The 50,763-nt window shown below is 61.3% G+C and carries 50 protein-coding genes (1 of these 50 cut by a window edge); 18 read left to right on the plus strand and 32 right to left on the minus strand.

The features are described from left to right. Both A3C3_RS0120920 and A3C3_RS0120925 read right to left on the minus strand, forming a co-directional pair. On the minus strand, window positions 1-327 hold the 5' portion of the coding sequence (locus A3C3_RS0120920) for a tRNA1(Val) (adenine(37)-N6)-methyltransferase (RefSeq protein WP_022716540.1). 465 nt of this gene lie to the left of the window's left edge; only the first 327 of its 792 coding nucleotides appear in the window; the start codon lies at window positions 325-327; its stop codon lies off the left edge, out of view. A gap of 7 nt (window positions 328-334) precedes the next feature. Continuing rightward, window positions 335-562 (minus strand): putative signal transducing protein, encoded by a 228-nt coding sequence (locus A3C3_RS0120925; RefSeq protein ID WP_028739850.1) that lies wholly within the window; start codon window positions 560-562, stop codon window positions 335-337. Window positions 563-670: 108 nt separating this feature from the next. On the opposite strand from A3C3_RS0120925, the gene A3C3_RS0120930 reads away from it, so the two are divergent. From A3C3_RS0120930 to moaB, 4 genes are all read left to right on the plus strand, one after another. Further along, entirely contained in the window at window positions 671-1,687 is a 1,017-nt protein-coding gene (locus tag A3C3_RS0120930) for a polyprenyl synthetase family protein (RefSeq protein ID WP_028739851.1), read from the plus strand. A 132-nt stretch (window positions 1,688-1,819) separates the two neighbouring features. After that, window positions 1,820-3,652: a tetratricopeptide repeat protein gene (locus A3C3_RS0120935; protein ID WP_022716541.1), complete on the plus strand. Its 1,833-nt coding sequence runs from the start codon at window positions 1,820-1,822 to the stop codon at window positions 3,650-3,652. A gap of 6 nt (window positions 3,653-3,658) precedes the next feature. Next, a complete protein-coding gene (locus A3C3_RS0120940) occupies window positions 3,659-4,546 on the plus strand; it encodes a 4-(cytidine 5'-diphospho)-2-C-methyl-D-erythritol kinase (protein WP_022716542.1) in 888 nt (295 codons plus the stop codon). Then, window positions 4,546-5,097, plus strand: a complete 552-nt coding sequence (gene moaB, locus A3C3_RS0120945; protein WP_022716543.1) for a molybdenum cofactor biosynthesis protein B — start codon at window positions 4,546-4,548, stop codon at window positions 5,095-5,097. Before A3C3_RS0120940 ends, moaB begins: the two co-directional genes overlap by 1 nt. A gap of 45 nt (window positions 5,098-5,142) precedes the next feature. Here the strand turns inward: moaB and A3C3_RS0120950 are convergent, their stop codons facing one another. Both A3C3_RS0120950 and A3C3_RS0120955 read right to left on the minus strand, forming a co-directional pair. After that, window positions 5,143-5,457 carry a hypothetical protein gene (locus A3C3_RS0120950; RefSeq protein WP_022716544.1) on the minus strand — a complete coding sequence of 105 codons (315 nt, stop codon included), beginning with the start codon at window positions 5,455-5,457 and terminating at the stop codon, window positions 5,143-5,145. 185 nt (window positions 5,458-5,642) lie between these two features. Then, on the minus strand, window positions 5,643-6,161 hold the full coding sequence (locus tag A3C3_RS0120955) for a glycosyltransferase family 2 protein (protein WP_022716545.1): 519 nt from the start codon (window positions 6,159-6,161) through the stop codon (window positions 5,643-5,645). A gap of 137 nt (window positions 6,162-6,298) precedes the next feature. On the opposite strand from A3C3_RS0120955, the gene A3C3_RS0120960 reads away from it, so the two are divergent. Together A3C3_RS0120960 and A3C3_RS0120965 are read left to right on the plus strand one after the other, a co-directional pair. Further along, a complete protein-coding gene (locus A3C3_RS0120960; RefSeq protein WP_022716546.1) occupies window positions 6,299-7,456 on the plus strand; it encodes a PA0069 family radical SAM protein in 1,158 nt (385 codons plus the stop codon). Between the two features lie 195 nt (window positions 7,457-7,651). Beyond that, a complete protein-coding gene (locus A3C3_RS0120965) occupies window positions 7,652-8,344 on the plus strand; it encodes a ribonuclease HII (RefSeq protein WP_022716547.1) in 693 nt (230 codons plus the stop codon). A 148-nt stretch (window positions 8,345-8,492) separates the two neighbouring features. Here A3C3_RS0120965 and A3C3_RS0120970 read toward each other — a convergent pair whose 3' ends face one another. The 11 genes from A3C3_RS0120970 to apbC form a co-directional block, all read right to left on the minus strand. Beyond that, on the minus strand, window positions 8,493-8,933 hold the full coding sequence (locus tag A3C3_RS0120970; RefSeq protein WP_028739852.1) for a DUF4168 domain-containing protein: 441 nt from the start codon (window positions 8,931-8,933) through the stop codon (window positions 8,493-8,495). Window positions 8,934-8,935: 2 nt separating this feature from the next. After that, window positions 8,936-9,475, minus strand: coding sequence for a hypothetical protein (locus tag A3C3_RS42685; protein ID WP_051154500.1), 540 nt, complete (start codon window positions 9,473-9,475; stop codon window positions 8,936-8,938). A 147-nt stretch (window positions 9,476-9,622) separates the two neighbouring features. Further along, entirely contained in the window at window positions 9,623-10,108 is a 486-nt protein-coding gene (locus A3C3_RS0120980) for a F0F1 ATP synthase subunit B (RefSeq protein WP_022716549.1), read from the minus strand. Between the two features lie 3 nt (window positions 10,109-10,111). Continuing rightward, window positions 10,112-10,753, minus strand: coding sequence for a F0F1 ATP synthase subunit B (locus A3C3_RS0120985; RefSeq protein ID WP_022716550.1), 642 nt, complete (start codon window positions 10,751-10,753; stop codon window positions 10,112-10,114). 78 nt (window positions 10,754-10,831) lie between these two features. After that, complete coding sequence (locus A3C3_RS0120990; RefSeq protein ID WP_027507791.1) at window positions 10,832-11,059, minus strand: F0F1 ATP synthase subunit C; 228 nt, start codon at window positions 11,057-11,059, stop codon at window positions 10,832-10,834. A gap of 68 nt (window positions 11,060-11,127) precedes the next feature. After that, complete coding sequence (locus tag A3C3_RS0120995) at window positions 11,128-11,880, minus strand: F0F1 ATP synthase subunit A (protein ID WP_022716552.1); 753 nt, start codon at window positions 11,878-11,880, stop codon at window positions 11,128-11,130. A gap of 70 nt (window positions 11,881-11,950) precedes the next feature. Further along, the gene (locus A3C3_RS0121000; RefSeq protein ID WP_022716553.1) at window positions 11,951-12,295 is read right to left on the minus strand and encodes an AtpZ/AtpI family protein; all 345 of its coding nucleotides are present in this window, start codon (window positions 12,293-12,295) and stop codon (window positions 11,951-11,953) included. A gap of 282 nt (window positions 12,296-12,577) precedes the next feature. Next, window positions 12,578-13,756 (minus strand): cell wall hydrolase, encoded by a 1,179-nt coding sequence (locus A3C3_RS0121010; RefSeq protein WP_022716555.1) that lies wholly within the window; start codon window positions 13,754-13,756, stop codon window positions 12,578-12,580. A gap of 148 nt (window positions 13,757-13,904) precedes the next feature. Further along, window positions 13,905-15,803, minus strand: coding sequence for a potassium transporter Kup (locus A3C3_RS0121015; protein WP_022716556.1), 1,899 nt, complete (start codon window positions 15,801-15,803; stop codon window positions 13,905-13,907). 18 nt (window positions 15,804-15,821) lie between these two features. Beyond that, window positions 15,822-16,799, minus strand: a complete 978-nt coding sequence (locus A3C3_RS0121020; RefSeq protein ID WP_022716557.1) for a magnesium transporter CorA family protein — start codon at window positions 16,797-16,799, stop codon at window positions 15,822-15,824. 412 nt (window positions 16,800-17,211) lie between these two features. Further along, window positions 17,212-18,369, minus strand: a complete 1,158-nt coding sequence (apbC, locus tag A3C3_RS0121030) for an iron-sulfur cluster carrier protein ApbC (protein ID WP_022716559.1) — start codon at window positions 18,367-18,369, stop codon at window positions 17,212-17,214. Between the two features lie 500 nt (window positions 18,370-18,869). On the opposite strand from apbC, the gene A3C3_RS0121035 reads away from it, so the two are divergent. Beyond that, entirely contained in the window at window positions 18,870-19,844 is a 975-nt protein-coding gene (locus tag A3C3_RS0121035; protein WP_022716561.1) for a small ribosomal subunit Rsm22 family protein, read from the plus strand. A 54-nt stretch (window positions 19,845-19,898) separates the two neighbouring features. Here A3C3_RS0121035 and A3C3_RS0121040 read toward each other — a convergent pair whose 3' ends face one another. Together A3C3_RS0121040 and A3C3_RS0121045 are read right to left on the minus strand one after the other, a co-directional pair. Continuing rightward, window positions 19,899-20,630, minus strand: a complete 732-nt coding sequence (locus A3C3_RS0121040) for a helix-turn-helix transcriptional regulator (RefSeq protein ID WP_022716562.1) — start codon at window positions 20,628-20,630, stop codon at window positions 19,899-19,901. 235 nt (window positions 20,631-20,865) lie between these two features. Continuing rightward, window positions 20,866-21,660 carry an IclR family transcriptional regulator gene (locus tag A3C3_RS0121045; RefSeq protein ID WP_028739853.1) on the minus strand — a complete coding sequence of 265 codons (795 nt, stop codon included), beginning with the start codon at window positions 21,658-21,660 and terminating at the stop codon, window positions 20,866-20,868. A gap of 98 nt (window positions 21,661-21,758) precedes the next feature. Here A3C3_RS0121045 and A3C3_RS0121050 point away from each other — a divergent pair, with 98 nt between their 5' ends. The 5 genes from A3C3_RS0121050 to A3C3_RS0121075 all read left to right on the plus strand — a co-directional run bounded on the left by A3C3_RS0121050 (window position 21,759) and on the right by A3C3_RS0121075 (window position 26,133). After that, complete coding sequence (locus A3C3_RS0121050) at window positions 21,759-22,529, plus strand: SDR family NAD(P)-dependent oxidoreductase (RefSeq protein ID WP_028739854.1); 771 nt, start codon at window positions 21,759-21,761, stop codon at window positions 22,527-22,529. Further along, window positions 22,529-23,446, plus strand: a complete 918-nt coding sequence (locus tag A3C3_RS0121055) for a 2-dehydro-3-deoxygalactonokinase (RefSeq protein WP_022716565.1) — start codon at window positions 22,529-22,531, stop codon at window positions 23,444-23,446. The genes A3C3_RS0121050 and A3C3_RS0121055 overlap by 1 nt, the downstream gene beginning before the upstream one ends. A 13-nt stretch (window positions 23,447-23,459) precedes the next feature. After that, a complete protein-coding gene (locus tag A3C3_RS0121060) occupies window positions 23,460-24,092 on the plus strand; it encodes a 2-dehydro-3-deoxy-6-phosphogalactonate aldolase (RefSeq protein WP_028739855.1) in 633 nt (210 codons plus the stop codon). A gap of 4 nt (window positions 24,093-24,096) precedes the next feature. Further along, window positions 24,097-24,984 (plus strand): SMP-30/gluconolactonase/LRE family protein, encoded by an 888-nt coding sequence (locus A3C3_RS0121065; RefSeq protein ID WP_022716567.1) that lies wholly within the window; start codon window positions 24,097-24,099, stop codon window positions 24,982-24,984. Window positions 24,985-25,530: 546 nt separating this feature from the next. Further along, the gene (locus A3C3_RS0121075) at window positions 25,531-26,133 is read left to right on the plus strand and encodes a PRC-barrel domain-containing protein (protein ID WP_022716569.1); all 603 of its coding nucleotides are present in this window, start codon (window positions 25,531-25,533) and stop codon (window positions 26,131-26,133) included. Window positions 26,134-26,332: 199 nt separating this feature from the next. Here the strand turns inward: A3C3_RS0121075 and A3C3_RS0121080 are convergent, their stop codons facing one another. Both A3C3_RS0121080 and A3C3_RS0121085 read right to left on the minus strand, forming a co-directional pair. After that, a complete protein-coding gene (locus tag A3C3_RS0121080) occupies window positions 26,333-27,697 on the minus strand; it encodes a putative bifunctional diguanylate cyclase/phosphodiesterase (RefSeq protein WP_028739856.1) in 1,365 nt (454 codons plus the stop codon). Window positions 27,698-27,815: 118 nt separating this feature from the next. Then, complete coding sequence (locus A3C3_RS0121085) at window positions 27,816-29,537, minus strand: response regulator (protein ID WP_022716571.1); 1,722 nt, start codon at window positions 29,535-29,537, stop codon at window positions 27,816-27,818. A gap of 180 nt (window positions 29,538-29,717) precedes the next feature. On the opposite strand from A3C3_RS0121085, the gene mutL reads away from it, so the two are divergent. Then, window positions 29,718-31,535 (plus strand): DNA mismatch repair endonuclease MutL, encoded by a 1,818-nt coding sequence (gene mutL / locus A3C3_RS0121090; protein WP_022716572.1) that lies wholly within the window; start codon window positions 29,718-29,720, stop codon window positions 31,533-31,535. A gap of 64 nt (window positions 31,536-31,599) precedes the next feature. Beyond that, window positions 31,600-31,830 carry a DUF2093 domain-containing protein gene (locus A3C3_RS0121095; protein WP_022716573.1) on the plus strand — a complete coding sequence of 77 codons (231 nt, stop codon included), beginning with the start codon at window positions 31,600-31,602 and terminating at the stop codon, window positions 31,828-31,830. 126 nt (window positions 31,831-31,956) lie between these two features. On the opposite strand, the gene lpxK is transcribed toward A3C3_RS0121095, so the two are convergent. The 6 genes from lpxK to A3C3_RS0121125 all read right to left on the minus strand — a co-directional run bounded on the left by lpxK (window position 31,957) and on the right by A3C3_RS0121125 (window position 38,008). Then, entirely contained in the window at window positions 31,957-33,000 is a 1,044-nt protein-coding gene (gene lpxK, locus A3C3_RS0121100) for a tetraacyldisaccharide 4'-kinase (RefSeq protein WP_022716574.1), read from the minus strand. A gap of 287 nt (window positions 33,001-33,287) precedes the next feature. Next, entirely contained in the window at window positions 33,288-34,004 is a 717-nt protein-coding gene (locus A3C3_RS0121105; RefSeq protein ID WP_376774875.1) for an HAD family hydrolase, read from the minus strand. Window positions 34,005-34,015: 11 nt separating this feature from the next. Further along, the gene (gene waaA, locus A3C3_RS0121110; RefSeq protein ID WP_022716576.1) at window positions 34,016-35,335 is read right to left on the minus strand and encodes a lipid IV(A) 3-deoxy-D-manno-octulosonic acid transferase; all 1,320 of its coding nucleotides are present in this window, start codon (window positions 35,333-35,335) and stop codon (window positions 34,016-34,018) included. Between the two features lie 172 nt (window positions 35,336-35,507). After that, window positions 35,508-35,756, minus strand: a complete 249-nt coding sequence (locus tag A3C3_RS0121115; protein WP_028739857.1) for a DUF4170 domain-containing protein — start codon at window positions 35,754-35,756, stop codon at window positions 35,508-35,510. Window positions 35,757-35,817: 61 nt separating this feature from the next. After that, a complete protein-coding gene (locus tag A3C3_RS0121120) occupies window positions 35,818-36,627 on the minus strand; it encodes a 3'(2'),5'-bisphosphate nucleotidase CysQ (protein ID WP_022716578.1) in 810 nt (269 codons plus the stop codon). Window positions 36,628-36,661: 34 nt separating this feature from the next. Next, entirely contained in the window at window positions 36,662-38,008 is a 1,347-nt protein-coding gene (locus A3C3_RS0121125; protein WP_022716579.1) for a TldD/PmbA family protein, read from the minus strand. Between the two features lie 119 nt (window positions 38,009-38,127). On the opposite strand from A3C3_RS0121125, the gene A3C3_RS0121130 reads away from it, so the two are divergent. Beyond that, window positions 38,128-39,936 carry a monovalent cation:proton antiporter-2 (CPA2) family protein gene (locus A3C3_RS0121130; RefSeq protein ID WP_022716580.1) on the plus strand — a complete coding sequence of 603 codons (1,809 nt, stop codon included), beginning with the start codon at window positions 38,128-38,130 and terminating at the stop codon, window positions 39,934-39,936. Here the strand turns inward: A3C3_RS0121130 and A3C3_RS0121135 are convergent. From A3C3_RS0121135 to A3C3_RS0121145, 3 genes are read right to left on the minus strand one after another with little or no spacing between them, the layout of a single operon-like run. Beyond that, on the minus strand, window positions 39,933-40,784 hold the full coding sequence (locus A3C3_RS0121135; protein ID WP_022716581.1) for a patatin-like phospholipase family protein: 852 nt from the start codon (window positions 40,782-40,784) through the stop codon (window positions 39,933-39,935). The genes A3C3_RS0121130 and A3C3_RS0121135 overlap by 4 nt on opposite strands. A 57-nt stretch (window positions 40,785-40,841) precedes the next feature. After that, a complete protein-coding gene (gene rsmD, locus A3C3_RS0121140) occupies window positions 40,842-41,402 on the minus strand; it encodes a 16S rRNA (guanine(966)-N(2))-methyltransferase RsmD (RefSeq protein WP_022716582.1) in 561 nt (186 codons plus the stop codon). Next, entirely contained in the window at window positions 41,383-43,293 is a 1,911-nt protein-coding gene (locus A3C3_RS0121145) for a pseudouridine synthase (RefSeq protein WP_022716583.1), read from the minus strand. Before A3C3_RS0121145 ends, rsmD begins: the two co-directional genes overlap by 20 nt. A 91-nt stretch (window positions 43,294-43,384) precedes the next feature. Between A3C3_RS0121145 and A3C3_RS0121150 the strand changes: the two genes are divergently transcribed. Together A3C3_RS0121150 and A3C3_RS0121155 are read left to right on the plus strand one after the other, a co-directional pair. Continuing rightward, a complete protein-coding gene (locus A3C3_RS0121150) occupies window positions 43,385-43,822 on the plus strand; it encodes a nucleoside deaminase (RefSeq protein WP_022716584.1) in 438 nt (145 codons plus the stop codon). Next, the gene (locus tag A3C3_RS0121155) at window positions 43,797-44,123 is read left to right on the plus strand and encodes a hypothetical protein (RefSeq protein ID WP_145611907.1); all 327 of its coding nucleotides are present in this window, start codon (window positions 43,797-43,799) and stop codon (window positions 44,121-44,123) included. The genes A3C3_RS0121150 and A3C3_RS0121155 overlap by 26 nt, the downstream gene beginning before the upstream one ends. A 12-nt stretch (window positions 44,124-44,135) precedes the next feature. Here the strand turns inward: A3C3_RS0121155 and A3C3_RS0121160 are convergent, their stop codons facing one another. The 4 genes from A3C3_RS0121160 to A3C3_RS0121175 form a co-directional block, all read right to left on the minus strand. Then, window positions 44,136-44,759: a hypothetical protein gene (locus A3C3_RS0121160; RefSeq protein ID WP_022716586.1), complete on the minus strand. Its 624-nt coding sequence runs from the start codon at window positions 44,757-44,759 to the stop codon at window positions 44,136-44,138. 139 nt (window positions 44,760-44,898) lie between these two features. Then, window positions 44,899-47,799 carry an isoleucine--tRNA ligase gene (ileS, locus tag A3C3_RS0121165; protein ID WP_022716587.1) on the minus strand — a complete coding sequence of 967 codons (2,901 nt, stop codon included), beginning with the start codon at window positions 47,797-47,799 and terminating at the stop codon, window positions 44,899-44,901. Window positions 47,800-48,043: 244 nt separating this feature from the next. After that, on the minus strand, window positions 48,044-49,027 hold the full coding sequence (locus tag A3C3_RS0121170) for a bifunctional riboflavin kinase/FAD synthetase (RefSeq protein WP_022716588.1): 984 nt from the start codon (window positions 49,025-49,027) through the stop codon (window positions 48,044-48,046). Window positions 49,028-49,041: 14 nt separating this feature from the next. Beyond that, entirely contained in the window at window positions 49,042-49,890 is an 849-nt protein-coding gene (locus tag A3C3_RS0121175) for a TIGR01459 family HAD-type hydrolase (RefSeq protein ID WP_022716589.1), read from the minus strand. Window positions 49,891-50,251: 361 nt separating this feature from the next. On the opposite strand from A3C3_RS0121175, the gene groES reads away from it, so the two are divergent. Beyond that, window positions 50,252-50,548, plus strand: a complete 297-nt coding sequence (gene groES, locus A3C3_RS0121185) for a co-chaperone GroES (RefSeq protein WP_022716591.1) — start codon at window positions 50,252-50,254, stop codon at window positions 50,546-50,548. Window positions 50,549-50,763 lie beyond the last annotated feature (215 nt).

A 50,763-nucleotide genomic window follows, 5' to 3' on the forward strand; every position in this document is an offset into this window, starting at 1 on the left:
CGTGAGCGTCACATCCGCCTCGACGACCGAAACGCGACCGGCCACATGGGCGTTTTCCGGCAAGGCCATGCTTCGGCGGGCATAATCGGCCATTTCCGAAGAGCGTTCGAAAAGCACGGCCTGCGCCTTCTGCAGCCGGCAGACCACGGCCAGTCCGGCAGCACCGGCGCCGGCGCCAAGATCGGCAACCTTGATTGCACGGTCATCGGCAACGAGTGCTGCGAGCAGCATGGCATCCATGCCCGAACGGTGCCCCCTGCCCTTCGGCTGGACGATGTAAAAGCCGCCGCGATGGAAGGCATCGATCGTGTCGGAAGCGCCGTTCATGGCCACATCATTTCGCGATACGCAATTCGCCGGCGAGACCGGCATCCGTCAGGATGCGGCGAGCCTGATCGGCTCGCTCCTCCTCGACGAGCAGACGGCGCGGCAGCATGCCGAGCGAGCCCTCAAGAATGCTCATATCCTGATCCGCGACAAAGCAGTGAATTCCCGCATCCTTCAGAAGACTCTGCGCATAGGACAATAGAACAGGGTCATTGGCGCGGATAAGTTCATGCATTTGCGGTCAATTCCCTTTCAATTCTGTGTTGCGCGACAATTCACCCCTTGCCGCTTCAATCGCCCCTTTCTATTGTCAATCCCACAGAATGAACAGGAGTCCGGGTCGTTGGGCGTGGTCATACCGCTTGAAGAAAGCAAAAACAAACTGGCATCCGTCAAGCCGCTGGTCGATTTGACACGGGCGGACATGGAGCGGGTCAACCAGCTTATCCTTTCGAAGGCCGGTTCCGACGTGCAGATGATTCCGGAGGTCGCAAATCACCTGATCTCTTCCGGCGGCAAGCGCCTGCGCCCAATGCTGACGCTCGCATCGGCCTGTCTCTTCGACTATAGAGGCGAAAACCATGTCAAGCTCGCGACCAGCGTCGAGTTCATGCACACGGCAACGCTGCTGCATGACGACGTCGTCGACGAAAGCGATCTACGCCGCGGCAAATCAACAGCGCGCACGATCTGGGGCAACCAGGCGAGCGTTCTCGTTGGCGATTTCCTGCTCGGTCAGGCCTTCCGCATGATGGTGGATGTCGGCTCACTCGATGCGCTCGATGTCCTTTCGTCGGCTGCCTGCGTCATTGCCGAAGGAGAAGTGCTGCAGCTTTCGGTCGCCAAGAACATGGAGACGACGGAGGACGACTATCTTTCCGTTATCCGGGCCAAGACGGCAGCACTCTTTGCCGCTGCTGCCGAAGTCGGCCCGATCGTCGCAGACGCCGGCAAATCAGGCCGCAATGCGCTGAAATCCTACGGCATGAATCTCGGCCTCGCCTTCCAGCTTGTCGATGACGCGCTGGATTACGGCGGCAAGGCTGCGGATCTCGGCAAGAATGTCGGCGACGACTTCCGCGAAGGCAAGATCACGCTTCCCGTCATCCTCGCCTATCGCCGCGGAACGCAGGACGAGCGCGCCTTCTGGCGCGATGCGATCGAAGGCGGCAACAGCAGCGATGCCAACCTGGAAAAGGCCCTCGGCCTGATCACCAAATACGGCACGCTGAACGACACGATCTCGCGAGCCGTTCATTACGGCACGATCGCCCGCGACGCGCTGGCGCCGCTCCCCGAAACGGCCTGGAAATCGGCCCTCATGGAAGTGATCGATTTCTGCATCGAGCGGGTCAACTGATCAAAGGTCCTTGATCGCGGGCTGATTTTCTTGCAGGGCCGCTTCAAAAAAGCCATCCTATTGTGAATCAGTCTTTTCAACTGATTTCGCAGCCGGCCGGATGAATCGGCTGCCCTGATGAAAGGTTTTCTAATGCGGCAGAGATATGCCATCCGTCTTCTTTCGAGCGCAGCGCTTGCAGCGGTCATTTCGCTCGGCGCGCTTGGCGGCGTGAATGCCGAAGAAGCGGCCAAGACGGACGATGCCAGCAGGAACGTGATCTTCGACCCGGATACGGTCGGTACTTTCGCAGGCGCATTTCTCGCTGCCCGCACGGCCGATGTCGATCACGACTACAAGACGGCGATCGAGCTCTACAAGAAGGCCCTCCAGATCGAGCCGGGCAACCCGGAGATCCGCCAGCGCCTGATGATCTCGCTGCTTTTGAACGGCAATATCGAAGATGGCGTGAAATATGCCAACGACCTGAAGAAGGATCCTTCCGTCGAGCGCATCACCACCGTCGTGCGCAGCATGGACGCGATGCGCCGCGGCGAGTTCAAGACCGCCGAAGCGATCCTGAAATATGACGGCCCGAACGACCTCGACCGCATGATGAACGACCTTTTGCTCGCCTGGGCGCGCGCCGGCGCCGGTCGCAACAAGGAAGCTCTTTCGATGGTCGAGAAGATGAAGGGCCCGGAATGGTTCGGCATCTTCCAGAACTATCATGCGGGCGCAATTGCGATCGTAACCGGCAACGTGGCGGCCGCGCGCAGACATCTGAACGATGCGGTGCTTGACAAGGATGGCGGCGCGACCGCACCCGACACCTTCATGCGCGCTGTCATGGCGCTTGCCCGCCTCGAAGCATCCCAAGGCAATAAGCAGAAGGCGCTCGACGCGATCTCGGTCGGCGACAACATGCTGCCGAACTATGCGCCGCTGAATGCGCTGCGCCAGAGCATCGAGAAGGGCGAAAAGCCGGAACAGCAGGTGCGCAACGCCGCGCAGGGCGCTGCCGCCGTGCTTTTCTCCATCGGCAGCGCTTTGAACCGCGACGGCGCCGAAGACATCGTCTCGCTCTATCTGCAGACGGCCAATACGCTTGACCCGAACAGCGCCGATACGCTGGTCCTTCTCGGCGGCATTGCTGAAAAGCAGGAACAGACGGACCGCGCCATCGAATTCTACAGGCGCGTGCCGGAAAACTCGCCAATGCGACGCATCTCCGAGCTTCAGCTCGGCCTTGCCCTGGCACAGGGCGGCAAGACCGACGAGGCACGCAAACACCTCAAGGCGCTGATCGTTTCTGACCCGAAGGACGTCCGCTCCTATCTTGCCTATGGCAGCGTGCTTTCCGACGCCAAGGATTATGCGGAAATGGCGGCGAATTACGACAAGGCGGTGGAGGTGATCGGCCCGCTGCCGCGCCGCGCCGACTGGACAGTCTTCTTCCAGCGCGGAATCGCCTATGAACGCCTGAAGAAGTGGGACCAGGCCGAGCCGAACTTCCGCAAAGCGCTCGACCTCAATCCGGATCAGCCGCAGGTTCTCAACTATCTCGGCTATTCATGGATCGACATGAACCGCAACCTCGACGAAGGCCTGGCGATGATCAAGAAGGCCGTCGACCTGCGTCCGGACGACGGCTACATCATCGACTCGCTCGGCTGGGCCTATTACCGCCTGAACCGTTACGACGATGCAGTTGCCGAACTGGAAAAGGCCGCCGAGATCAAAGCCGGTGATGCGACGATCAACGACCATCTGGGCGACGCCTACTGGCGCGTCGGACGCAAGCTCGAGGCCGTTTATCAGTGGAACCGGGCGCTAAGTTCGGCGCCGGAAGAGACCGAGATTCCGAGAATCAAGGACAAGATCGCGAACGGTCTGACGTCGGACAACGACGACGCCAAGGCGGCCGACAAGAAGCAGCCCGATCCGGCGCCTGTTACGCCGCCGCCGGCCGACAAGAAGTCCTGACGACCCATGCCTGATGCGGGCATGAGCGGCGGCTTCGCGGTTACCGAAGATGCTCTCGCTAAGATCAATCTTGCCCTTCACGTGACGGGCCAGAAAGCCGACGGCTATCATCTGCTGGACATGCTGGTGACCTTTGCCGGCCACGGTGACAGGCTGGGCTTTGCCGCTTCTTCATCGGACGAATTCACGATCAGCGGACGGTTCGGCCCCGCTCTCGACATCGAGTCCCGCAGCAATCTGGTGCTCAAGGCGCGTGACATGCTTCGGCAGGCAGCGCTGGCGCAGGGCGACCATGCACCGCCGGTCCATATCCATCTCGAAAAGAATCTTCCGATCGCCTCTGGTATCGGCGGCGGTTCCGCGGATGCGGCGGCCGCCCTTCGCGGCCTCATGCGGCTTTGGAGCCTCCGCCTGCCCGGCGGGAGGCTGTCAGCGATCGCTCTCAGACTTGGCGCCGACGTGCCCATGTGCCTTGCGAGCCGGCCGCTGATTGCGCGCGGGATTGGCGAACAGATCGAGCCCGTTGCCTTGCCCTCTTTTGCGATCGTGCTGGCCAATCCGCTGAAGGCGGTCTCGACGCCCGAGATATTCCGGCTGCTGATGGCGAAGAACAACCCGCCGCTTGCCTTGCGGGGCAGCGACTGGCTGGCGGCGATCGGGGCCAACCGGAACGATCTCGAGCTGCCTGCCCGCAAGCTTGTTCCCGAGATCGAAGATGTGTCGGCCGCATTGAAGGACGCAGGCGCAAGACTTGTCCGCATGTCCGGCTCCGGCGCAACCTGCTTCGGCATCTTCAGCTCGATTGAAACAGCCGGAGCGGCCGAGGCAAAGCTTCACAGAGAACGGCCGGACTGGTATTTCCAGGCGACGGAAACGCTTTCGGGAGACAGGTGATGGCAGGTATCGACGAACAGCGGCCGTTCATTCCCGTCGGCATCGCCGTGCTGACGGTTTCGGACACGCGCACGCTAAAGAACGACAAATCCGGCGACACGCTTGTGGCGCGGATCGCCGAGGCCGGCCACAAGCTGATGGACCGCGCCATCGTGCGCGACGACAAGGCGGCCATCGCAGCCCAGGTCAACGCCTGGACGGAGACCCACGGCATCGACGTCGTGATCACCACCGGCGGCACTGGCTTGACCGGCCGCGATGTCACGCCCGAGGCGCTTGAGCCGCTTTTCGAGAAGCGCATGGACGGCTTCTCGGTGGTCTTCCACCGCCTCTCCTACGACAAGATCGGCACATCAACGATCCAATCACGGGCAACGGCAGGGGTTGCCAAGGCCACGTTCATCTTCGTGCTCCCGGGCTCGCCCGGCGCCTGCAAGGACGCCTGGGACGGCATCTTGAAGGCGCAGCTTGACTACCGCCACATGCCCTGCAATTTCGTGGAGATCATGCCGCGGCTCGACGAGCACATGAAGCGCGGCGTGGGGAAGTAGAAGGCGCGCTGCTGCCCGGCGCGCCATGGCAGCAGCCTGCGTTCGCTATGTATCCAAGCCCGGCAGAGTGGGTATCGTTTCCCAGCTGTCACCCGACAGCAGGAAGCAGCTGACGCCGTGAACATCCGTTATGATGAGTGTCCAGGTGCCGCTTTTGGCGGCATAGACCTCAAGAATGGCGTTCTGGTTGATCAGTCCGACCGCGGTGAGCTTTTCGGCAAAGTTCTGGTCAAGGAACTTGACGACCTCGGATCGGCCTGCGCAACTGCGCATCATCTGCGATGCTGCCGAATGCGGATGCGCGATCACCAATGTCGTCAATATGGCGGCCAGCAGGCCGCGGATCATATTGCGTTTCATGACGCACCTCCTTTCGCCGGAAACCCGGCAGAAGAGGAGACTTCCGCTGTGACCTGTTCTGCCGTCCATCGGCATTCCATGGTCGGCCGCCAAGAAGCGGGGCGCTCGGGCGGCGCCATGGCTGAATTATAGCGCGAAATCGTATCGGGCGCCATCTTTAGCGCGAGTGCTGAAAAGTCTGCGCGCTATCGTGCGGCGCGGGCGACCCAGGAGGGAATCAGTTCGCTGGAAAGCTTGCGCAGCTTCTGCCCCTTGGCAAATTCCGAAAGGCGCATTCCGCTTCTTGCGGCGGCAATCGCGTGTTTCTTCGGCAGGAGAAGGCCGAGTTCCAGCGGCGGCAGCGACCGGCCTACCCGCTGGAAAAACGGGCGCTTGTATCCGCGCGAAGCGGTGAAACGCGCCGGAACTTTGTTGAGGGCGACATATTCGGCGATCTCGTCTATCCAACCAGTCTGCGGCCGGGCGCCAGGTTCGACGAAAAGTAGCCACTCGCCGCGGGCCGAGCGCAATACATCCTTGATATCCCATTGGGAATGGAACCGGCACCCAGCCGCGTCCGCCACCCTGGATGTACCGTCGCGCGAGCCGTGATCGAGCACGACCACGTCGCTTACAAGCCCCTCGACTGCACCCGCCACCAGCACCGATAAAGTCTGCGCCAGCTCAGGTTCCTGATCCTGGCACTCCAGAACAACCGTCAACATTGCCTATTTATAAAGCGCCGCACAAAAATTTACCAGCGTGACTTTCCTCATTTTGTTCTTGCATTGTTCTCTTTTTCTCGATAGGAATTTAATCATCAAGACGGACGAAGGCAATGGCCTTGTCGCGGGAGAATCGGATGAACGAACAGTCCCTTGCAGGGCAGGCTGCGTTTGCACCTGCCAATACGGCGGATGTTGCCGATGCGATGATCGCCTCTTCCGGCCTTCGCATCGAGATCGACCGGCGTCGCGGCCGCGCGGCCGGACTGAACCCCAGCGGGCGCTTCGAGCCGATGCACCGCGAGGCCTTCGACGACGGCTGGCAGACGCTGGAGGAACTGCCGCCCTTCAAGACCGAAGTGCAGATCGAAAAGCCGCGCACGGCGATTACCCGCAACGAGTCGCCGGACGTTCCGTTCGACCGATCGATCAATCCCTATCGCGGCTGCGAACATGGCTGCATCTACTGCTTCGCCCGGCCGACGCACGCCTACATGGGGCTTTCGGCGGGCCTCGATTTCGAAGCCAGGCTGTTTGCCAAGCCGGATGCGGCGAAGCTTTTGGAGCGCGAGCTTGCGAAGCCCGGCTACAAGCCGCGGGTCATCGCCATCGGAACCAATACCGATCCCTACCAGCCGATCGAGAAGGAATGGCGCATCATGCGGCAGATCCTCGAAGTGCTGAACAAGGCGAACCATCCGGTCTCGATCGTCACCAAGTCGGCGTTGATTCTGCGCGATATCGATATCCTGCAGGAGATGGCAGCCAAGAACCTTGTTCGTGCCGCGCTTTCGGTGACCACGCTCGACCGCAAGCTCGCTCGTGCGATGGAACCGCGCGCCGCAACGCCGCCGCGCCGGCTGGAGGCGATCCAGGCCCTGACAGAGGCGGGCATCCCGACCTCGGTGATGGCCGCTCCGATGATCCCCGCGCTGAATGACCACGAGCTGGAACGCATTCTCGACGCGGCAAAGGTTGCCGGTGCGCTGGAGGCGGGCTACGTGATCCTTCGCCTGCCGCTGGAAGTCGCTCCGCTCTTCCGCGACTGGCTGCTGCAGAACTATCCAGATCGCTACCGGCACGTCATGTCGCTGGTCCGCTCGATGCGCGGCGGCAAGGATTACGACGCCGAATTCGGCAAGCGCATGAAAGGCGCCGGCCCCTATGCCTGGCAGCTCGCCCGCCGCTTCGAGATGGCGACGAAGCGGCTCGGCATGACGAGGCGCAGCATGCCGCTTCGCGACGATCTTTTCGTGCCGCCGGATGGCAGCGGCGTACAGCTTTCGCTGCTTTAGCCGACCTGTCCGCACGCGGGCGCTCCCTGAGGCCGCCCGGCGAATGCCATAACAAGTTACCCCGCAGGAGGCCGCCGCCCTGGCCTCTTGCCGCCGCGAACGGCTCCCCTGCCCGTTTCGCGGCCTGAGCCCCCGGTGCGCCGCCCTGATCCGGGGGCTTGCAGGAAATCGGGTTCGCGTGCGAGGTTCAGCCGCATGAAACCTCGCACGTCACCCGATTCTCCTCTGCTTTTCGAAGAGGTGCCGCTCGTCCCGGACTTCAAGCTGGAACTGAAGGCACGCAAAGCCGGTCACTGGCCGGTCGCCGGCGCCGATGAGGCAGGGCGCGGTCCTCTGGCCGGGCCTGTCGTCGCCGCCGCCGTCATTCTTGATCCCAGGCGTATCCCGGACGGGCTGAATGATTCCAAGCAGCTCTCGGCGCAACGGCGCGAAGAACTTTTCGCCCAAATCCTCGCAACCGCGACGGTTTCCATCGCATCGTCGAGTTCCACACACATCGACCTCACGGATATCCGCAAGGCGAGCCTTGACGCCATGCGCCGGGCAATCTGCGGCCTTGCCATCCCTGCAAGCTATGTGCTGACCGATGGCCTCGACGTGCCGCCGGGGCTGGCGTGCCCAGGTCAAGCGGTGGTCAAGGGCGATGCGCGCTCGGTCTCGATCGCCGCCGCCTCTATTGTCGCCAAGGTGACCCGCGACCGGATGATGGCGCGCGCCGATGCCGTCTTCCCCGATTACGGCTTTGCCGCGCATGTGGGTTATGGCACGGCGCAGCACCGCGCCGGCATCGAGCGGCATGGTCCCTGCTCGCTTCACCGCATGAGTTTCCGGCCGTTGAGGAAGGACGGCACCGAAGGCGCCACGATGGACGAACTGCTGGAGGACTAACTGCTGCCGCTGCAGACCTGTCGAACTCTGTACTCTTGCTTTATAGAAGCAGCATCTTGCGTTCGCACGTGATGATTGAAGCGGTCATTCAGACCGCTTCAATGGAACCAGAACAGCACCAAGTTGAAGTGCAGTCCCGGCGCACAGCTTACTGCTGCTTCGCGGGCGCCGGCTGCGCGGGCGCAGCATCCTGGAGCTTTTCCTGAACTCTCTTGACGAGTGCCGGATCGTTCTGCGCGGCGGTTAGAATTGAGTTATATTCATCGAGCGAGATGCCTGGAGAGGCTTCCACGGCCTGAACCATTTGCTTACTGGCTTCAGTCTGCAGCTGCTGCTTCGCTGCCGTGTCCTGTGTTGCTCCGATCTTGGCCGAGTATTCCTGCCTAACCTGGTCAACCTGGAGATAGGCGACCGCAAAGGCCTCGATTTTCTGATCGCTGACGGCTGCGGCCGCGCCTTTGCTTTCTGGTTGCGCTTGGACCGGTTGCTGCGCTGGAGCTGCCTGCTGTGCGGACGCGGGGTTGCTGAGAAACATCAAGCTGAGAGCTGCAGCGGTCAACGATGCAACAGGGGTATAACGAGTGATCATATTCATTCCTCTGTGGTGGCGTGGACGGCGACATACTGCCTTGGCCGCCGGTTAGGGTTGAGGAACGATCCGGCGACAATGTGACTCTCAGGCGTTTTCGGTGCGGCAATAGGAAGGCGATCTGTCGACCATCGAGCGGCGGCTTTGTGGCAGGATTCGCCGCTTCGGCGTGTTGCCGGCTCATCAACCGGCCATGAGTCCGGCCGCGATTTGATCCCGATGAACGCGATGTCTTCGCGAAAAAGCCGATGATGGCCCTCTTCGATATCCTTGCGGTATTTTTCCGATCCCCGCGCCACTTCCGCTTCCAAGAAAGCGACAAGCCCCTTCAAACGCTCAATGACAAGATCGGGCAAAGCAGCGCGTTCATCGGCTGGCAAGCCGTAAGCGTCGGGGAAGTCCCGCGCCCGGTTGATCTGCTCTTTTATCGTGACAATGCTCTCTACCGCGATATGTCTCGACAGCGGCGCCGACCGATAGACAGCATAGGCGATATCCCAGAGTCTCGGACCGGGATGTGCCGTTGCACATTCGCAGTCCATTGACGCGTGGCCCGCCATACAAGCCCGTCACGCAAGATCGGTCCGGAACCTGCCTATTCAGCATCAGCAAACTCTCTGGCGGCCGCACGGCCGCCAATAAAAAAAGCCCCGATGCCGGGGCCTTTCCAGATCGACATGAAAGAACGCTCAGTTCAAGCGCGTCTTCACTTCGCCGACAGCACCCTTGAAGAGGTCGGCCTGGACCTTGCCGTCGGCCTTCTTTGCGAGAACCGTTTCGGCCGCGCTGATCGCCAGATCGACGGCAGCCGAACGGACGGCCTTCATCGCATCGGCTTCCGCCTGCTTGATCTTCTGTTCCGAAAGGGCGGTGCGGTTGGCGACGAACTCTTCCGTCTTCTTCTTCGCCTCGGCAGTCAGCATCTCGGCTTCGCGCTCGGCAGCGGCGACGATATGCGCCGCCTCCGCTTCCGCTTCCTTGCGCTTGCGCTGGTATTCGGCCAGCAGATGCTGAGCCTCTTCGCGCAGACGCTTGGCTTCGGCCAGCTCGTTGCGGATCTGGTCGGCGCGGTCGTCGAGCGACTTTGCCATCATGCCCGGAACCTTCAGATAGACGACGAGGGCCAGGAACAGGACGAGGCCGACAAAGGCGAAGAACGTTGCATCAAATTCCATCGATCAAGCCTCCTTCTTAGCGGCTGCGACAGCAGCGGCAACGTCGGTCTTGGCGGTTGTGCCGCCGATCAGCTGTTCGATAACGGCAGCGGCCGTTTCCTCGGCAATCGTGCCGACGTCTGCAAATGCCTTCGCCTTGATGTCGGCGATGCGGCCCTCGGCAGCTTTCAGCTTCTCGGAGAGGCTGGCTTCGACGGCGCGGCGATCTTCTTCGGCCTTGGCCTTGGCTGTGTCGCGCGCGGCAGTGCCGATCGAGTTCGACTTGGCGCGGGCCGCAGCGAGTTCAGCTTCATAGGCTGCAACGTCCGCATCGGCTTCCGCCTTCAGGCGGCTTGCCTCGTCGAGATCCTGCGAGATGCGCTTATGGCGCTGCTCGAGGATACTTCCGATGCGCGGCGTAATGACCTTTTGCATGAGCAAGAAGAAAACGGCGAAGGTGATCGCCAGCCACAGAAGCTGGGATGCGTAAGTCGACGAATCGAAAGGCGGGAAAACACCGCCGCCATGCTCGCCACCGGGAACGCCGGTCTCGGTGTGGACCTCGCCGGGCGCCGGAGCGGCATGCGGGTCCGTGGCGGGCGCTGCACCCGGTTCTGCCGTTCCCGCCGGAGCTTCTTGAGCATAGGCCGGGGTCACAAAAAACATGCTCACCTCCAGGTGTACTGCAAATACAAAGGATCACGGCTTGCTGCTCGCAGGCCGTGATCCCTCAATCCACCGATATTAGACGGCGAAGAGCAGAAGGAGAGCGACGAGCAGCGAGAAGATGCCCAGAGCTTCCGTAACGGCGAAGCCGAAAACCAGACGGCCGAACTGGCTGTCAGCAGCAGACGGGTTGCGCAGAGCGCCGGCGAGGTAGTTGCCGAAGATGTTGCCGAGGCCGAGAGCCGTACCGGCCATACCAAAGCAAGCCAGACCTGCACCGATGAACTTTGCTGCTTCCGCTTCCATGTTGAACTCCTTTGAAATGGTTGTTGCGGCGAATTGACTGACGCCCTTTGACGTCAATGTCGGTATCCTTAGTGGCCACCCGGGTGAACTGCGTCGTTGAGGTACATGCAAGTCAGCACCGCAAAGACGTAAGCCTGAAGGAAGGCGACGAGGAACTCGAGACCGGTCAGGGCGACCGTCATGATGAGGGGAAGAATGGCACCGCCGACACCGACTGCACCGAGGGCTCCAAGCGAGGCGACGAAGCCTGCGAACACCTTCAGCGTGATGTGACCGGCGAGCATGTTGGCGAAAAGACGAACAGATAGTGAAATGGGGCGGGACAGGAAGGAGATGATTTCGATCGCCACCACCAGCGGCAGAAGAATGCCTGGCACGCCCGAGGGCACGAAGACATTCAGGAAATGGAAGCCGTGCTTATAGAAGCCGTAGACGAGAACCGTGCCGATGACGAGCAGCGCCAAGGCGAAGGTGACGATGATCTGGCTCGTCACCGTGAAGAAATACGGGAACATGCCAAGCAGGTTTGCCGTCAGCACGAACATGAAGAGCGAAAAGACCAGCGGGAAGAACTTCATCCCCTTGGTTCCTGCGCCTTCCTTCAGCATTCCGGCGATGAATTCGTAAGACATTTCCGCGACCGACTGCGAGCGGCCGGGAACGATCGCGCGGTTTGACGTCGAGAAATAGAGGAAGCCTGCGGCAACGGCAGCGGATGCCGCCATGAAGAGAGAAGCGTTGGTAAACGAGAAATCAATTCCGCCGATTTCGATCGGCACAATCTTCTGGATCAGGAACTGATGGGTCGGATCGTTAGACACCGCTTGTTCTCTCTTCTTTGGCCCGCGAATGCGGGATCATCACACTGGACAAAGCGCCTGGCACCCTGCCCTATTTCTTGCCGTTTTCGGCCCCTCCAGGCTCAGGTTTTGCAACCTTGCCCGCAGCACGAAGCACGTTCAAAACACCGGCACAGAATCCGAGAAGCAGAAGAACAATCAACCCCCAAGGCGCCGTGCCGACAAAACGGTCCAAAAGATAGCCAAGAAGGGCACCGACGACGATGGCAGAAATGAACTCGCTCGAAAGCTTCATCGCCTCAGCATAGCCTTTGCGGCTTACCTCGGCGCGGGCTTCGTTCGCCTCGTCCTCTCCCGCATCTATGCGCTTGGCTTTGAGCTTCGCTCCCAGCTGCGCACGGCGCTTTTCAAGACTTTCCTCGCGGTCATCCGCCATGGCTTCCTCCTCGTCTTCCGCTGTCCGCGATCCCCGCTACCCCGGTTTTCAGGACAACGGACACAAGGTCTAAAAACCTTTCGGCCCGTTCTGAAGTCGCGCGCAACATAGTTTTAGGGGAAACCATAGTCAAGGCGTAGGAAGCTTATGTCCAGCCATAAAATTATCGTTCCGAATCAATGATTTGATCCGAGTTCCACACCGCCTTGAAAATTCGAGCGAAAGAATCCGCTTTCGAAGCCGTTGATCGGCGGGGAAATCCGCTGCCGGATCGGCTTTTCCTCAGCTCCAGCCGCCGCCATAGGTGCGGTAGAAGATGTGCAGGCCGATGCGGCCGACCTTTTCCATGGTCCTTGCCCATTTCGGCCGGACATAGACAGCATGATAATGCGTAGCGGAGCCGACTTGCGGAAGCCAGATCTTGCCGGCCGTGACCGCCATGGCGACGTCGCGGGCAACGCGCCAGTGATTTTCGGAGTTCACGCGATCGCGGATGTTGTCGCAGGCAAAGGAAAACTGGCAGCGGTTCCGCCAGTCTTCGTTCTGGTAGACGACGCCGCAGATGGTTTTCGGATAGGCGGGGTTCCTGACGCGGTTGAGGATGACCTGCGCGACTGCGGCCTGCCCCTTTACCGATTCGCCTCGAGCTTCGAAGTAGATGCCGGATGCAAGGCACTGCTGCTCGCGTGCCGAAAACACGCTGGCAGGCAGGATGCTCGCCGCCCATGCGTGATCGCCCGCGCCGATCTGCGGAACGAAGCGGCCGTCATTTGCCTGATCGGCGAGGATCGAGTCGAAGGGCGATTGACGGGCGTAGTCCGGGGCGGCCGGCGCATAGGCGGTCGCCAGCACGTCGGCCTTGTTGCTTGTGACGAGGCCTGCAAGCATCGCCGGAACACCGGGCTCCGGCATGACCGGCTGCTTCCTGTAGAAACTGGTGGCGATCTCGATTTCCTTGCCCATGATCTTCGGCTTGACGAAGGCGGACTTGTCCTTGATGTCGAAGCTCGGCTGGAAAAGGAGCTGCGTGCGCTGCAGAATGGAGCCGGCGGAGAAATCCTTCGGCGGCTGCATCTTCTCGACGGCGACGATGCGGCCTTTCTTCGTTCCGCGGTTGACGCGTTCTTCGTCCGGCGTTTCCTCGTGGCCCTTGGCTTTCGCGACAAAGGCAACCTTGCGGCCATCCGGAAGAACCATGCCCGCGCCGGCCGCGATCGTTCCCGTCACGATTGGATCCGCGAACGCGAGTTCGGCCTGATGAATGGAGCCTGCCGGAGAATTTGTCATCACCATGCGCCAGTTGTCGCGGCTTTGATCAAGCCCGGCGAGCATGGCGGCGAGATCGGCATGCGATGTGATGGTGGGGAATGCGAGCCACCCGCAAATGCCGAAGATGGCGGGTGAAATCCAGCTCTGAGGGAGAAACCGCAGCTTGCTGCGGACAACGCGATTTCGACGCAACGCCAGACTCCGGACACGGGACGCTTCAACAGTCAGACGAAAATCACCCATTAACCTTGATGCTTGGTTAATGCGGTGTCCCAGAATTCATCCGTGAGCGGTTTTTCGTCTTCTCCCCCCGCGGGGAGAAGACTGTTTGGAAAGCGTGTCAGATGATGACGTGCGAGCCGAGTTCGACGACGCGGTTCGCCGGAAGGCGGAAGTAGTCGGAGGGGTTCGCTGCCGCGTTGGCGAGCGCGATATAGAGCCGGTCCTGCCAGTAAGGCATTCCGGATTTCGCATCCGGCACCAGCTTGCGCCGGCCGAGATAGAAGGAGGTCGTCATGATGTCGAACTTCAGCCCGGTCTTCCTGAGTGCTGCGAGAGCCTGGGAGACGTTCTGCGTTTCCATGAAGCCGAAGAGCAGTTCGACACGCGAGAAGCGCTCGGAAACCTGCTCGACCTTGTAGCGTTCAGAGTTCGCAACGCGCGGCTTGTTGACCGTGCGGATCGTCAAAATGACGTTGCGGTCATGCAGGACGTGGTTGTGCTTTAGATTGTGAAGCAGGGCTGCAGGCGCCGATTCCGGATCGCTGGTGAGGAAAATCGCGGTGCCCGGCACGTGGGCAGGCGAGTGATCGCTTTTGCGCTCGATGGAACTGACAAAGGAAGGCAGCGGAATATCCGTGTGGCGGGTCTTTTCCATGAGGAGCGCCGTGCCGCGGCGCCAGGTCCACATGACAACAATGAAGGCGGTGGCGATGAGGATCGGAATATAGCCGCCGTCGTGGATTTTGAGCAGGTTGGCTCCGAGGAAAATCAATTCCAGCACAAGCAGCGGCAACAGAACGATCGTTGCGATCGAAACCGACCAGTTCCAGCGCGTCCGCACGAATTCGAAGGCCATGATCGTGGTGACGACCATCGCGCCGGTGACCGAGATGCCGTAAGCCGTTGCAAGAGCTTCCGACGTCTGGAACGTGATCACCAGGAACATGACGCCCAGGAAGAGCACAGTGTTGACGGTCGGCAGGAAAATCTGCCCGGTATTGGTCTCCGATGTGAAGAGGATCTCCATGCGCGGCAGGAAGCCGAGGTTGATCCCCTGGCGCACGAGCGAAAAGGCGCCGGTGATGACCGCCTGGCTGGCGATGATCGTTGCAGCCGTCGCCAGTATGACGGCAAAAGGCAGTGCCCACTTCGGGAACATGAGATAGAAGGGGTCGGACATCGCCTCCGGATTGCCGAGGACGAGTGCGCCCTGGCCGAGATAGTTCAGCGCAAGCGATGGGAAGACCAGCGCGAACCAGGCCCACTGAATCGGGCGGCGGCCAAAATGGCCAAGGTCGGCGTAAAGCGCTTCGGCGCCGGTAACCGTCAGGAAGACCGCACCCAGAACAACGACGCCGAAGAATCCCTCGTGGAGTAGGAAGCTGACGGCATAATACGGATTGAAGGCTGCTAAGATCCCGTAGTCGTCGGAGATATGCGAAATGCCGGCAATCGCGATGACGATGAACCAGAGCGCGGTGATCGGTCCGAAAAAACGGGCCATGACGCCGGTGCCGTGCGATTGGAAAACGAACAGCATGACAAGAATAGCCGCCGAAATCGGCACGATATAGGCCGACAGGCTCGGCGCCATCAGCTTAACGCCTTCCACGGCAGACAGAACCGACAGCGCCGGCGTGATCATCGCGTCGCCCAGGAACAGAGCCGCACCTGCCATGCCGAGTGTGAGCAGCAATGCGGTGTGCCCGTTCGCCGTCTTCATCAACAGGGCAAGCAGGGAGAGTGTGCCGCCCTCGCCTTCGTTATCGGCGCGCAGCAGCAGCAGGACATATTTGAGGGTGACGATGATCGTCAGTGCCCAGAGCATCAGCGAGATAAGGCTGATGATCTCGAAGCGGGTGATCCCATCGTGCGCGACCGGCTTCAGCGCTTCGCGAAATGCGTAGAGTGGGCTGGTACCGATATCTCCATAGACGACGCCGACGGAGCCGAGCGTAAGATAGAAGAGTTTGCGCGGCGTCATGTGGCGATCGTGTGAATGGCTTTCGTCGGACATAAAGTGACAACAGGCTCCTTAGAGCCAGCCTTTCCATCGGAAAAAGAAGAACGGAATGATGGCGGACATCACCATCAGGCCCAGCGAAGAAGGATAGCCCGCGATCCAGTGCAGTTCCGGCATGAATTCGAAATTCATGCCATAAATGGATGCGACAAGGGTGGGCGGCAAGAAGACGACGGATGCGATCGAGAAGATCTTGATGATCGAGTTCTGCTCGATGTTGATGAGGCCGAGCGAGGCGTCGAGGAGGAAGGTGATGTTTCCGGCGATATAGGACGCATGCTCCGTCAGCGACTGGATATCGCGCGAGACGGTGCGCGACAGTTCCTTCGTCGCCTGGTCCTTCTGAACTGCAGGGATGGTGTAGAAGAAGGTCATGAGGCGTGAGAGCGAGGCGAGGCTATCGCGCACCTTGCTGACAAGGCGGTGGTGGCCGGCGATATCGCGAAGCTTCTCCTCGAGATAGTTCGAAGGCTTGCGAACCTTTCTGGCGCGGTCGCCGAAAACGTGCGTCGAAAGGATATCGATGCGGGCGACCGAGAGTTCGAGAATTTCCGCAGTCCTGTCGGCGATCGTCTCAAGCAGCTTGGCAAGGAGAGCGGCACCGCTGCGCCACTCTTCCGGCACGCGATGAAGGGCGGCGATGAACAGGGCAAAGGATTTCGGATGAGCGTAGCGGATGGTGATCAACCGGTTCCCAACGAGGATGAAGGCAACATCCGTCAGCGTCGGGGCCGCTGTCTCAGCTTTCCAGACCAGCGATGCCGTCATGTAGACCGCATTATTTTCGGTATAGAGGCGTGCGGACGGCTCGATATCCTTCAAATCGTCGCGGGTCGGAACCTCGATGCCGACGATCTTTTCGACGTAGAGTTCCTCCTCACGGGTTGGCTCAAGCATATCGATCCATACCACATCGTCCGGAAACTCCGCGGCGTGCGATAGGTCACGGATTTCGACGGACTTGCAATTTGAACAATAGGCAGTGATCACCGGGCGTTGCTCCAGCCGCCGGCACGTCCTGCAATGCCTGCGCTTTTCATCGAGAGCCTTTCACTGGAATGGCAGCCGTCACGGCGCCGTACAGGCTAATAGTCTTCGATCTTACCGCATGCGGAAAAAGGTTCATACAACTCCAGCTGCATCCGGTCAGAACCCGGCCATGCATTCTGCTCAACCGCATCGCAGTCACCAATCCTTCGATCGACAAGATAACTCCGAACATGCAGGCTGGCCGAAACTTTTCAAGCAAGGGCGGCCATCATCGAGCATCCGCAGAAACCGCCATCATGGCGACGGCGGGCCATATGACGGAAAGCTGTGAAATAATCAAGTCATCTTAGGTGAACTGGGCAATATCACCACATTTCCCCCACAATCTGGGGTATGCGGCTCGCCGAAACAGCTATTCGAAAATGATCGCCGGCGCCTGGCGCTGCGGCTGGCCGCCGAGTTGTTCCCAGACCTTCGAAGCTATGTCGCGATAGATGCCCGCAACGATGCCGTTCGGTTCGGATGCGACAAGCGGCGTGCCGGCATCCGAGGTTTCACGAATACTCACCGTGAGCGGAACCTCGCCGAGAAAGGTCACGCCAATGCGCTCGGCCTCCCTGCGCGCGCCGCCATGGCCGAAGATGTCGTAGCGGGTGCCGGTATCGGGCGCGATGAAATAGCTCATGTTCTCGACGATACCGAGAACCGGTACCTCCACCTTGCGGAACATATTGAGCCCCTTACGGGCATCGATCAATGCAAGGTCCTGCGGCGTGGAGACGATGACGGCGCCGGCAAGCGGCACCTGCTGGGCCATCGTCAGCTGTGCATCGCCGGTACCGGGCGGCATGTCGACGACAAGCACGTCCAGTTCGCCCCAGGCGACTTCGCGCAGCATTTGCAGCAGCGCCGATTGCACCATCGGGCCGCGCCAAATCATCGCAGTTTCCTCATCGACGAGGAAGCCCATCGACATGACCTTGAGGCCGTAGTTCTCCATCGGATTGATGATGCGGCCGTCGATCTGCGTCGGCCGGCCGGAAATCTTCAAAAGGCGCGGCATGGAAGGACCGTAGATGTCGGCGTCGAGAATGCCGACACGCAGACCGTTCGCCTGCAGGCCGAGCGCGAGATTGACGGCCGTCGTCGACTTGCCGACGCCACCCTTGCCGGAGGCGACCGCGATGATCGACTTGATGCCGGGAACGCCGATCTTGCCGGCGCGCGGCGGCTGTTGCTGTGGCGCGTGGGCATGACCTTCGTGGCCGTGCCCGGCATGGGCAGCAGGAGGGGCGGCAGGTGCGGAGGCAGAGGTCGCCTTCTTGTCGGCGGTCAGCGCCACGAGCGCACCCTTGACGCCGGGCAGTTCCTTGATGACGCGTTCGGCCGCGAGACGCAGCGGCTCAAGCTCCTTGGCGCGCTCGGCCGGAACGGTGATCGAGAAATAGACCTTGCCGTCTGAAATGAAGACATCGGAAACCATGCCGAGTTCGACGATATTATGTTCGAGATCGGGACCGCGCACGGTCTTCAGCGTTTCGAGAACTTGTTCCTTGGTGACGTCCGTCATTCCACCCTCACGCATCGTCTTTGAAGAGACGTAGATAGTGGAGGGCTGCGGCTTCGCCAAACAAAATCGGCATCAAGGGCAACGGAAATCGCGCTCTATGGAAATCCGTTGCGGCCATCTGGTCCGCCGGGCTTTCGCCCCGATGGCCGCAACGGTCTGCCCGATACCCGGCGCAATGCAGGTCGAAGTAGAACAATGTCCGGAAATGACCAGAGGAAAAATCACCCCAAACCACGGGGCTGGAGCGACATCACGGGAGGGCCGTTACAAAAAGGCAACAACCGCCGCCGGCAACGGATGCGGGAGACATGCATCTACGCTGCCGACGGCGGGTTGCCGATGGCGCCGTTCTTTTTTGGCGCTCTTCCAAAGTCCCCTCTGGACCTCTGCGGAACGAGAAGCAAGGCTCGTGCCAGATGATGATCGGCAAGCGGTTCATATGCCACTTGGCATGGATCGCGCCCGGCTGTATGGCGTGATCGATCAATCGGGCGACAGCGATGGAATTGCCAAGGATCTTGCGGGAACAGGTGGAGGAGATGCTGGAGGGCCAGCCGCTCGGTGGGCTGAAGCGCGCCGCGGCACGCCTTTCCAGCCGCTATCGCCAGGAACTGCGCGACGGCAGTTTCCACATCAGCGATAGTCTTGCAGCCAAGGCTTATCTCGCCGCCAGGCTCCCCGCCACATATGCCGCAATCCGCGCCGCCTATGAAATGATTTCAAAAGCCCGGCCCGATTTCGCCCCTGAGTATCTCGTCGATATCGGGGCTGGTCCAGGCTCGGCACTCTGGGCGGCAACCGACTGCTGGCCGGAGATCAAAAGCGCCGTGATGGTGGAAGCAAGCGATGCGATCCGCAACGTCGGAAGAAGCCTCTCGGAGCGGCTCGACCTTCAAACGGAATGGCTGGATGGCAATCTTATCAAGGCGTTGCCGAAAATTGCGCCCGCCGATATCGTCACTATCGCCTATGTGCTCGATGAGATAGAGCCGCATCAGATCGACGCGTCGATCGAAAAACTCTGGGCGCTGGCGCTCGACACGATCGTCATTGTCGAACCCGGAACGCCGGCCGGTTGGGACCGCATCCTCGCCGCCCGTGACCTACTGCTTTCAAAAGGGGCGCATCTGATCGCGCCCTGCCCGCATGCATCGGACTGTCCTCTCGCGCGGCCAGATTGGTGTCATTTTTCGCGCCGGGTCGCCCGCTCAAAAATGCACCGCTTGGTCAAGGATGCGGACGTGCCGTGGGAGGACGAGAAATATATTTTCATCGCCGCAAGCCGTTTTGCAGGCGAGGCTCCCCAGGCCCGCATCATCGCACCGCCTCAGGGCTCGGGCGGGGTGATCAGGCTGAAGCTCTGTCAAAGCGATGGGACGGCAGGAGAGCGCACCTTCTCCAAACGCGACGGCGCCACCTTCAAATGGGCGCGACGGGCGAATTGGGGTGACGGGCCGGTACGCGACGGAGAGTAGCAAGACGCGGCCCTGCCCATCTTTTGAGCCAAACTGCCAATATTTTCAGCAGGGTTACTTGATGATGCCGATGCGCAGCGCCTTGGCGACCGCCTGCGTCCGGTTGACCGTGTCGAGCTTCTTTGTTGCGCGGTTCAGGTAGTGGTTGACGGTATGTTCCGAGAGGTTGAGGATATCGGCGATTTCCGCACTCGTCTTTCCCGCCGCCGTCCAATTCAAGCAATCGATTTCGCGGTCCGTCAGCGCATCCGTCATGCGCGTATCGAGACTGCGGATTTCGGCAAGCCTGTCGAAGACATGGATCGAGACATAGGAAAGATCGCGCATCTCTTCCGACGCGAAGGGCTCACGATCACCGGCGAACGAGACTGCGCCGCGCATGCCCGATGGCTCGTGCGTCGGGAAAAAGGCGCAGCGCATCATCTTGAAACGCTCGAAAAGCGCCACGGCCATCGCCGTCTTGCCGTCATCCCGCCTATGGCCCTTGGTCACGTCGACGAAAAAGGGGACCGACGACGTGCGCAGGCGGCGTATGACGGGACTGCTCGCCAGCAGGTTTTCCTGATCATAAAGCGCCAGCAGCTCGGCCGGCCAACTGGTGATCACCGTCGCGCTTTGCAGTTCGAATGACGTGACCGGCGGCAGGTTTAGGACCATGAACGCGCGGCTTCGGCAGGCTTCCGTGAGGCGCTTCATGAAGCGGAAGATATCGAATTGGGTCTTCAGGCCCGCGATTTCCTGAATGTATCCATCTGCATCGAAAGATGCCCGTGACAGTGCTGTCATCTGCTTTTTCGTCTTCTCAAGAGCGGCGGCGCCGTTTCAGATCGATGTGTGCCTGCAAGCCAACACGCGCCCGCATGAAATAAAAAACAACCTGGCCGAAATACAATGGCCGAAGAGACTATACGTTTTAACAAACTGCCGCAGTTGGCGTGATTCGCAGCCAAATCTCAATATCGCACTCATCATAAGCGTGCTCTGCGGGAGCGTCCAGCCGATTGCATCGCCACGTAGGCTGCTATCGGCGCGGGCCGAGACGGACGCGCATCGCATCCGCGATGCATTCCGCCGTCTGCTTTAAGGGTGCAGCCCATTCTTCGAGACGCTCAAGCGTCAGCCTGTAAGCCGGACCGGTGATCGAAACGCCGCCCGCGAAGCTTCCATCCTCCATCCGGATTGGCGCCGCGACGCAGCGGATACCTGGCTCATGCTCCTCGCGGTCGAAGGCGAAGCCGGCTTTGCGGATTGCCGCCACCTCGGTCAGCAATGCCTCGGCCGACACCAAGGTTTGCGGAGTGTAGCTGTGGAAGGAGAGGCTTCGCACCAGCGCCTCCAGCGCATCATCCGGCAAAATCGAAAGAGCAACCTTGCCGACGCCGGTGCAATAGACGGGCGAGGCATTGCCGATCTGGGAATACATGCGAACAGACTGCTGGCCTTCGATCTTGTCGAGGTAGATAATCGAGGTTTCGCGCAGGACGCCCAGATGGACCGTCTCACCGCTCATCTGCTGCAGGTGCCTCAGGTGCGGTTCGGCAATCAGCCGGAACTCATTCTTCGCCCAGCTTCGCGACGCAAGATCGAGAAGCCGCAACCCCGGCGCGTAGAGGCCGCCTACGGCGAATTCCAGAAGCCCTTCCGCGACGAGATGACCGAGCTGGCGGTGCAGCGTGCCGCGCGGCTGGCCGGCGAGCGCGAGGATATCGGTAAAGCGCATAGGACGTTCGGCATGCGTCACGAGCTCGAGCAGCGCCATCGACTTACCCAACGTCCCCGTTTCACTTTCTCTCGATATATCTTTTCGTGGAGCCATTGATCGCCTACCGTCGGCCTTGACACGAATGGCAGCGTAATCAGATAATTCCACATAGTCAAATTGAGTTCCAAATAATGGAAAATCGGGAGGATACGGTGACGAGCGTAGTCGCGCAGTTTCCGGAATTCAGGGATCGTTGCGTGCTTGTGACAGGCGGTGGCTCCGGCATCGGCGCCGCGATCGTCGAGGGCTTCGCCCGGCAGGGCGCGAAGGTTTCCTTCATCGACATAGCCGAAACGGAAAGCCGCGAACTTGCCATGCGACTTTCCCGCGATTCGGAGCATCCAGTGCATTTCTTCAAGGCCGATCTTCGCAATATCGGCGCGATCAGGCAGACGGTCGATGCGGTGGTCGCCCAATCAGGGCCGATCACCGTTCTCGTCAACAATGCTGCCTGGGACGACCGGCATGATTTCGATACGGTGACCGAGGAATACTGGGACAACAACCAGGCGACAAACCTCCGCCATGTCTTCTTCGCCGCCCAGGCCGTAGCGCCTTCCATGCGTGCAGCAGGCGGCGGCGCGATCATAAACATGTCGTCGATCGCCTTTCTCCTGAACATGCCGGACTTCCCGGCCTATTCCACGGCCAAGGCCGCCGTGATCGGTCTCACCAAGAGCCTTGCGGGCAAGCTTGGCCCCGACAATATCCGCGTCAACTGCATTTTACCGGGCATGATCGTGACCGAGCGGCAGATGAAGCTCTGGCTGACCGAAGAAGGAGTTGCGCAGACCATCAAACGGCAGTGCCTGAAGAAGGTCCTGCACGGCGACGCGATCGTCGGTCCTTGTCTGTTTCTTGCATCCGACTGCGCGGCCGCGGTGACGGCGCAGTCCTTGATTGTCGACGGAGGCATTTTCTGATGACAAATCCCGTTTATGTCGCGGTGGATTGGGGTACGAGCAGTTTCAGGCTCTGGCTGATCGGCCGGGACGGCAGCATTCTCGGCGAACGCCGCAGCGGCGAAGGCATGACGACGGCGGCCAAGACCGGCTTTGCCGATGTCTTGGCGTCGCATCTTGCCGCACTCTCGGTCCCACAGAACGTGCCAGTCATCGCCTGCGGCATGGTCGGCGCCAAGCAGGGCTGGGTCGAGGCGGGCTATATCGATGTTCCCGCGTCGATTTCCTCGATCCTCACCGGCGCGGTTTCCGTTCCGGGCCAAAGCCGGGATGTCCGTATCCTCCCCGGCCTTGCCCAGCGCGACAAGGCATCGCCCGACGTCATGCGCGGAGAGGAAACGCAGCTGCTTGGCGCACTTGGCTCCGACAGCAGGGGATTGCAGGCCGTCTGCATGCCAGGCACGCACTCGAAATGGGTTCATGTTCAAGACGGCGAAGTGATCGGGTTTTCGACCTTCATGACCGGTGAACTCTTCGACGCGATCAGCAAGCATACGATCCTGTCGCATGCCGTTGCGAGCGCCGAGGAGGCTCAAGCAGACAATCCCGCCTTCAGAGCGGCAGTCTCGGCCGCTTTCAGGCAGCCTGCCATGGCGTCGAACCTTCTCTTTACCGCCCGCTCGGGCCAGCTTCTTCACGGATTGACGGCGGCCGGTGCGCAGGCAAGGATTTCCGGCACTCTGATCGGGCTTGAAATCGCCGGTGCGCTTTTCGACGCACCGAACGACACGCCTGTCACGCTCGTCGCGTCGGGCCGCCTCCAGGGCCTTTATGAAGTGGCCTTCAAGTTCCTGTCTCTAAAGTACACCGTCATCGATGCCGACACGGCCGTGCGCCGAGGGCTTTCGGCCGCCGCCGAAGCTATCTGGCCGAATTGAGGAAATTCTCATGATCAACCGCATCCCCTTCCCCTCCATGAAGCGTCCGCTCATCGCCATTCTCCGCGGCATCAAGCCGGAGGAAACCGAAAGCGTCGTCGGCGCGCTGATCGAGAACGGCCTCGCCGCGATCGAAATCCCGCTGAACTCGCCCGAGCCCTTCAAATCCATCGAGATCGCTGCGAAAATGGCGCCGCCGGAATGCCTGATCGGCGCGGGCACCGTGTTGACGGTCGATGCTGTCGACAGCCTTCACAATGCCGGCGGCAAGCTGCTCGTCACCCCGAATGTCGAGCCTGACGTCATCATTCGTGCGCGCAGCTACGGTATGGTCTCAATGCCAGGCGTCTTCACGCCGACCGAGGCGCTCGCTGCCGCCCGCGCCGGGGCAACCGGCCTGAAGTTCTTCCCCGCCAGCGTGCTCGGTCCTTCGGGCATCACGGCCATCCGCGCCATTCTGCCGCCCGAACTGGTGATCGCGGCGGTCGGCGGCGTCTCCGACAGAAATTTCGCGGAATACACGAAAGCGGGCATTCTGGCCTTCGGCCTCGGCACCAGCATTTACAAGCCCGCAATGACAGCCGCAGAGGTTGCCGAGCGCGCCAAGGCCACCATTTACGCCTATGACGCAGCCGTAGGAGCGTAGGCATATGACTGAGATTTACGAGTTCGAGGGCAAGACGCTTTGCAATACCAGTTCGGTACTTGGCGAAGGCCCGACCTACGATCCGGATACCGACACCGTCTGGTGGTTCAATATTCTTGGCAAGGAACTGCACGAACTGAACCTCAGCACCGAGGAAAAGAAGGTGCATCCGCTTCCGATGATGGCGAGCGTGCTTGCACGCATCGACGCCAACCGCCAGTTGCTCGCAACCGAAGAAGGACTGTTCGTCCGCGATATTGGCAGCGGCAATCTGACCTTCTATGCCGCCTTCGAAAACGACAACCCGGAAAACCGCTCGAACGACGGCCGCACGCACCCATCCGGCGCACTCTGGATCAGCACGATGAGCAAACGGGCGGAACCCCAGGCAGGCGCGATCTATCACGTCGCCGGTGGCAGGGTGACGAAGATCTTCAGCGGCATCAGCATTCCCAATTCGATCTGCTTTTCGCCCGACGGCACGATCGGCTATTACACGGACACCCGCATCAGCCGTCTCATGCGCGTCATGGTCGATCCGCAGACCGGGCTTCCGACGGGCGAGCCGATCGTCATGGTCGACAGCATGGATGATCCCGGCGGCATCGACGGTTCCGTCTGCGATTCGGATGGCTATATCTGGAACGCACGCTGGGGTGCAGGCGTCGTCGACCGGTACAGCCCGGACGGCCTGCGCATCGCCCGTTACAAGGTTCCTGCAGCACAACCCTCCTGCCCAGCCTTTATCGGCGTCAATGCGGACCGGCTGGCGGTAACGACCGCCTGGGAAGGGCTTGACGACACCGCGCGCTCGTCGCAGCCGCAAGCGGGTGCGTTGCTGGAGCTTGGTGTGACGGTAAAAGGCGTTTTCGACCCAGTCTACGTGCTGTGAAAAACGCAACGCCGACGTTTCAAGGAAGCTGAGGGCGAAATGCCTTCAGTCATCCATCTTCATTCCGGCAGGAACACGATTGCGAGCAAACGGTTTCGTATAGATCGCCAACGAATTGCTCGCCGGTTGCGGCAATCGTGTGCCTTTGAGCATATCCGCCATTGAGGCGCATTGACCAGGCCTGCTCGATGGGCCTTTCAAACTGAGGTCCCGTTATAAGTCCGAGGAGGCGATGAATGCCGCGCCGCTCCTGCCCCCAGTGGGATTTTAGGTGCTTCTTGAACCGGCGGAGGCTGGCTGCGATGTGCCGCCCGCACCGAGAGCCTTTCCTGAAATATCGAAAAGCGGCCGCGCTTTGTTGTAGCCGTCAAAACCACACGCATTTCGATAAAATTCCGTGAAAATCGTCGAACTTTCCGTGTTCGTTCCCGGAACTAAAAGCCTATCCAGTCATTTTCCTTTTGAACCGGCACGGAAAAAGACGCCAAAGAACAAAACCGGCGGCCGCGCTTAAGACCAATCGAGGAACACAAAGGTAGGTTCGAAATGACACGCAAACTTCTGACGACCGTTGCCGCTGGCGCCTTGTTTGCCACGGCTTTCGCGCCGGCGGCGTTCTCGCAGACTGCACCGCAGCCGGCCACCCCCGATGCAACCCAGACGGCTCCGGCCGACCCGGCAGCACCAAAGATGCCTGATGCAACCGCTCCGGCTGGTGACGCCCAGGCTCCGGCTCCAGCTCCGTCGACTGATATGGCCCAGACAGGCGGATACCTGACGGAACAGGGTGCCGACCAGATCAGCGCCAATTCCTATATTGGCCAGTCTGTCTATACCGGTGAAAACGAAAGCATCGGTGAGGTCAACGACCTGATCATGAAGAAGGATGGCGGGTTGGTCGCTGCGGTGATCGGTGTTGGCGGCTTCATTGGTATCGGTGAAAAGAACGTTGCAGTTCCGATGGACAAGATCACCGTTGCCCAGAACACGCAGGACGGCAGCCTCAAGCTGACGACCTCGGAAACGGCAGAATCTCTGAAGGCCGCTCCGGAATTCAAGACCCTGCAGGCTCTGGCCGCTGAAAAGGCTCCGGCGCCGGCAGGCACGATGCCGTCAGACCCGACAGCTACGGGTTCGACCAATAAATAATCCCGCGCGGTGCGTATAGTGTAGGCGGCGGTGCCCAATCGGGCGCCGCCGTTTTCTACGGAGAGATCAAAAGCGCAGGGCATAGATTACCGCACGCAGGTCAGTGTCAGGTGCTTGATCAAAAAGGATCATGGCCGGGCGGGAAGATTGCGACGCCTGACGGCGGCGTGAAATGCCATTGATGCGGCTTGCGCAGGCCTCAGGCCGACACGCGATCGATCGCAGCCGAATCGTAATAGTTTTCGTGGAGGAAGCGCAATGTGGCGATGCCATCGGCAGGCTTGCCGAAATGGTAGCCCTGCCCCATGCCGCAGCCGAGCGACCGCAGCTTCACGGCCTCCGAATAATCTTCGATGCCCTCGGCAACCACTTCGAGATCGAGACCTTCGCACATCGTCAGGATCGCCTTGATGATATGCTCGGAGGCGCGGTCTGAATTGATGCGCGAGACGAAGGCGCGGTCGATCTTCACCTTGTCGAAGATGAAGTCGCGAAGGCGCCCAAGGCTCGATTGACCGGTGCCGAAATCGTCGAGCGAGATGCGCACGCCTGCCTGCCGCAGATCGGAAAGGATGCGGTGGGCGGTATCGGTGGAACCCATGACCGCGGTTTCGGTGATTTCCAACTCCAATCGGTGCGGGTCTAAGCCGACGCGGCCGAGGATGGAAAGCACGTTGCTGCTTGTGCCTGGATCCATGAGCTGGGCGGAGGACAGGTTGAACGACAGGAATAGTTCGCGCGGCCAGGAGAGCGCCACTTCGGCAGCCTTTCGAAGCAAGGTTTCCGACAGCGCGTCGATGAACCCGCGCTCTTCGGCGAGCGGCACGAAGACGCCCGGCGAAACAAAGCCGAGGTCCGGATCGTTCCAGCGCGCCAAGGCCTCGAAGCCGACCACCTGATTGTTCGACAGAGAGACGATCGGCTGGAAATGCACGTCGATGGCGTCCGAGATGATGGCATTTCGAAGCGCCTGCTCGAGCTGCGTTGCGCGCTTCATCTCCTGCGCAATCTCACGCGAATAGACGGTGATCTGGCTGCGGCCGCGGCGCTTCGAGCGATAGAGAGCGGTTTCAGCGCTTTTCAAAAGCTCATCGAACACCGCACCGGCGAAAGGATAGATGGCAAAGCCGAAGGAGGCGGAAAGCCGCACGTTACGGTCGCCGAGATCATAGGGTGCCGACAGCACCTCGCGGATCATCTGGCCGAACTTTTCAGCGCTTGCGCGCTCGAAGATCAGCGGCAGCACGAAAGCGAATTCGTCGCCGTCGTGGCGGGTGACCAGCGCGCCATCCGGTATACATGCTTTCAGGCGGTGCGCGACCTGGCAGAGAATTTCGTCGCCGGCTGCAGAGCCGAAAAGATCGTTGATCGGCTTGAAGGAATCGAGGTTGGCGATGCCGATGGTGAAGGGAGCCGGATCGCTTGCGCGTTCCATGGAAATCTGACCGACCCTGTCGCGCATGCGATGGCGGTTGCCGAGCCCGGTCAGCGGATCGGTGTAAGCCATGGCCTGAAGCTCATTCTGGCTCACAGGCAAGAAGGGTATGTCCGCCGGCTTCATGATTCAACCTGAGATTTCGTCACTCCCTCCCGCAAGAATGGCGGGCAAGTCTTAACAAACAGATAGTAAACCGGCCCCGTTCGGCTCAGATGATGCCCCAGATTTGAGGAGTTGCCGGCGCTCAGACGCGCGCCCGCATCGGCTCGGCAGCGAGATGCTTCTGGAACAGCGTTTCCAGTATGTCCGGACTGACCGGCTTCATGATGACGTCATCCATTCCGGCCTTCGCGCATTCGGCGCGATCCCGCTCGAATGCCTGCGTCAGCACGCCGACGATCGGCGTCTTATGCGGATGGTTGTCTTCCATCTGGCGGATCATGCGCGCCGCCTCGAAACCGTTCAATCCCGGCAGGGAAATGTCCATCAGCACGATTTGCGGCCTGTACTCCGCCCAGAGGCGCACTGCTTCGTCGCCGCTGGCTGCGATCAAGTAGCGGTAACCCAGTCCTTCCAGTATCTGGGAAAAGACAATCTGGTTGATGTCATTGTCTTCCGCCACAAGCACCTCCAGGAAATCCATCTCGGAAGAGGTATTGATTTCCCAATCGGCCTCGCCTTCCGGCGCGGTGCGATTGTTGCGGTTGAAGTGGCGGGCGATCTGGAAGGTGAGCTCGTTGGCAAGCTGGAAACCATCCATGACCAGCGCCGGGATGCCGTATTGTCCGGCAAGTTCCAGGCAGCGCATGCCCATCTGATTGTCGACGATCAGAAGATCCAGCGCGATGCCGGACGAGGTTGCGATCTCAAGGAAGCGCTCTTCCTCGTTCTCGCCGCGAACGGAGCAGGCCTCGAAGCCGTATTTCGCAAGCGTTCGGAGGGCAGCGGTTTCAGCAGCGAGGTCGCCGGTGACGACCAGGATCTTGCGGCCGGAGAAATTCTCCGGAACGATCGTTTCCATCGCGGCCGGCGTCCGGCGCTCGTGATCGCCATTCAGCGGCACATAGGCGCGGCGATAGGATTGACTGCTGGAGGTGGTGACGGACGTTGCCTGGTCGAATTCGTCGAGATCGGCGCCGTCGCGCGGCAGATCCTGCATCGTCGATACGATAAAATAGCGTCCCGGCTTGCCGATGCGGTGCTTGCGGCTGACGATGTCGCGCTCTGAACCGTCGCGGGCGACCTGCCGCTGCCGCACGACGGACATCTCGCCGGTTTCCAGAACATGTCGGTCGCTTTCCTCGAAGCGCTTGGCGACTTCGGGAGAGAAGAGATCCCCGCTCTTGCGGCCGAGCACCTCCTCGACAGTCGTCTGGTATTTCTCGCAGAAGGCGATGTTGACGGCGACGTAGGTGAGGTTGCGATCCTTGACGAAGAGCGGGAACGGCAGATTGTCGAGTATATCCTCGGTCAGTTGCACACGTTCGAGATCGGCGCGCCACTGCTCCTCACGCTTCTTCTCCTCGGAAATATTGGAAATGATCGATACGCAATAGCCGCTCGGCAGACGACGCTTGACCAGACGGATCCAGCGGTCGCTGCCATGGCGCTCGACGATTTCGAAGCGCTCGCGCCAATGAGAGGCAATCTTCTGGGACAGCCAATCCTCGCGACCGAGTGGTATGCCCTGCTGCCTGGCCGCATATTGCTGACGCACGCCAGTGTCGTAGACGGCGCCGAGAAAATCGCGAAGCCGGGTTCCAGGCTTCAGCATCACCGACGAAATCGGGAAAAAATCGAGCACCTGGCGGCTCGCGAAGATCATCTGATCGTTCTTGTCGTAGATGATGAGGGCGGCCGAGAGGCCGTCCGAAAAGGCATCGAAGAGCGCAGCCGGCAGGTCGACTTCGGCCGGCATTTCATCGCTCACGGATGATGCGTCCGCCTTTTCGAAGCCGGCACTCATTCCTTCACGTCCCACATCTGTCCGATTTCATAGCACTGTCTGGTTGTGTGCGATCAAAATGCCAGCTTTCTCCTAACGGCGGCTTAACGTTAAGCACCCCAATTCACGGGGAAAACACATGGTCCACGGGCGCAGCGTTTTCACCCTTCCCTCGGACCCGCGAATCCACGAAAATGGCGCATGGCCATCAGACAACTCTCCGAAACGCTCATCAACCAGATCGCCGCGGGCGAAGTCATCGAACGCCCGGCGAGCGCGGCAAAGGAGCTGATCGAAAATGCACTGGATGCCGGCGCGACCCGTATCGAGATCGCTACGTCCGGCGGCGGCAAAGGCTTACTGCGGGTCAGCGACAACGGCGCCGGCATGGATGCAGCCGATCTCGAACTTGCCGTGAAGCGGCATTGTACCTCAAAGATTTCCACGACGCTCGACGACATCCGCACGCTCGGCTTTCGTGGCGAAGCGCTGCCTTCCATCGGTTCCGTGGCGAAGCTCAGTATTTCCAGCCGCCGCAAGGATAGTGCGGGCGGCACCGAGATTGCCGTCGCGGGCGGCAAGGTCCTGCATCTGCGGCCCTCGGCCTCCAATCCGGGCACGATCGTCGAAGTGCGCGATCTCTTTTTCGCAACACCTGCGCGATTAAAGTTCCTTAAGACAGAGAAGGCGGAAGCGGCGGCCATCACGGAAGTCGTCAAGCGCATGGCGATCGCCTTTCCCGGCGTGCGCTTCGTCCTGTCCGGCACCGATCGCAGCACGCTCGAATTTCCGGCAACCGGAGAGGATCATTTGGCGCGCATGGCGCAGGTGCTCGGCAAGGAATTCCGCGATAACGCGATCGAACTCGACGCCGAGCGCGAAGGCATCGCTCTCACCGGTTTTGCGGGCGTACCGACCTTCAACCGCGGCAACTCCGCCCATCAATATGCCTTCGTCAACGGCCGGCCGGTCCAGGACAAGCTGATCCTTTCGGCGATCCGCGGCGCCTATGCCGAGACGATCCCGGCCGGACGCTATCCGGTGGCCGTCTTGTCGCTGTCGCTCGATCCGGCGCTGGTAGATGTCAACGTGCATCCGGCCAAGTCGGACGTGCGCTTCCGCGATCCGGGCCTCGTGCGAGGGCTGATCGTTGGCGCAGTGCGCGAGGCGCTGGCGCGTGACGGAAGCCGGGCGGCAACGACTGGCGCTGACGGTATGCTGCGCTCCTTCAGGTCGGGTTTCCAGCCGGGCTACCAGCGGCCAGCGCAAGCCGCATGGTCGGCCGGGACGTCCCCATCGCGTCCGTTTCAGACCGCAACCGGCGGTTTTGGCGAAAGGCCGCAGGCGTCCTTCGACGGGCTGAGCATGCCGGCTGCACGCGCCGAACCGCAGGCGCAGGCATGGCAGCAGCCCCGACCAGCCGAAGAACCGCCGCCGCGTTACCCGCTCGGCGCTGCGCGCGCGCAGATCCACGAGAACTACATCGTTGCGCAGACCGATGACGGGCTTGTCATCGTAGACCAGCACGCCGCACATGAGCGGCTGGTGTTCGAGGCAATGCGAAAGGCGCTGCAATCGAAAAAGCTGCCATCACAGGTGCTGCTGATCCCCGAAATCGTCGACCTGCCGGAAGAGGATTGCGACCGGCTGATCGTGCATGCCGAAGGCCTCAAAGAGCTTGGGCTTGCAATCGAGCGCTTCGGGCCGGGGGCGATTGCCGTGCGCGAGACGCCGGCCATGCTCGGCGAGGTCGATGCGCAGGGCCTCATCCGCCAGCTTGCCGACGAGATTGCCGAATGGGATACGGCCTCCGGCCTTTCGGCCAAGCTCGAATATGTCGCAGCGACAATGGCCTGCCACGGCTCGGTGCGCTCCGGCCGCAGGCTCCGGCCGGAGGAAATGAATGCGCTGCTTCGGCAGATGGAAGTGACGCCAGGCTCCGGCCAGTGCAATCACGGGCGGCCGACCTATATCGAACTGAAGCTGTCGGATATCGAGCGCCTGTTCGGACGCAGCTGAAAACGCTGGCAATAATGCCTTCGCCGCGATATTGGCAGTCGAAGGCAACAGGGAACGGAGCAGGATGAACTTGTTTGAAGGAAACGGAAACCGCGAGGCGAAGATCCGCTATCTCGATGCAGATTTCCAGATCCTGTCGCCGGGTTCCTATGTTATTTGCGCCATGACCGGCAAGCATATCCCGCTCGACGAGCTACGCTACTGGAGCGTTGCGCGCCAGGAACCCTATGCCGACGTCGTTTCTTCGCTCGAAGCCGACAAGCGCGCCGGCGTTCTGCCGAACCAGAAGCGCTGATCCAGCAAACGCTCGTGAAGAGCGCCCTCTCGGCCGCCCGATCATTCATGCCGCGAGACGCATTCCGAGGGCGTGTGGCGGAACGCGGTGATCGTTAACGGATTTCAACGCGTCGCGCCCGTAGACTCACTCGGATTTCCGGCTTTTTCTCAGCCGCCGCTCCCGGCAGGCCTCTGTGGCACGATCGATGATGAGGCCGGGTGCCTGTGGGTCTTCGAACGCCATTTCGACTTCGATGACCCGGCATTTGGCGGCGAGTTCCTCCGCTTTGCCATGGTGGCCGGCAAGCCGCACGAAATCTTTCGAGGTCGTGACGATCAGCAGGTCGTCGCGTTCGGCGGTCGACAGCAGGTCAGCCATCTCATCGTCGCTCAGGTGTTCGTGGTCGCCGAAGGATCTGCCGATCGCGATTTCGGCGCCGAGTGATTCCACCGTCCGGAAGAACTTGCCCGGATCGGCTATGCCTGCAAAAGCCAGTACCTTCCGGCCGGCGAGGTCGTTTTCGCCGCAAACCTTCAGCGATGCGGTGAAATATGGTTTGGCGGCGCGGGCAGCCATGCGGACGATCGCATCGGCGGCATTGCCCTTTCCCACTTTCAGGAGCGCGCTGGCATAGCGCATCTGCACGGAGATCGGCGCGCGCACGGGACCGCCCGGCACCGTATGTCCATTGCCCAGGCCGCGCGTCGTGTCGATGACGAGCAGCGCATAGTCGATCGCCAGCCGCGCGCTCTGGAAACCATCATCCATGATGATGAGGTTGGCCCCTTCCCTGACAAGCCGCTCGGCGCCTTCGACGCGGCGGCGGGAAACGACGGTCATCGCCTCGCGGGCAAGCAGCAACGGCTCGTCGCCAACGGCAACGGCGCGATGATGAGCGGGATCGACAACCACAGTGACGTCCAGGGAACCGCCATAGCCGCGGCTCAGGAAGCCGGGCCGCAGCCCCTTGGCCTTGGCGGCACGAGCGATCGTCAGCGCTGTCGGCGTCTTGCCGGCGCCGCCTACGGTGAAATTGCCGATGCAGATGACGGGAACGGGAACGGAAGCGCGGCGCGCATGCGTCATGCGATAGCCGGCGATCCGTCCATACAGGAAGGAAAAGGGCGACAGCGCCCATGCCCGCCAATCGGCTTTCGTCCACCAAAACGGCGGCGCTTCGGATACCATAACTGCCGCCCCATGCTCCTCCGGTGCCTTGCGGGCCACCGGCTACCCTCGACTGGCGGGAAAGAAAGGGCAAAATTGCAGAAAAAGCAAGCTTTGCTCCCGACCGTCCTCATTCCAGTGCTTGTCACAGGAATCAAGCCACGGTGCGTCTGCGCCGTAAATGAAACAACTACGTTGGAAAAGAGTCTTCCGCGCCATGGACATGGCGCGGCTGGACGCGCGCAGAGATCCGCGAGAGTAAGGGAGTGCCGGCACGGCAGCAATGACTGGCCGCGCGTAGTAGGCAATCATGCCAATTGCAGGTTCGGCAACAGGCCTTCGAGTTCGGTGATATCGTTGAGGCAATAGTCGGATGCGGCAGCCAACGATTCCCGCGAGCCGGTGCCCGTCAGCACGGCGATCTTGAGGCCGGCCTCGGCATTGTGGCCCATGTGCAGGTCGTGATTGTTGTCGCCGACGACCGCCACTTGTGCCGGTTCTAGCCCGGTCGCCTTGCAGAAGCCGAGGACCATTCCAGCGTCCGGCTTGCTGCCGAAGCCGCTGTCATAACCGGCGATGTAGTCCACGAACTCAGCGAAACCGAAGCGCTGCGCCGTCTGGCGGATGGAGCGCTCGTTGTCGCTGGACGCGATGCCAAGCCTGAAGCCACGACGGTGCAGGCGACCGAAGAAGGCGGCAAGATCGGTGACCGGTACGGAAAAGTCGGCGGCATGGGAAAAGAGAGAGTCGAGCGTGATCGTCAGTTCCATGACATCGACCCTGGAACCCGCCGCGACCAGCCCCTCGGCGATCTGCCGGGTATTGCCGGCAGCCAGTAGACTGTCGGGCACGATATGGCCGGTCACCGGGTCCATCCCGGTCGCCAGCAACAGATGGTCGGCTAGCGCCGGATCGCCTTGCGAGGCGATGCGCGCCAATTCACGGTTTACCGGCAGCCAGCTCTCATCATAATCGAGCAGGGTGCCGTCCTTGTCGAAGAGGATGCCCTTGATTTGCGCAGCCATCATCTTTTCCATCAGCCCTCTGCCACCGACCTCGGCAGCAGTCTTGCCTTCACCGTCAGCGGATTGATGTAAGGCTCGAGAGACTTCACCGTCGCCGTCAGCGCGCCGCGCATTTCCTGCACAGCCGTGACGCCGGCCTCGATCATGCTGCGCCGCGCCTCGCCGTTGATGAGCAGATAATGCACGCCCTTGGCCAGCATCTCGGTATCGCGCACCATGCGGGCGCTGCCGCGCCGGGCAAGCTTCTGATAGGCTTCGCGGAAATTCTGGACATTGCTGCCGGAAAGCACAGCGCAGCCCAGCATGGCGGGTTCGAGCGGATTTTGTCCGCCTTCGGCAAAGAGCGAGCGGCCGACGAAGGCGACTTCTGTCATCCGCAGGTAAAGACCCATCTCGCCGATCGTATCGCCGAGGAAGATATCGACATCCGGCGAGAGTACGTCGTCGCGCGTGCGGCGGGCAACCTTGAGGCCCTGCTTGACGAGCATTTCTTCGATCTCGTCGGAGCGCTCGGGATGGCGCGGCACGATAATCGTCAGCTGGGCGTTGCGCTCCTTCAGCGTCCGATGAACGACCGCCGCGGCATTTTCCTCGCCGTCGAAAGTCGAGATCGCAGCCCATGTCTTGCGATCGCCGATCTGCTTCTTATAGCGGGCGAGGACGGATGCGTCGTAAGGCGGTGCGTCCGTATCGACCTTGAGATTGCCGGAGGTCGTCACGTGCCTTGCCCCGAGATCGCGAAAACGCTCGGCATCGATATCCGACTGCGCGATCACAAGCGCGAGGTTTTCGAACAGCGCCTCGGCAATGGCCGTTCGACGCTGCCAGCGCGCGAAGGAGCGATCCGACATGCGAGCATTGACGAGGATTTGCGGAATACGGCGGCGGCCGAGTTCCATGACGGTCGCCGGCCAGATTTCCGACTCTGCAATGATGGCGCAATCCGGCTGCCAGTACTCGAGGAAGCGGCTGACGGCGGGTTTCAGGTCGAGCGGTACATATTGATGGATCGCCTCATTGCCGATGCGCTCGGCGGCGAGCCTTGCCGAGGTGATCGTGCCCGTCGTCAGGATCACATGAATGTCGCGGCGGCGGATTTCGCGGATAAGCGGAATGACGGCGTTTGTCTCACCGACACTCGCAGCATGGAACCAGACAAGCGGACCCTGCGGCCGGTTTGCGCTGGCATAACCAAAGCGCTCCGTGCGGCGCGCACGCTCTTCCTTGCCCTTCGCAGTCCGGTAGGCGAGATAGGCGCCGACGATCGGAGAGGCGATGACCCCTGCCGTCCGATAGACGCCCAGCGCGAACCGCGCTCTTGGCGAACTCATCTAAAATGCCTCCGATCAGCGATGATCGACATCAAACCCATTCCCCAATTATTGTTGCGGCCGGAATGACCGAGTAATTTGTTCAGAATGCGTCAATCGCCTGTGGCGCGTATCTAACGATGCGCAAAGACAGCCGAATGGGGCGGCATCCGGCGCGTAAAATCCTGAAAAATTAGTTATTTCCAGCCTTGTCCTGCGGATCGAGCAAGCGATGCATATGGACGATGAAGTAACGCATATGTGCGTTGTCCACGGTCGACTGCGCCTTGGCCTTCCAGGCCCCTAGCGCCGAGGCGTAGTCCGGAAAAATACCGACAATATCGAGATCATTCAGATCGCGGAACTGAACATCGGTCAGGCTTTCCAGTTCGCCGCCAAATACGAGATGCAAGAGCTGCTTTTTGCCGCCAGATTCCGTCATTTTCTTCGCCTTCTCTTCTGGTCTCCTCCGCGCTTTCATCTGCGGGATTTTGACGCAAACGTCAACTGCTTCGTATTTCAGCAAGCCCTTCTAGAAACTCCGCAACGCGAGGGCCAGCAGCGCCGCAAAGCTCGGCATGACTAACCTCAGAACGGTTGTAGAGGACCGAGCGCCCATCGAGATCGGTCAGCCGGCCGCCGGCGCGTTCGAGGATGAGATCGGCTGCGGCAAGATCCCAGTCATGCGAATTGCGCTTGACGAAGGTACCTTCAAGACGGCCGTCAGCGACCATCGCGATGCGATAGGCAAGCGAGGGCACATGCTTCACCCTTTCGATTTTCAGCCGGAAGGGATCGGGGAATGCCTTCAGGATGTCTTCGCCGATCGCAAAACGACTGACGGTACCCGGTTCGTTGGCCGATACGGCGATGGGCTCGCCATTCTTCATCGCGGCACCGCCTTCGACCGCCTCGAAAAGCTCGTCGAGGGCGGGAGCGTAGAGCACTCCGGCAACCGGCCTGCCGCGATGGACGACGGCAACGCTGACGCACCAGAGATCCAAGCCGCCGAGGAAGGCGCGCGTGCCGTCGATCGGATCGATGACGAAAAGCGTCTCGGCCGACAGACGGGCGGCGCTGTCCTCGGTCTCTTCGGAAAGCCAGCCGTAATCCGGCCTGGCGAGGCGTAGGATGGATTCCAGCTTTTCGTTGGCGGCGAAATCGGCAGCGCTGACGGGCGAGCGGCCTCCATTCTTCCACCAGACCTCCGGCGACTGATTGAAGAAACCGAGAGCAACATCACCCGCCTGCTTTGCGGCACCGGCGATCAATTCGAGATCGCGTTGCCAGCGGGCCGTTCGAACGTCACACATTGCATCAATCCAATTCCAACAAGGTCGGGGCGCTCTAGCGTCCCGCAAGCGTCATTCCCTCGATCGCCAGCGTGGGGGCCGCTACGCCATACTTGCGATCGATGTCGTTTGCGGGCGTCACGCGCATGAACATCTCCTTGAGGTTCGAGGCGATCGTCACTTCTGAGACAGGGAATGTCAGTTCGCCGTTTTCGATCCAGAAGCCGGTCGCGCCGCGGCTATATTCGCCTGTGAGCATATTGACACCCTGGCCGATAAGCTCAGTCACGTAGAAGCCGTTCCCGACGCTCCGGATCAACTCTTCCGGCGAGATATCACCCGGTTCCAGCGCGAGGTTCGTCGAAGCAGGCGTCACCGAATTGCCGCTGCGCACGCCGCGGCCATTGGTTTCCATGCCGATTTCACGCGCCGTCGCAGTCGAGAGGAACCAATGCTTCAGGACGCCGTCCTCGATCATCACCAGCCGCTCGCCGGAAATGCCTTCGCCATCGAAAGGACGCGAGGACGGGCCGCGGACGATCAGCGGATCGTCGGTGATCGAAAGGCCGGGTTTCAACACCTGCTGGCCCATCTTGTCGCGCAGGAAGCTGGATTTGCGCGCCACGGACGCGCCATTGATGGCGCCAGCGATGTGGCCGACGAAACCGCGGGCGATGCGCGGATCGAAGACGACGGTGATGCCCTTGCCGGTATCGACCTGACGCGGATTGAGGCGCTTGACGGCACGCTCGCCGGCGCGGCGGCCGATTTCGGCGGCATCGTCGAGTTCGGCGTAATAAAGGCGGCTGTCGTAATCGTAATCGCGCTCCATGCCGGTGCCTTCGCCGGCAATGACGCTCACGGAACGGCCGAAGCGCGAGCCCATATAGCTGCCTTGGAAGCCGTGCGAAGTGACGAGAACCAGCCCCCCGAAACCAGCGGAGGCTCCGCCCCCGGACGAGTTGGTGACACCCTTGATCTCAAGTGCCGCGGCTTCAGTCGCAAGCGCTGCCTCGCGCAGCATGTCGGCGGAAACGTCCGTCGGGTCGAAAAGCTCAAGATCGCCATAGGACTTCGCAAGCCTCTGCTCATCGGCAAGGCAGGCGAAGGGATCTTCAGGCGAGACCTTTGCCATCGCGACCGCGCGTTCAGCGAGCGCCTTCAGGTCGAAGCCGGGATTGGCGGAAACGCTCGCGACCTTCCGGCCAACGAAGACGCGCAGCGAGAAATCGTCGCTCTCAGACGATTCCGTGCCTTCGACCTTGCCGAGGCGGATGCTGACGGATTGCGAGCGCGAGCGCACGACAACCGCATCGGCGGCATCGGCGCCGGCCGTCCTGGCAAGATCGATCAACTGGCTTGCACGGGAAAGAAGTGTCGAGGAATCTATTTCTGAGGACATGATTTGGCCTTTCCTTGGGCTTCCATTTATTGTGCACTTCCGAAAGCATCAAGGCCGCGGCCGCCGATTCTTTTTCGCGCGGCTTGCGCGCTTCCCGCCATTGAAAGAAACTCCGCGACATGTCCGCCCCCAATGCCCTCTTTTCCGAAACGATCCTGCTGCTCGGCGGCGCGGTCGTTGCCGCCCCGATCTTCAAGAAGCTCGGCCTCGGCACGGTGCTCGGCTATCTTGCCGCGGGCGTCGTTATCGGTCCGATATTTCATGGCATCACGGACGGAGAGCAGATTTTGGGCGTTGCCGAGCTCGGCGTCGTCTTCCTGCTCTTCATCATCGGCCTCGAGCTCAAGCCCTCGCGGCTCTGGCAGATGCGACGCGACATCTTCGGGCTCGGCACCGCGCAGGTGATGCTGACGGGACTGGCGCTGACGGGGCTTGCCTATTTCTCCGGCGTGCTCGACTGGCGGGGAAGCGTCGTTGCTGGCTTTGGGCTGGCGCTTTCTTCCACTGCCTTTGCGATGCAGATCCTCGATAATGTTGGCGAGGTGAACACCAAATATGGGCAGCGCTCCTTTTCGATGCTGCTTTTCCAGGACCTGGCAATCGTGCCGCTCTTGGCGCTGATCACCATTCTGGACGGTGGAACCGGCAGCAACGCGCCGCTTATGGACTTTGCGATCGCGGTCGGTGCCGTCGGCGCGATGGTCGTCATGGGGCGCTATCTTCTGACGCCGCTCTTCCAGGTGATTGCAAGGACCGGAGCACGCGAGGCGATGATCGTCGCGGCGCTTTTCGTGGTCATGGGATCGGCGAGCCTGATGCAGTTTGCCGGACTTTCCATGGCGATGGGCGCGTTCCTGTCCGGCGTCATGCTCGCCGAATCCTCCTACCGGCACGAGCTTGAGGCGGATATCGAACCTTTCCGCGGCGTGCTTCTCGCTATCTTCTTCATGGCGGTCGGTCTGTCGCTGGAACTGGACGTTCTGATCGACAACGCGCTCTTCATCGTCGTCGCGGTGCCGATCGTGATGGCCGTCAAGGCTGTGATCATCTACGGCCTCTGCCGGGTGAGCGGTTCTTCGCACGACGACGCCATCCGCATCGCTTTCCTGCTCCCGCAGGGCGGCGAATTCGGCTTCGTGCTGTTCACGACTGCCGGTGCGGCGGGACTGATGCCCTTCAGCACGGCATCGCTTCTGGTCGCCATCGTTACACTGTCGATGGCGCTGACTCCGCTCGGGGCAGCACTTTCGAAACGTATGCTGAAAGGGGAGGATCAAGAGGAGCTCGATGAGGACTTCGAGGGTGCGGGGGCCGATGTGTTGATGGTCGGCTTCTCGCGTTTCGGCCAGATCGCCGCGCAGATCCTGCTCGCGGGCGGGCGCGACGTGACGGTCATCGATTTCTCCGCGGACCGTATCCGCCAGGCGTCCTCCTTCGGCTTTCGTATCTATTTCGGCGACGGAACGCGCAAGGACGTGCTGCGCTCGGCCGGCATCGACAAGGCGAAGATCGTCGTCGTCTGCACGCAGAAGCGGGAAATCACCGACAAGGTGGTGGACCTGGTGCAGGCCGAATATCCGCACGCGAAACTCTTCGTGCGCTCCTACGACCGTGTCCATTCAATCGCCCTCAGGAACCGCAACGTCGACTACGAACTGCGCGAAACGTTGGAATCCGGCCTACTGTTTGGCCGCCGCACGCTTGAGGCGCTCGGGGTCGACGATGCGGACGCCTTGGAGATCGGCGAGGATATCCGCAAGCGCGACGAGGAGCGGCTGGCGCTTCAAGTGACCGGTGGGCTGCAGGCGGGCCGCGACATGCTTTTTTCCCAGCCGGTCCGGCCAGAACCGCTGGTGAAGCCCAAGCGAACGATGGATTTCGACGAAGATCCGCTAGCGGGAACGGCTGACGTGACAGCGGATGCCTAGGCTCTAAGGCGGGCTTCGAATTCCTGATCGAGTGCGCGCTTCAGTTCATCCTTGACGCCCGCAGACATCGCCAGTACCTCGCGCGCCTTGAGAAAATCCATCACGCCAGTGCGGCCGACGGCCGGGCGCAGGAAGATATGCGGCGGCTGGAGCTTGAGTTTCAGCGTGATTGCCGTCTGCATCATCAGCTGGCCGGAACCGAAAATGCTTTCCATGCGGTTCGGAATATGTGTGCCGTCGCCTTCCGGCGCACCGACGACATCGACACCGATGACGATGTCGGCAATATCCATCAGGCACTCGTAGGGGACCGGATTGCTGATGCCGCCATCGATCATCACCCGGCCGTGGAGGCGAACGGGCATGAAGACTGCAGGGATGGAAGACGATGCGGCAAGCGCCGGAAACAGCGCTCCTTCGCCGATGATGACTTCGCTCTGACCGTAGTAGTCGGTCGTGATGACGTTCATCGGAATTGGCAGATCTTCGAAGCGATCGGGCAGGCCGGCCGGCAGGAAGGCCTTGAGGATACGCTCGAGATTGAACTGGCCGATACGGATGCCCTTTGCGACGGCGTCCCGGACCGTCTGCGGCCGGAGACCCCAGATGCGGCTGACGACAGCCGTCTTGTTACCGACCGTCATCAGCGCGTGCTCGCGGATCGCCTCGCCACTCATGCCGGCCGCCATGCCCACACCCATGATGGCGCCGATCGACGCGCCGGAAATCGCAACGGGCCGGATGCCGAGCTCGTCCAGGGCTTCGATCACGTGGATATGGGCGAGCCCACGGGCACCGCCGCCGCCGAAGGCGATGGCCACCGTCGGCATGCGGCTCGCAACAGGCATTTCGTTATTCGCAACAACCGCCTGCCGCACAACTCAACTCCGGATAACCCGCCGCCCTTATTCAGGCTGGTAGCGGAAGAAATGAACCCTTGTATCGCCAAAGATGCGATCTTCGAGGAAGAGATAGGAAGGATCAACTGAAACGGCAACATCCGACCGCTCTTCGAGAACGGCAACCGCGCCCGGCACGAGCCAGCCGCCCTTGGCGGCAGCTGCCATCGCCTTTTCACCCAGACCCTTGCCATAGGGTGGATCGGCGAAAAGCATGCTGAAGGGCTCGAGATTGCCGACGGAACCTAGGTCCGTGGCGTCACGCCGCAGAATGCGGGTGCGGCCGTGGAGGCCGAGCGCATCGATATTCTCCCAGAGAAGCCCCCTGCCCTCGACGCTGTTTTCGACAAAGAGCGCATGACGGCAGCCGCGCGAAATGGCTTCAAGGCCGACGGCGCCGGTGCCGGCAAAAAGATCGAGAATCCGGGTGCCATCGAGGCATTCCGAATAGGCGTGGCTCAGGATATTGAACAGGCTCTCACGCGTCCGGTCGGCAGTCGGCCGGATGTCGTTCGATTTCGGTACGGCGAGCGGCCGTCCGCGAAACTCACCGCCGACGATCCGCACCGCGCGTCATTCCCTTTCCTCTCGGTCCACCGCGCGACGGGCCGCCCGAAGGCTTGCCACCACCGCCCGGCCGATCGCCCTTAGGCTTGCTTGAGAAATTCTTCGAGCCGCCGCCCGGCTTGCCGAAGCTCTTGCCGCGGGGCTTGTCGCCTGCAGGTTTATCGCCAAACGGCCTTTCGCCGCGCGGCCGTTCGGAGCGGCCCTCGCCGGGAGCGCTACGGGCAGCGCGCGGACGATCGCCGAAGGCATGGGGACGCTCGTCACCTTCTTCGCGTGGTCTGCGGTCGTCGCGGGGCTTGTCGCGAAAAGGCCGATCCCCACGCGGGGGACGGTCACCGGACGGGCGGTCACCACGCGCGGGACGATCACCGAATGAACGCGGACGGTCGTCACCCTCAGCACGTGGTCTGCGGTCGCCACGGGGTTTGTCGCCGAAGGGCCGCTCGCCGCGCGGAGGACGGTCGCCGGACGGGCGGTCGCCACGAGCCTGACGGTCGCCAGAACCGCGATCCGGGCGCGCAGGACGATCGCCGAACGAGCGCTTGCGGCCAAAACCCTCGCCGCCATCCTTGGACTTCGGCGAAACTTCGCTGGAGCGGATCCACTCGCCTTCCTCGTCGCGGGCGCGGTTGATCTGCACGCGTGGCCGGTCGTCGCCGTAGTTGGAAGGCTGCGGCTTACTGCTGCCCGGCTTCTCGCCACGCTTGCGGGCGGTCTGGGCATTCTTCGCAACCTTGGCGGCTGCCTTTTCGCCGAGCGGACGGGCGCCGGGCGCCATCCAGACGTTGGCGTTTCTGCGGCTGCCAAGCGCCGGGCGCTTGGGCCGGTCGTCTTCCTTGCGGCCAACATCGCGGTCGCCTTCGCGCCTGCCATCACGGCGATCGTCGCGCTTGGTGTCGAGACGGCTCAAAGCACGCTCGCGCTTGTCCTCAGGCTTCCAGGAGCGCTCGCGCTTCTCCGGCTTCGTTTCCACCTCTTCCTCGGCAGCAAGGGCAGGCGCGTTATAGATCGGGGCATCGAAGTTCGCCTTGGCGTCCTCGATCAGGCGAGGGCCAAGCTGATCGCGCAGCGTGCGTCCACGCACTTCAACGACGTGGCCTTCCGGCAGATCGCCGAGTTGGAACGGACCGTAAGAAACGCGGATGAGACGGTTGACGTCGAGGCCGAGCGCGCCGAGCACATTCTTGATTTCACGGTTCTTGCCTTCGCGAAGACCCATGGTGATCCAGACGTTGGAACCCTGGGTGCGGTCAAGCGTCGCTTCGATGGAGCCGTAGAGCACGCCGTCGACGGCAATGCCGTCCTTCAGCTTGTCGAGCGCTTCCTGATCGATCTCGCCATGGGCGCGCACGCGGTAGCGGCGGAGCCAGCCGGTGGTCGGCAGTTCGAGCGCGCGGGCAAGACCGCCGTCATTGGTCAGCAGCAGCAAACCTTCGGTATTGATGTCGAGCCGGCCGATCGACATGACGCGCGGCAGCTCTTCTGGCAAATTGTCGAAAACCGTCGGGCGGCCTTCCGGGTCGGAATTGGTGGTCACCAGACCGGCCGGCTTGTGGTAGAGCCAGAGGCGCGTGCGCTCGATGCCGCGGATCGGCACGCCGTCGACCTCGATCTTATCGGTAAGCGTCACGTTGACCACCGGCGTATCGAGCGTCTTGCCGTTCAGCGTGACGCGGCCTTCCATGATCATGCGCTCGATGTCGCGGCGCGAGGCAACGCCTGCGCGCGCCATGACCTTGGAGATGCGTTCCGCCTTGGCTTCGCCCTCGGTCTCGGCGACTGCAGCCTTGGGGGCCGCCGAGCTTCTTGCCAGTTTGCCTTCGGTTTTCGGCCGCGCATCGTGCGCGGAGGGCTTGCCGCCCGGCCGTTTTGGCTTGTCTTTGAATGTCATTTGTTGTTTGCCTGCCTTTTGGGGCCTGTCTATCAGGTCGCGCCCTTGCGGTTAAGTGGGAAATTGCCGGATCGTGAAGACAAATCGGTTTATGGAGATGGCCCTTGACGAAGCGCGAGCAGCGGGCGAGCGCGGCGAAGTGCCGATCGGCGCCGTGGTGGTGCTCGATGGCGCCGTCGTCGCGCGCGCCGGCAACCGGACGCGGGAGCTCAACGACGTCACGGCCCATGCCGAAGTAGCTGCGATCCGCATGGCTTGCGACGTCCTGGGGCAGGAGCGTCTGGTTGGCGCCGACCTCTACGTGTCGCTGGAGCCCTGCACCATGTGTGCCGCGGCCATCTCGTTTGCGCGCATCCGCAGGCTCTATTACGGCGCCGAAGATCCCAAAGGCGGGGCAGTCGACAATGGTGTGCGGTTCTACGCCCAGCCGACCTGCCATCACGCGCCGGAGGTCTATTCCGGTTTGAACGAAACGGAATCAGCGGGCATTCTCAGGACGTTCTTTGCCGAAAAGAGAGAGCTTCCATGACCCGAGCATTCTTGCTCTCGCCGCCATCGTCGCGCTCGCCGCCTGGCCTTACAGGGCGGTCGCGCCGGGTGCAGGGAAAATCCCGATGCAATGGTCTTTTCGGGGCAAGGTGAATTGGTCGGCGCGCCGGCTCATGGCCTTCGGCTTCGTGCCGGCACTTGACGCCGCCATTTTCATCCTGCTGATCGCAAAAAGCATGGCCGGCGGAAACGAGCTCGCTTTCTCCGGCTGTTTTCTTTTCGGATGTCAGATTGTGCACATCGCGCTCGTTCGCCGCTGGTTTGCGACGCGGCAAGCCTGAGATGGCCCGGACTTACTGAAGGAGGTTCCACCACTGCTTGCCGGTGCCGGCAACTGCGGCATCCTTCTTGCGCTGCTTTGCCTTCTTGAGCTCGGGTTCGCCAAGATCTTCCAGCTTGGCGGGATCGTCGACCTGGCGATAGGTCGACGGCGGATCGGAAATGTAGCGGCGCTGATCAAGATAGGCCCCCTTCTGCAGGGCGCGGGCTTCGCGGTAGGCCTTGGTCTGCGCTTCGGTCGTCTGGCGACCGCCTTCGACGCCGTTCTTGGCGAGCGGCGACACATAGGTGTACTTGTCTTCGTTATCGTCGGCTTCCTTGACGAGGCGTGCGCGGGTTTCTTCCGGCGACTCGACCCACTGCGGATTTTCCTTGCTCGCGATCGTCTGCTGCGGCTCGACCAGCGCCTCCCCGGAAGCCTGGGCAGGCAAGATCAGCGTCGGGCGCGGCGTGTACTTGACGCCCTTGTTCTTCGGCTCGCGGGGAGCCAGAGACACGGACTGGCCGATATCATCGCCAAGCTGCGTCATCGCCGTCGTGCCTGTACCGTAGGTCGGGCTGCAGCCGGAAGCTATCGAGCCCGCCGCCACAACAACAGCCAGGCAAGCGCCTACACGGAACCAACGCGTCGCTAACATGAAAACCCTTCCAGCCATGCCGGTGCAATCATCGCCCTACCGGATGATCGTCCCCCTGACGTAAAAATCCGGCCATTTTCAGGCAGCTTTTACCGGATGAACTGCAAAAGAGCAATTCATCCGGCAATTTTCTTCAGTATTACAATCCGAGTTCGCGCAATGCAGCGGCATCGCGGGCCGATACATCCGGATACTGCGGATCGGAGCCGACATCCTTGGTGATACGCCAGGAGCGGGCGCATTTGGTGCCCTCGGCAAGTGCTGGCTCGACGCTGACGCCCGGAACTTCCGGCAGCCGGAAGGCTGCGGCCGGCCCCTCGGCGCCGTCGACGGCAATATCCGAGGTGATGCAGATTTCCGAGAAATCCAGCCCATCAAGAGCAGCGCGAAGCACGCTGTCCGTGACATGCACGACGGGCGCTGCTTCCAGCGACGAGCCGATCCGCTTGTCCTTGCGCTCGATCTCCAGAGCGCCGGTGACGACCGAACGGATCGCACGGACCTTCTTCCACTTGCCGGCCAGCGCCTCGTTCTTCCATTCAGGCGGGATCACCGGGAACTGCTCGAGATGAACCGAGACCGCCGACGGATCGCGCGACAGCCACGCCTCTTCCATCGTGAAGGGCAGCATCGGCGCCATCCAGGTCACCATGCAATCGAAGATATTGCGGATGACATGGAGAGCCGCACGGCGCCGCTGGCTCGACGGCGCATCGCAGTAGAGCGTGTCCTTGCGGATGTCGAAATAGAAGGCCGAGAGCTCGACATTGGCAAAGTCGATGAGCGCGCGCGCGATCTTCTTGAAGTCGAAGGCATCGTAGTTCTCGCGCACGAGTTCGTCGAGCTCGGCCAAGCGGTGGAGCATCAGCTGCTCCAGTTCCGGCAGATCGGCGAGTGCGATCACTTCGCCCTTGTCGTGGGCGAGGGTGCCAAGCATCCAGCGGATCGTGTTGCGGAGCTTTCGGTAGGCATCGACATTCGTCTGGATGATCGTCTTGCCGACGCGAAGGTCGTCCGCGTAGTCGGAGGTCATGACCCAGAGGCGGAGGATATCCGCACCGGCATCCTTCATAACTTCCTGCGGCGCAGTGACGTTGCCCTTGGACTTCGACATCTTCTCGCCCTTCTCGTCCATGGTGAACCCATGGGTGAGGACGGCGTTGTAGGGCGCGCGGCCGCGGGTAGCGGCCGATTCGAGCAGTGAGGAATGAAACCAGCCGCGATGCTGGTCCGAGCCTTCGAGGTAGAGATCGGCCGGCCATTTAAGGTCCGGGCGGTCTTCCAGCGTGAAGGTGTGCGTGGAGCCCGAGTCGAACCAGACGTCGAGGATATCCATGACCTGCTTCCACGGCTCGTTCGCCTTCTTGCCGAGGAAACGCTCACGCGCACCTTCGGCGAACCAGGCGTCGGCGCCTTCCTTTTCGAAGGCTTCGAGGATGCGGGCATTGACCTCGTCGTCCTGCAGGATCAGACCTTGCTCGTCGACGAAGACGCAGATCGGCACGCCCCAGGCGCGCTGGCGCGAAAGCACCCAATCCGGGCGCTGTTCGATCATGGCGCGCAGGCGATTCTGGCCGGCAGCCGGTACGAAGCGTGTCTCATCGATCGCGTTCAGCGCACGGGAGCGCAGTGTCGTTCCGTCGCCGAGCTCCTTGTCCATATGGACGAACCACTGCGGCGTGTTGCGGAAGATGACCGGCTTCTTCGAGCGCCAGGAATGCGGATAAGAGTGCTTCAGGCGGCCGCGTGCGAAGAGGGCGTGACGGGCGATCAACGCTTTGATGACGCGCTCATTGGCATCACCCTTCTTGCCGCTGTCGTCGATAACCCGCGCCGCGCCGCCTTCCGCATCCGGGCCGAAGCCAGGCGCGTCGATGGTGAAGAAGCCGGCATCGTCGACCGGGAACGGGATCGTGGACGAGATGCCGCGCGCTTCGAGCTCCCGCATATTGTCCATCCAGGCATCGAAGTCCTCGCGACCGTGGCTGGGGGCGGTATGGACGAAACCGGTACCGGCGTCATCGGTCACATGCTCGCCATCAAGCAGCGGTACCTGGAAATCATAGCCGCCGCCGAGGCCGTGCAGCGGGTGCGCGCAGGTGACGGCGGAAAGTTCATCCGCTTTAATATCGCGAACGAAATTGAAGGTCACTTTCGCCTTGGCAGCGGATTCCTCAGCCAAGCGCCTGGCAAAGATCAGCTTCTCGCCCGGCTGCGGGCCGAAGTCGTTCTCGGCGGTCGCAACTTCGTAGAGGCCATAGGGGTAGCGCGACGAGAACGCGACCGCGCGGTTGCCCGGGATCGTCCAGGGGGTCGTCGTCCAGATGACCACGAAGGCGCCGGCCAGAGCGGCGGGGCCCTCCGCGACGGGGAACTTCACCCAGATCATGTCGCTTTCGACATCGGCGTATTCGACTTCGGCTTCCGCCAGCGCAGTGCGCTCGACGACCGACCACATGACCGGCTTGGAGCCTCGGTAGAGCTGGCCGCTTCTTGCGATCTTCAAAAGCTCGCCGGCAATGCGCGATTCGGCGTGGAAGTTCATCGTCGTATAGGGATTATCGAAGTCGCCCTCGATGCCGAGGCGCTTGAACTCCTCGGACTGAACCTTGATCCAGCCGGCGGCGAAGTCGCGGCATTCCTTGCGGAATTCGTTGATCGGAACTTCGTCCTTGTTCTTGCCCTTCTCGCGGTACTTCTCCTCGATCTTCCATTCGATCGGAAGGCCGTGGCAGTCCCAGCCGGGAACGTAGTTGGCGTCAAAGCCGCGCATCTGGAACGAGCGGTTGATGACGTCCTTGAGGATCTTGTTCAGCGCGTGGCCGATATGGATGTTGCCGTTCGCATAGGGAGGGCCGTCGTGGAGGACGAACTTCTCGCGTCCGGCGGCGGATGCGCGCAGCTTCCCGTAGAGGCCCATCTGCTGCCAGCGTGCAACGATTTCCGGCTCCTTCTGCGGCAGACCGGCGCGCATCGGGAAGTCGGTTTCGGGCAGGTAGAGGGTCTTCGAGTAGTCGATCTTTTCGGCTGTGTCGGTCATGTTTCAGCAATCGTTTCTGGGCGCCTTCAAGGCGCGACGGCTTCAAAAATGTCTGATGACGGAAGCGCTCGTTTACCCAAGCGCCAAAAACCCGGACCTTCCGGCGGCTCAGCGCGCGCGGAAGGCCGGGCCGATAATTCGCATCGCACTCGACAGCCGGACTTTATCCATAGCGCCGGTTCATAGGCGTTTTTGCCGGGAAAAGGAAGAGGGATTTGAGGCCGCGCCAACCGGCATCGCGGCATCAGACGAAACAAAGCTTCAGGTCGAGTTCGCCGAGCGGCCGGACACCCGCAAGCAGCGCCCTCGCCTCCTGCTCGTCACGCCTGATCTGCTCGACGAGCGGCTCCAGGCCGTCGAACTTCAGTTCGGGCCGCAGGTGGCCGAAGAAGGAGACGGAACAGGTCCGGCCGTAGAGGTCGCCGCTGAAATCGAAGAGATAGGTCTCCAGCAGCGGCGCACCGTTTTCAACCACCGTCGGGCGGCGGCCGTAGCTCGCAACTGCATCGAAGAGCTTGCCGTCGTCCAGGCGGAAGCGGACGGCGTAAATGCCGGCTGCAAGTTCGGCCTCCGGCGGAAGCTGCATGTTTGCGGTTGGAAAACCGAGTTCGCGGCCAAGCTTTTCGCCGCCGATCACCTCAGCCTCGACGGTGTAGCGGTAGCCGAGCAGCGCGGCGGCCTCGCTGACATCGCCTTCCTTCAACAACTCGCGGATGCGGCTCGATGAGACGACCTCGGCATTCTCGTCGCGGAAGGCATCGATCAGCGTGACGCCGAAACCGTATTTATGGCCGGCATCCATAAGGAAGGCCGGGCCGCCCTCGCGATTCTTGCCGAAATGGAAGTCGAAGCCGGTGACGACTTCGGAGGCGCCCAGCCAGTCCTTCAGGATGCCGTGGATGAAGTCGTCCGGCGAGCGCTGCGAGAATTCGCGGTCGAAGGGATATTCGATGACGGCGTTGAAGCCGATCGCTTCCAGGATGCGGGCCTTCAGGGGCGCAGGCGTGATGCGGAAGACCGGTGTTTCCGGCCTGAAGACCGTGCGGGGATGCGGTTCGAAAGTCAGCACCAGCGCCGGGATGTCCCGCTCTTTCGAGATTTCCAGCGCGCGGTTCAGCACCGATTGATGGCCGCGATGAACGCCGTCGAAATTGCCGATGGCAATCACCCCGCCCTTCAGGTGGGCAGGCAAGGGTTCGCGGGTTTCATTGCGGTGAAAAACGGTCATCGGCGGGCTTCTTCTTATGCGAGGCGCGGCATCCACCACTTGGGCGCGGCCTTCTCGCGTTCAAGATAGGCATGCAGGATCGCCTCGTCGGTCTCGCCGTTCAGCGTGTATTCCTTCGCGTGGATACCGCCGCTGATATAGAGAAGATCGAGGCCGTAATCGAGAGCGCCGTGCACATCCGTCGGCATGCCGTCGCCGATGGCAAGAATGCGGCTTTTTGGGAAGTCGCCGTGGAGTTCGTGCGCGGTTGCCAGCACGGCGTCGTAGATCGGCGCGTGCGGCTTTCCGGCGATGCGGATCTCGCCGCCCAACTGGTGGTAATAGGCAGCCATGGCGCCGGCGCAGGGGATGATGCGGTGACCACGTTCAACGACAAGGTCCGGATTGGCGCAGACCATCGGCACGTTGCGCGCCTGAAAATCCTTGAGCATATCCGTGTAGTCTTCCGGCTTTTCCGTCTCGTCGTCGAAGAAACCGGTGCAGACCACGGATTGAGCTTCCTTCGCATCGACGCGCTCGACGCCGAGACCTTCGATGATGGCCAGATCGCGATCCGGGCCGAGCAGGAACACCTTCTTCGGGCCTTCGGCGATCAGGCCGCGGGTGACGTCGCCAGAGGTGACGATCCGGTCATAGGCGCCGTCCTGGATGCCGATCTGGCGAAGCTGGGCGACGACCTGAGGCGCAATGCGCGGCGAATTGGTAATGAGGATGACGGCAAGACCCTCGCCGCGCGCGGCTTCCAGAGCGGCAGCGGCCGTCGGAAAAGGATCGACGCCATTGTGCAGCACGCCCCACACATCGCAAAACACCGCATCATACTGGCTGGTGATCTCCGCAAAACTTCTAATCCGCTTGGCCATCCGATTTCCCGATTTGCTTTCAGTCAGGCGTGACATTGCAAAGGCATGCCGCGATGGCAAGGTATTTTCGGGCGATCGTCAGCAAAAACCGTCGGACCTTCAACGAGAGGAACGCCACGCCGTTGACAGCCTGCGCGGGCGTTCCGAAGCTCACACAACCGACGCGCGTCGAATCGGGCGATGTTTCGCACAATTCCCGCCCTCTTCACAATTCCGGCGCAAAATTCCGTGATGGGTCGTCTTGACTCCTTCTGGAGCCATCCCTAAATGCTCGGCGCTAGCACTCCTCAACGGAGAGTGCTAACACTTATCCATGTGGGCCGTCCGGCCTGCGAATGTCATTTGATCGAGGGATTAGACAATGGCAAGCACCAATTTCCGCCCCCTTCACGACCGCGTCGTCGTTCGCCGCGTTGAATCCGAAGAAAAGACCAAAGGCGGCATCATCATTCCCGANACCGCTAAGGAAAAGCCGCAGGAAGGCGAAATCGTCGCCGTCGGNTCCGGCGCTCGTGACGAGTCNGGCAAGGTCGTCGCTCNCGACGTCAAGGCTGGCGACCGCGTNCTGTTCGGCAAGTGGTCCGGCACNGAAGTCAAGATCAACGGCGAAGACCTTCTGATCATGAAGGAAGCCGACATCATGGGCATCATCGGCTGATCCAGCCGGTCGCTTTTTACCCGAAATCGCTGACAACCCTTCTCAGGAGTTTTCAAAATGGCAGCTAAAGAAATTAAGTTCGGCCGCACCGCGCGCGAAAAGATGCTGCGCGGCGTCGATATCCTCGCTGACGCAGTCAAGGTAACGCTCGGCCCGAAGGGTCGCAACGTCATCATCGACAAGTCCTTCGGCGCGCCGCGCATCACCAAGGACGG

Source organism: Rhizobium mongolense USDA 1844 (genome assembly GCF_000419765.1).
GTDB classification, from domain to species: domain Bacteria; phylum Pseudomonadota; class Alphaproteobacteria; order Rhizobiales; family Rhizobiaceae; genus Rhizobium; species Rhizobium mongolense.

Bases quoted from the DNA above. Each gene is read 5' to 3' on its own strand.
- A3C3_RS0120925 (WP_028739850.1), bottom strand. From the start codon at position 562: ATGCATGAACTTATCCGCGCCAATGACCCTGTTCTATTGTCCTATGCG.
- A3C3_RS0120935 (WP_022716541.1), top strand. From the start codon at position 1,820: ATGCGGCAGAGATATGCCATCCGTCTTCTTTCGAGCGCAGCGCTTGCA.
- A3C3_RS0120940 (WP_022716542.1), top strand. From the start codon at position 3,659: ATGCCTGATGCGGGCATGAGCGGCGGCTTCGCGGTTACCGAAGATGCT.
- moaB (WP_022716543.1), top strand. From the start codon at position 4,546: ATGGCAGGTATCGACGAACAGCGGCCGTTCATTCCCGTCGGCATCGCC.
- A3C3_RS0120950 (WP_022716544.1), bottom strand. From the start codon at position 5,457: ATGAAACGCAATATGATCCGCGGCCTGCTGGCCGCCATATTGACGACA.
- A3C3_RS0120955 (WP_022716545.1), bottom strand. From the start codon at position 6,161: ATGTTGACGGTTGTTCTGGAGTGCCAGGATCAGGAACCTGAGCTGGCG.
- A3C3_RS0120960 (WP_022716546.1), top strand. From the start codon at position 6,299: ATGAACGAACAGTCCCTTGCAGGGCAGGCTGCGTTTGCACCTGCCAAT.
- A3C3_RS0120965 (WP_022716547.1), top strand. From the start codon at position 7,652: ATGAAACCTCGCACGTCACCCGATTCTCCTCTGCTTTTCGAAGAGGTG.
- A3C3_RS0120970 (WP_028739852.1), bottom strand. From the start codon at position 8,933: ATGATCACTCGTTATACCCCTGTTGCATCGTTGACCGCTGCAGCTCTC.
- A3C3_RS42685 (WP_051154500.1), bottom strand. From the start codon at position 9,475: ATGGACTGCGAATGTGCAACGGCACATCCCGGTCCGAGACTCTGGGAT.
- A3C3_RS0120980 (WP_022716549.1), bottom strand. From the start codon at position 10,108: ATGGAATTTGATGCAACGTTCTTCGCCTTTGTCGGCCTCGTCCTGTTC.
- A3C3_RS0120985 (WP_022716550.1), bottom strand. From the start codon at position 10,753: ATGTTTTTTGTGACCCCGGCCTATGCTCAAGAAGCTCCGGCGGGAACG.
- A3C3_RS0120990 (WP_027507791.1), bottom strand. From the start codon at position 11,059: ATGGAAGCGGAAGCAGCAAAGTTCATCGGTGCAGGTCTGGCTTGCTTT.
- A3C3_RS0121000 (WP_022716553.1), bottom strand. From the start codon at position 12,295: ATGGCGGATGACCGCGAGGAAAGTCTTGAAAAGCGCCGTGCGCAGCTG.
- A3C3_RS0121015 (WP_022716556.1), bottom strand. From the start codon at position 15,803: ATGTCCGACGAAAGCCATTCACACGATCGCCACATGACGCCGCGCAAA.
- apbC (WP_022716559.1), bottom strand. From the start codon at position 18,369: ATGACGGACGTCACCAAGGAACAAGTTCTCGAAACGCTGAAGACCGTG.
- A3C3_RS0121035 (WP_022716561.1), top strand. From the start codon at position 18,870: ATGGAATTGCCAAGGATCTTGCGGGAACAGGTGGAGGAGATGCTGGAG.
- A3C3_RS0121040 (WP_022716562.1), bottom strand. From the start codon at position 20,630: ATGACAGCACTGTCACGGGCATCTTTCGATGCAGATGGATACATTCAG.
- A3C3_RS0121045 (WP_028739853.1), bottom strand. From the start codon at position 21,660: ATGGCTCCACGAAAAGATATATCGAGAGAAAGTGAAACGGGGACGTTG.
- A3C3_RS0121055 (WP_022716565.1), top strand. From the start codon at position 22,529: ATGACAAATCCCGTTTATGTCGCGGTGGATTGGGGTACGAGCAGTTTC.
- A3C3_RS0121065 (WP_022716567.1), top strand. From the start codon at position 24,097: ATGACTGAGATTTACGAGTTCGAGGGCAAGACGCTTTGCAATACCAGT.
- A3C3_RS0121075 (WP_022716569.1), top strand. From the start codon at position 25,531: ATGACACGCAAACTTCTGACGACCGTTGCCGCTGGCGCCTTGTTTGCC.
- A3C3_RS0121085 (WP_022716571.1), bottom strand. From the start codon at position 29,537: ATGAGTGCCGGCTTCGAAAAGGCGGACGCATCATCCGTGAGCGATGAA.
- mutL (WP_022716572.1), top strand. From the start codon at position 29,718: ATGGCCATCAGACAACTCTCCGAAACGCTCATCAACCAGATCGCCGCG.
- A3C3_RS0121095 (WP_022716573.1), top strand. From the start codon at position 31,600: ATGAACTTGTTTGAAGGAAACGGAAACCGCGAGGCGAAGATCCGCTAT.
- lpxK (WP_022716574.1), bottom strand. From the start codon at position 33,000: ATGGTATCCGAAGCGCCGCCGTTTTGGTGGACGAAAGCCGATTGGCGG.
- A3C3_RS0121105 (WP_376774875.1), bottom strand. From the start codon at position 34,004: ATGGCTGCGCAAATCAAGGGCATCCTCTTCGACAAGGACGGCACCCTG.
- waaA (WP_022716576.1), bottom strand. From the start codon at position 35,335: ATGAGTTCGCCAAGAGCGCGGTTCGCGCTGGGCGTCTATCGGACGGCA.
- A3C3_RS0121115 (WP_028739857.1), bottom strand. From the start codon at position 35,756: ATGACGGAATCTGGCGGCAAAAAGCAGCTCTTGCATCTCGTATTTGGC.
- A3C3_RS0121120 (WP_022716578.1), bottom strand. From the start codon at position 36,627: ATGTGTGACGTTCGAACGGCCCGCTGGCAACGCGATCTCGAATTGATC.
- A3C3_RS0121125 (WP_022716579.1), bottom strand. From the start codon at position 38,008: ATGTCCTCAGAAATAGATTCCTCGACACTTCTTTCCCGTGCAAGCCAG.
- A3C3_RS0121130 (WP_022716580.1), top strand. From the start codon at position 38,128: ATGTCCGCCCCCAATGCCCTCTTTTCCGAAACGATCCTGCTGCTCGGC.
- A3C3_RS0121135 (WP_022716581.1), bottom strand. From the start codon at position 40,784: ATGCCTGTTGCGAGCCGCATGCCGACGGTGGCCATCGCCTTCGGCGGC.
- A3C3_RS0121145 (WP_022716583.1), bottom strand. From the start codon at position 43,293: ATGACATTCAAAGACAAGCCAAAACGGCCGGGCGGCAAGCCCTCCGCG.
- A3C3_RS0121150 (WP_022716584.1), top strand. From the start codon at position 43,385: ATGGAGATGGCCCTTGACGAAGCGCGAGCAGCGGGCGAGCGCGGCGAA.
- A3C3_RS0121160 (WP_022716586.1), bottom strand. From the start codon at position 44,759: ATGTTAGCGACGCGTTGGTTCCGTGTAGGCGCTTGCCTGGCTGTTGTT.
- ileS (WP_022716587.1), bottom strand. From the start codon at position 47,799: ATGACCGACACAGCCGAAAAGATCGACTACTCGAAGACCCTCTACCTG.
- A3C3_RS0121170 (WP_022716588.1), bottom strand. From the start codon at position 49,027: ATGACCGTTTTTCACCGCAATGAAACCCGCGAACCCTTGCCTGCCCAC.
- A3C3_RS0121175 (WP_022716589.1), bottom strand. From the start codon at position 49,890: ATGGCCAAGCGGATTAGAAGTTTTGCGGAGATCACCAGCCAGTATGAT.